General features: G+C 68.8%; 51 protein-coding genes and 1 pseudogene (2 of these 52 running past the window's edge). 25 read left to right on the forward strand and 27 right to left on the reverse strand.

The genetic code is table 11. The features are described from left to right. A protein-coding gene (locus AC1RRW_RS02545; protein ID WP_492898879.1) for a nitroreductase crosses the window boundary here: on the forward strand, window positions 1–238 show its 3' portion. 449 nt of this gene lie to the left of the window's left edge; 238 of the gene's 687 nt are visible here — the last part of the coding sequence; its start codon lies beyond the left edge, outside the window; its stop codon occupies window positions 236–238. Between the two features lie 3 nt (window positions 239–241). Here the strand turns inward: AC1RRW_RS02545 and AC1RRW_RS02550 are convergent, their stop codons facing one another. From AC1RRW_RS02550 to AC1RRW_RS02575, 6 genes are all read right to left on the reverse strand, one after another. Beyond that, window positions 242–1,030 (reverse strand): 2-keto-4-pentenoate hydratase, encoded by a 789-nt coding sequence (locus AC1RRW_RS02550; protein ID WP_492898881.1) that lies wholly within the window; start codon window positions 1,028–1,030, stop codon window positions 242–244. Then, window positions 1,027–2,175 (reverse strand): acyl-CoA dehydrogenase family protein, encoded by a 1,149-nt coding sequence (locus tag AC1RRW_RS02555; protein ID WP_492898883.1) that lies wholly within the window; start codon window positions 2,173–2,175, stop codon window positions 1,027–1,029. The genes AC1RRW_RS02550 and AC1RRW_RS02555 overlap by 4 nt, the downstream gene beginning before the upstream one ends. A gap of 146 nt (window positions 2,176–2,321) precedes the next feature. Next, window positions 2,322–3,521, reverse strand: a complete 1,200-nt coding sequence (pimC, locus tag AC1RRW_RS02560; protein WP_492898885.1) for a pimeloyl-CoA dehydrogenase large subunit — start codon at window positions 3,519–3,521, stop codon at window positions 2,322–2,324. A 5-nt stretch (window positions 3,522–3,526) separates the two neighbouring features. Further along, on the reverse strand, window positions 3,527–4,714 hold the full coding sequence (locus AC1RRW_RS02565; RefSeq protein WP_492898887.1) for an acetyl-CoA C-acyltransferase: 1,188 nt from the start codon (window positions 4,712–4,714) through the stop codon (window positions 3,527–3,529). 45 nt (window positions 4,715–4,759) lie between these two features. Beyond that, a complete protein-coding gene (locus AC1RRW_RS02570; RefSeq protein ID WP_492898889.1) occupies window positions 4,760–6,451 on the reverse strand; it encodes an AMP-binding protein in 1,692 nt (563 codons plus the stop codon). A 76-nt stretch (window positions 6,452–6,527) separates the two neighbouring features. After that, complete coding sequence (locus AC1RRW_RS02575) at window positions 6,528–8,606, reverse strand: 3-hydroxyacyl-CoA dehydrogenase NAD-binding domain-containing protein (protein ID WP_492898891.1); 2,079 nt, start codon at window positions 8,604–8,606, stop codon at window positions 6,528–6,530. A gap of 256 nt (window positions 8,607–8,862) precedes the next feature. Here AC1RRW_RS02575 and AC1RRW_RS02580 point away from each other — a divergent pair, with 256 nt between their 5' ends. The 9 genes from AC1RRW_RS02580 (at window position 8,863) to AC1RRW_RS02620 (ending at window position 17,532) form a co-directional block, all read left to right on the forward strand. Next, the gene (locus AC1RRW_RS02580; protein WP_492898893.1) at window positions 8,863–10,035 is read left to right on the forward strand and encodes an ABC transporter substrate-binding protein; all 1,173 of its coding nucleotides are present in this window, start codon (window positions 8,863–8,865) and stop codon (window positions 10,033–10,035) included. Window positions 10,036–10,173: 138 nt separating this feature from the next. After that, window positions 10,174–11,046: a branched-chain amino acid ABC transporter permease gene (locus AC1RRW_RS02585; RefSeq protein WP_492898895.1), complete on the forward strand. Its 873-nt coding sequence runs from the start codon at window positions 10,174–10,176 to the stop codon at window positions 11,044–11,046. Between the two features lie 10 nt (window positions 11,047–11,056). Beyond that, window positions 11,057–12,007 (forward strand): branched-chain amino acid ABC transporter permease, encoded by a 951-nt coding sequence (locus AC1RRW_RS02590; RefSeq protein ID WP_492898897.1) that lies wholly within the window; start codon window positions 11,057–11,059, stop codon window positions 12,005–12,007. Next, window positions 11,994–12,707, forward strand: a complete 714-nt coding sequence (locus tag AC1RRW_RS02595; RefSeq protein ID WP_492898899.1) for an ABC transporter ATP-binding protein — start codon at window positions 11,994–11,996, stop codon at window positions 12,705–12,707. Before AC1RRW_RS02590 ends, AC1RRW_RS02595 begins: the two co-directional genes overlap by 14 nt. After that, window positions 12,700–13,422: an ABC transporter ATP-binding protein gene (locus tag AC1RRW_RS02600; protein ID WP_492898901.1), complete on the forward strand. Its 723-nt coding sequence runs from the start codon at window positions 12,700–12,702 to the stop codon at window positions 13,420–13,422. The genes AC1RRW_RS02595 and AC1RRW_RS02600 overlap by 8 nt, the downstream gene beginning before the upstream one ends. Window positions 13,423–13,628: 206 nt before the next feature. Continuing rightward, a complete protein-coding gene (locus AC1RRW_RS02605; RefSeq protein ID WP_492898903.1) occupies window positions 13,629–14,585 on the forward strand; it encodes an NAD(P)H-dependent flavin oxidoreductase in 957 nt (318 codons plus the stop codon). Between the two features lie 14 nt (window positions 14,586–14,599). Then, window positions 14,600–15,346: an enoyl-CoA hydratase-related protein gene (locus tag AC1RRW_RS02610; RefSeq protein ID WP_492898905.1), complete on the forward strand. Its 747-nt coding sequence runs from the start codon at window positions 14,600–14,602 to the stop codon at window positions 15,344–15,346. 141 nt (window positions 15,347–15,487) lie between these two features. After that, the gene (locus AC1RRW_RS02615; RefSeq protein WP_492898907.1) at window positions 15,488–16,336 is read left to right on the forward strand and encodes an IclR family transcriptional regulator; all 849 of its coding nucleotides are present in this window, start codon (window positions 15,488–15,490) and stop codon (window positions 16,334–16,336) included. Then, window positions 16,333–17,532 (forward strand): CaiB/BaiF CoA transferase family protein, encoded by a 1,200-nt coding sequence (locus AC1RRW_RS02620; protein WP_492898909.1) that lies wholly within the window; start codon window positions 16,333–16,335, stop codon window positions 17,530–17,532. Before AC1RRW_RS02615 ends, AC1RRW_RS02620 begins: the two co-directional genes overlap by 4 nt. 187 nt (window positions 17,533–17,719) lie before the next feature. Here the strand turns inward: AC1RRW_RS02620 and AC1RRW_RS02625 are convergent, their stop codons facing one another. From AC1RRW_RS02625 to AC1RRW_RS02640, 4 genes are all read right to left on the reverse strand, one after another. Continuing rightward, the gene (locus tag AC1RRW_RS02625; protein ID WP_492898911.1) at window positions 17,720–19,228 is read right to left on the reverse strand and encodes a tripartite tricarboxylate transporter permease; all 1,509 of its coding nucleotides are present in this window, start codon (window positions 19,226–19,228) and stop codon (window positions 17,720–17,722) included. Between the two features lie 4 nt (window positions 19,229–19,232). Further along, complete coding sequence (locus AC1RRW_RS02630; protein ID WP_492898913.1) at window positions 19,233–19,724, reverse strand: tripartite tricarboxylate transporter TctB family protein; 492 nt, start codon at window positions 19,722–19,724, stop codon at window positions 19,233–19,235. Between the two features lie 154 nt (window positions 19,725–19,878). Beyond that, on the reverse strand, window positions 19,879–20,874 hold the full coding sequence (locus AC1RRW_RS02635) for a tripartite tricarboxylate transporter substrate binding protein (RefSeq protein ID WP_492898915.1): 996 nt from the start codon (window positions 20,872–20,874) through the stop codon (window positions 19,879–19,881). 123 nt (window positions 20,875–20,997) lie between these two features. Continuing rightward, window positions 20,998–22,440, reverse strand: coding sequence for a S1 family peptidase (locus AC1RRW_RS02640; RefSeq protein ID WP_492898917.1), 1,443 nt, complete (start codon window positions 22,438–22,440; stop codon window positions 20,998–21,000). Window positions 22,441–22,639: 199 nt separating this feature from the next. Between AC1RRW_RS02640 and AC1RRW_RS02645 the strand changes: the two genes are divergently transcribed. Both AC1RRW_RS02645 and pbpC read left to right on the forward strand, forming a co-directional pair. After that, entirely contained in the window at window positions 22,640–27,895 is a 5,256-nt protein-coding gene (locus AC1RRW_RS02645; protein WP_492898919.1) for an alpha-2-macroglobulin family protein, read from the forward strand. A gap of 180 nt (window positions 27,896–28,075) precedes the next feature. After that, window positions 28,076–30,196 carry a penicillin-binding protein 1C gene (pbpC, locus tag AC1RRW_RS02650; RefSeq protein ID WP_492899032.1) on the forward strand — a complete coding sequence of 707 codons (2,121 nt, stop codon included), beginning with the start codon at window positions 28,076–28,078 and terminating at the stop codon, window positions 30,194–30,196. 7 nt (window positions 30,197–30,203) lie between these two features. On the opposite strand, the gene phnE (AC1RRW_RS02655) is transcribed toward pbpC, so the two are convergent. From phnE (AC1RRW_RS02655) to AC1RRW_RS02685, 7 genes are all read right to left on the reverse strand, one after another. Beyond that, on the reverse strand, window positions 30,204–31,058 hold the full coding sequence (gene phnE / locus AC1RRW_RS02655; RefSeq protein ID WP_492898921.1) for a phosphonate ABC transporter, permease protein PhnE: 855 nt from the start codon (window positions 31,056–31,058) through the stop codon (window positions 30,204–30,206). Further along, window positions 31,055–31,936: a phosphonate ABC transporter, permease protein PhnE gene (gene phnE, locus AC1RRW_RS02660; RefSeq protein WP_492898923.1), complete on the reverse strand. Its 882-nt coding sequence runs from the start codon at window positions 31,934–31,936 to the stop codon at window positions 31,055–31,057. The genes phnE (AC1RRW_RS02655) and phnE (AC1RRW_RS02660) overlap by 4 nt, the downstream gene beginning before the upstream one ends. A 166-nt stretch (window positions 31,937–32,102) precedes the next feature. Beyond that, entirely contained in the window at window positions 32,103–33,020 is a 918-nt protein-coding gene (gene phnD / locus AC1RRW_RS02665) for a phosphonate ABC transporter substrate-binding protein (RefSeq protein WP_492898925.1), read from the reverse strand. Window positions 33,021–33,074: 54 nt separating this feature from the next. Next, the gene (gene phnC / locus AC1RRW_RS02670; protein WP_492898927.1) at window positions 33,075–33,893 is read right to left on the reverse strand and encodes a phosphonate ABC transporter ATP-binding protein; all 819 of its coding nucleotides are present in this window, start codon (window positions 33,891–33,893) and stop codon (window positions 33,075–33,077) included. Further along, complete coding sequence (locus AC1RRW_RS02675) at window positions 33,872–34,219, reverse strand: type II toxin-antitoxin system RelE/ParE family toxin (protein ID WP_492898929.1); 348 nt, start codon at window positions 34,217–34,219, stop codon at window positions 33,872–33,874. The genes phnC and AC1RRW_RS02675 overlap by 22 nt, the downstream gene beginning before the upstream one ends. Before the next feature lie 85 nt (window positions 34,220–34,304). Then, on the reverse strand, window positions 34,305–34,577 hold the full coding sequence (locus AC1RRW_RS02680; RefSeq protein ID WP_492898931.1) for a type II toxin-antitoxin system ParD family antitoxin: 273 nt from the start codon (window positions 34,575–34,577) through the stop codon (window positions 34,305–34,307). A 71-nt stretch (window positions 34,578–34,648) separates the two neighbouring features. Then, window positions 34,649–35,332: a TetR/AcrR family transcriptional regulator gene (locus AC1RRW_RS02685; RefSeq protein ID WP_492898934.1), complete on the reverse strand. Its 684-nt coding sequence runs from the start codon at window positions 35,330–35,332 to the stop codon at window positions 34,649–34,651. 67 nt (window positions 35,333–35,399) lie between these two features. Here AC1RRW_RS02685 and AC1RRW_RS02690 point away from each other — a divergent pair, with 67 nt between their 5' ends. Both AC1RRW_RS02690 and AC1RRW_RS02695 read left to right on the forward strand, forming a co-directional pair. Further along, a complete protein-coding gene (locus AC1RRW_RS02690) occupies window positions 35,400–36,518 on the forward strand; it encodes an efflux RND transporter periplasmic adaptor subunit (RefSeq protein WP_492898936.1) in 1,119 nt (372 codons plus the stop codon). Beyond that, the gene (locus AC1RRW_RS02695) at window positions 36,515–39,592 is read left to right on the forward strand and encodes an efflux RND transporter permease subunit (RefSeq protein WP_492898938.1); all 3,078 of its coding nucleotides are present in this window, start codon (window positions 36,515–36,517) and stop codon (window positions 39,590–39,592) included. Before AC1RRW_RS02690 ends, AC1RRW_RS02695 begins: the two co-directional genes overlap by 4 nt. A gap of 9 nt (window positions 39,593–39,601) precedes the next feature. Here AC1RRW_RS02695 and phnF read toward each other — a convergent pair whose 3' ends face one another. Next, window positions 39,602–40,345: a phosphonate metabolism transcriptional regulator PhnF gene (phnF, locus tag AC1RRW_RS02700; protein ID WP_492898940.1), complete on the reverse strand. Its 744-nt coding sequence runs from the start codon at window positions 40,343–40,345 to the stop codon at window positions 39,602–39,604. A gap of 82 nt (window positions 40,346–40,427) precedes the next feature. Between phnF and phnG the strand changes: the two genes are divergently transcribed. The 8 genes from phnG (at window position 40,428) to AC1RRW_RS02740 (ending at window position 47,102) form a co-directional block, all read left to right on the forward strand. After that, window positions 40,428–40,865, forward strand: coding sequence for a phosphonate C-P lyase system protein PhnG (phnG, locus tag AC1RRW_RS02705; RefSeq protein ID WP_492898942.1), 438 nt, complete (start codon window positions 40,428–40,430; stop codon window positions 40,863–40,865). After that, window positions 40,865–41,467: a phosphonate C-P lyase system protein PhnH gene (gene phnH, locus AC1RRW_RS02710; protein ID WP_492898944.1), complete on the forward strand. Its 603-nt coding sequence runs from the start codon at window positions 40,865–40,867 to the stop codon at window positions 41,465–41,467. Before phnG ends, phnH begins: the two co-directional genes overlap by 1 nt. After that, window positions 41,467–42,702 (forward strand): carbon-phosphorus lyase complex subunit, encoded by a 1,236-nt coding sequence (locus AC1RRW_RS02715; RefSeq protein WP_492898946.1) that lies wholly within the window; start codon window positions 41,467–41,469, stop codon window positions 42,700–42,702. The genes phnH and AC1RRW_RS02715 overlap by 1 nt, the downstream gene beginning before the upstream one ends. Further along, entirely contained in the window at window positions 42,699–43,625 is a 927-nt protein-coding gene (locus tag AC1RRW_RS02720; protein ID WP_492898948.1) for an alpha-D-ribose 1-methylphosphonate 5-phosphate C-P-lyase PhnJ, read from the forward strand. The genes AC1RRW_RS02715 and AC1RRW_RS02720 overlap by 4 nt, the downstream gene beginning before the upstream one ends. Window positions 43,626–43,654: 29 nt before the next feature. Further along, window positions 43,655–44,428, forward strand: a complete 774-nt coding sequence (gene phnK, locus AC1RRW_RS02725; RefSeq protein ID WP_492899033.1) for a phosphonate C-P lyase system protein PhnK — start codon at window positions 43,655–43,657, stop codon at window positions 44,426–44,428. Between the two features lie 144 nt (window positions 44,429–44,572). After that, entirely contained in the window at window positions 44,573–45,271 is a 699-nt protein-coding gene (gene phnL, locus AC1RRW_RS02730) for a phosphonate C-P lyase system protein PhnL (protein WP_492898950.1), read from the forward strand. Further along, window positions 45,271–46,410: an alpha-D-ribose 1-methylphosphonate 5-triphosphate diphosphatase gene (locus AC1RRW_RS02735; RefSeq protein WP_492898952.1), complete on the forward strand. Its 1,140-nt coding sequence runs from the start codon at window positions 45,271–45,273 to the stop codon at window positions 46,408–46,410. Before phnL ends, AC1RRW_RS02735 begins: the two co-directional genes overlap by 1 nt. Continuing rightward, window positions 46,407–47,102 carry a DUF1045 domain-containing protein gene (locus AC1RRW_RS02740; RefSeq protein ID WP_492898954.1) on the forward strand — a complete coding sequence of 232 codons (696 nt, stop codon included), beginning with the start codon at window positions 46,407–46,409 and terminating at the stop codon, window positions 47,100–47,102. The genes AC1RRW_RS02735 and AC1RRW_RS02740 overlap by 4 nt, the downstream gene beginning before the upstream one ends. Here the strand turns inward: AC1RRW_RS02740 and phnN are convergent. Further along, on the reverse strand, window positions 47,089–47,694 hold the full coding sequence (gene phnN / locus AC1RRW_RS02745; RefSeq protein ID WP_492898956.1) for a phosphonate metabolism protein/1,5-bisphosphokinase (PRPP-forming) PhnN: 606 nt from the start codon (window positions 47,692–47,694) through the stop codon (window positions 47,089–47,091). The genes AC1RRW_RS02740 and phnN overlap by 14 nt on opposite strands. On the opposite strand from phnN, the gene AC1RRW_RS02750 reads away from it, so the two are divergent. Further along, window positions 47,693–48,313, forward strand: coding sequence for an LbetaH domain-containing protein (locus AC1RRW_RS02750; RefSeq protein WP_492898958.1), 621 nt, complete (start codon window positions 47,693–47,695; stop codon window positions 48,311–48,313). The two genes, phnN and AC1RRW_RS02750, sit on opposite strands and share 2 nt — an antisense overlap. A 24-nt stretch (window positions 48,314–48,337) precedes the next feature. Here the strand turns inward: AC1RRW_RS02750 and AC1RRW_RS02755 are convergent, their stop codons facing one another. From AC1RRW_RS02755 to AC1RRW_RS02765, 3 genes are all read right to left on the reverse strand, one after another. Further along, window positions 48,338–48,805 carry a hypothetical protein gene (locus tag AC1RRW_RS02755; protein ID WP_492898960.1) on the reverse strand — a complete coding sequence of 156 codons (468 nt, stop codon included), beginning with the start codon at window positions 48,803–48,805 and terminating at the stop codon, window positions 48,338–48,340. 94 nt (window positions 48,806–48,899) lie between these two features. Beyond that, on the reverse strand, window positions 48,900–49,559 hold the full coding sequence (locus AC1RRW_RS02760) for a class I SAM-dependent methyltransferase (RefSeq protein WP_492898962.1): 660 nt from the start codon (window positions 49,557–49,559) through the stop codon (window positions 48,900–48,902). Next, the gene (locus AC1RRW_RS02765) at window positions 49,556–50,713 is read right to left on the reverse strand and encodes a glycosyltransferase family 4 protein (RefSeq protein ID WP_492898964.1); all 1,158 of its coding nucleotides are present in this window, start codon (window positions 50,711–50,713) and stop codon (window positions 49,556–49,558) included. The genes AC1RRW_RS02760 and AC1RRW_RS02765 overlap by 4 nt, the downstream gene beginning before the upstream one ends. On the opposite strand from AC1RRW_RS02765, the gene AC1RRW_RS02770 reads away from it, so the two are divergent. Next, a complete protein-coding gene (locus AC1RRW_RS02770) occupies window positions 50,698–50,973 on the forward strand; it encodes a hypothetical protein (RefSeq protein ID WP_492898966.1) in 276 nt (91 codons plus the stop codon). The genes AC1RRW_RS02765 and AC1RRW_RS02770 overlap by 16 nt on opposite strands. Before the next feature lie 10 nt (window positions 50,974–50,983). Here AC1RRW_RS02770 and AC1RRW_RS02775 read toward each other — a convergent pair whose 3' ends face one another. From AC1RRW_RS02775 to AC1RRW_RS02785, 3 genes are all read right to left on the reverse strand, one after another. Further along, window positions 50,984–52,312 (reverse strand): TRAP transporter large permease, encoded by a 1,329-nt coding sequence (locus AC1RRW_RS02775; RefSeq protein ID WP_492898968.1) that lies wholly within the window; start codon window positions 52,310–52,312, stop codon window positions 50,984–50,986. Further along, window positions 52,312–52,923, reverse strand: coding sequence for a TRAP transporter small permease subunit (locus tag AC1RRW_RS02780; RefSeq protein ID WP_492898970.1), 612 nt, complete (start codon window positions 52,921–52,923; stop codon window positions 52,312–52,314). The genes AC1RRW_RS02775 and AC1RRW_RS02780 overlap by 1 nt, the downstream gene beginning before the upstream one ends. A gap of 151 nt (window positions 52,924–53,074) precedes the next feature. Further along, window positions 53,075–54,193 (reverse strand): TRAP transporter substrate-binding protein, encoded by a 1,119-nt coding sequence (locus AC1RRW_RS02785; RefSeq protein WP_492898972.1) that lies wholly within the window; start codon window positions 54,191–54,193, stop codon window positions 53,075–53,077. Window positions 54,194–54,578: 385 nt separating this feature from the next. On the opposite strand from AC1RRW_RS02785, the pseudogene msrB reads away from it, so the two are divergent. Beyond that, window positions 54,579–55,072: pseudogene (gene msrB / locus AC1RRW_RS02790) on the forward strand (peptide-methionine (R)-S-oxide reductase MsrB). A 108-nt stretch (window positions 55,073–55,180) separates the two neighbouring features. On the opposite strand, the gene AC1RRW_RS02795 reads toward msrB, so the two are convergent. Continuing rightward, window positions 55,181–55,525 (reverse strand): hypothetical protein, encoded by a 345-nt coding sequence (locus AC1RRW_RS02795; RefSeq protein ID WP_492898974.1) that lies wholly within the window; start codon window positions 55,523–55,525, stop codon window positions 55,181–55,183. Between the two features lie 201 nt (window positions 55,526–55,726). Then, window positions 55,727–55,887 carry the final stretch of a DUF6481 family protein gene (locus AC1RRW_RS02800; RefSeq protein ID WP_492898976.1) on the reverse strand. Its footprint extends 217 nt past the window's final position, so the window shows 161 of its 378 coding nt (coding positions 218–378); the start codon falls outside the window, past its right edge; its stop codon occupies window positions 55,727–55,729.

Here is a 55,887-nt window from a genome sequence, read left to right on the forward strand (position 1 = left end):
CGACCTCGGCATGTTCGTGCAGACGCTGCTGATCGCCGCCCAGGGCCACGGCCTCGATTCCTGCCCGCAGGCAATTTTTGCGCGCTTCCATCCTGTGGTGCGGCGTGAACTCGCCATCCCCGAGAGCGAGGTCGTGGTCTGCGGCGTCGCCATCGGCAAGGCCGATCCCGACGCACCTGCCAACAAGCTGGCGCCGGAGCGCGAGCCGGTCGAGGGCTTCACGAGCTGGCTGGACTGAGCGTCAGGCGAAGCTGACGGAAACCCGCCCCAGCACCCCGAAATCCGCCTCGACCGCATCGCCCGGCGAAATCGCGATCGGCACGACGCAGGTGCCTGTCGTCACCACCTCGCCCGCCTTCAGCGTGACGCCGAGCCCGGACAATTCGTTGGCGAGCCAGGTCAGCGCGATACGCGGATCGCCGAGCACATTCGCGCCGAGCCCCTCCTGATCCGGCCGGCCCGGCACCCGCGCAATGGGCTTGTAGGCAGCGAGATCGAGCCCGCGCCAATCGGCGCCAGTGCTCTCGCCGAGCACGAATTCATGCGCGCAGGCATTGTCGGCGACGAGCTGGACATGCCCGGCCGTCACGAAATCGGCGAAGCGGGAATCGGGCGCCTCGATCGCCGGATGCAGGCTCGCGACCGCGTCCAGCACCTCGTCCTGGCTGTAGGGCGTCTCGCGCGGCGGCAGATCGCGCGCCATGCGGAATGCGAACTCGACCTCGGCGACGCGCATCGCATTGCCGGCAAGCGAGGTCGTTGCGCCATCCGGCAACACGCGCTCGGCGAGGATACGGCCCGCCAGCGGCCCGTCGACGCCGATATGCGCCTGCCCCGCCTTGCTGGTCGCGGCGATCTTCCAGCCGAACAGTGGCGCCGGGCTCGCCCGCTCCAGCAGCGCCTGCATCGCATAGGCCTCGCGCCGGTCCTCGGGCCGCAAGCCCTCGGGCATCGTCTCGCATTTCGTTCCCGCCCGCCATTGCGCCAGCAGGAAGGCCGCCCCGGACGCCAGCCGCTCCTCGCCGCTCATGCCGCGAGCCCTCCCGCCGCGCCGACCCGGCGCAGATGATGCGTGGTGTCGCCGAACAGGCTCTCGATCATCGTCAACCGCTTGAAGTAATGCGCGCCGAGATACTCCATCGTCATGCCGATGCCGCCATGGAGCTGCACCGCCTCCTGGCCGACCAGCCGGCAGGAGCGGTTGACCTGGACCTTGACCGCCGACAAGGCCGCCGCACGCTCGGCAGCATTCTCATGCTCGACCATCATCGCGGCATAGGCCGCCATCGAGCGCGCCTGCTCCAGCGCGATCAGCATGTCGACGGCGCGGTGCTGCAGCACCTGGAACTGCGCGATCGGAGCCCCGAACTGCCGGCGCGTCTTGAGATAATCGACGGTAAGTGTGTGCAGCGCTTCCATGATGCCGACCGCTTCGGAGGCCAAAGCCGCGATGGCGAATTCGGCGACGCGCTCCAGGATCGGCAGGCCCTCGCCTTCAGGGCCGATGAGGTCTTCGGCGGAAACCGTCACGCCAGACAGGGCGATCTCGGCGGCGCGCCCGCCATCCTGCGTCGCATAGCCGTGGATTTTCACGCCCCCGGCATCGGCCGGCACGAGGAACAGGCTGATGCCCTCGCGGTCGCGCCGGTTGCCGGAGGTCCGGGCGCTCACGACGAGCCGCTGCGCGCTGTCGCCGCTGATCACGACGCTTTTCGCTCCCTCCAGCACGTAGCCGTCGACCGTCTTCTTGGCGCTGGTGGCGACATCGTGCAGATCGTAGCGCGACTGCGTCTCGGTGAAGGCGAGAGCGAGCCGCGCCGTGCCCTCGACGATGCCGGGGATGACGCGCTCCTTCATCGTCGCGGAGCCGCCGAGCCGAATGGCGCTGCCGCCGAGCACGACGGTCGCCAGATAAGGCTCCAGCGCGAGGCCCCGCCCCAGCGTCTCCATCACCAGCAGCGTCTCGACCGGCCCGCCGCCGAAACCGCCCTCCTCCTCGGAGAACGGAATGCCGAGCAGGCCCATCTCGGCGAACCGGGCCCAGCCGGCTTCCGAAAAGCCGGGCGGCTCCTTCGCCAGCTTCTGCCGTGCCTCCAGCGAGCCGTAACTGGATGCGATCAGCCGGTCGACACTGTCCTTGAGCTGCGTCTGTTCGGGGGAGAGGTCGAAATCCATGATGCCGTTCCAGTGTCTGCAGAGACCATCAACCCGTCATGGTCGGGCTTGCCCCGGCCATCCACGTCTTCTTTCATCCGCGTTGCAAGACGTGGATGCCCGGCACAAGGCCGGGCATGACGGGAGGGACCCGCCAGCCCGCGCCGCTAAAGTCCCAGCACCGCCTTGGCGATGATGTTCTTCTGGATCTCGTTCGAGCCGCCATAGATCGAGACCTTGCGGTTGTTGAAATAGCTCGTGGCGGCCGCGTCGGCCCAGTCATGGTCGAAGGGCCAGTCGTTCGTCAGATCGCCCGATCGCACCGGAGCCGCCAGCGCGAACGGCCCCGCCGCCTCCAGCAGCAATTCCGTCGTCGCCTGCTGCAGCTGCGAGCCCTTGATCTTCAGGATCGAGGAGGCCGGATCGGGCTTGCCCGGATCGCGCTTGCCCTGCGCCGCGACGACCCGCATCTGCGTGATCTCCAGCGCCTTCAACTCGATCTCCACCTCGGCCAGCCGCTCGCGGAAGGCGGCGTCGTCCCAGACCGTCCCCTCGCCTGCCGGCATCCCCTTCGCCAACCTCTTGATCCGCGTCAGCCGCTCCTTGGACAAACCGATGCGGGCGATGCCGGTGCGCTCGTTGGCGAGCAGGAACTTGGCGTAGTCCCAGCCCTTGTTCTCCTCGCCGACCAGATTCTCGACCGGCACCTTGACGTTGTCGAAGAAGACCTCGTTGACCTCGTGCCTTCCCTCCAGCGTGATGATCGGACGGACCGTGATGCCCGGCGTCTTCATGTCGATCAGGATGAAGGAGATGCCGGCCTGCTTCTTCGCCGACGGATCGGTGCGGACGAGGCAGAATATCCAGTCGGCGTGCTGGCCGAGCGTCGTCCAGGTCTTCTGGCCGTCGACGACGTAGTGCTCGCCCTCGCGCACGGCCCTCGTCTTGAGCGAGGCGAGGTCGGAGCCGGCGCCGGGCTCGGAGAAGCCCTGGCACCACCATTCGTCGAGATTGGCGATGCGGGCGAGATGCTTTTCCTTCTGCGCCTGGTTGCCGAAGGCCGCGATCACCGGCCCGACCATGTAGCAGTTGAACTGCAGCGGCAGGGGCACGGCCGCCAGCAGCATCTCCTCGGTGAAGATGTAGCGCTGGATCGCGGTCCAGTCCCGGCCGCCCCATTCCCGGGGCCAATGTGGCACGGCCCAACCCTTGGCGTTCATGATGCGCTGTGAGGTGACCATGTCCTCGCGCGTCAGGCCGCGGCCTTCCGAGACCTTCTTGCGGATCTCGGCCGGGATTTCGGTGCGGAAGAAATTCCGCACCTCGTCGCGGAAGGCGATCTCCTCGGGGGTGAAGCGCAGGTCCATGGCAATCAACCCTGATTGATCTCGAACAGCCCGGCGCAGCCCATGCCGCCGGCGACGCACATCGTCACCACGGCGTAGCGCGCCTTGCGGCGGCGGCCCTCCAGCAGGGCATGGCCGACGAGCCGCGCCCCGCTCATGCCGAAGGGATGGCCGACCGAGATCGCCCCGCCATTGACGTTGACCTTCTCGGGGTCGATGCCGAGCGTGTCGCGGCAATAGAGCGATTGCGAGGCGAAGGCCTCGTTCAGCTCCCAGAGATCGATGTCGGACACTTTCAAACCGTTGCGCTCCAGCAGGCGCGGCACGGCGAAGACCGGCCCGATGCCCATCTCGTCGGGCTCGCAGCCGGCCGAGGCGAAGCCGCGGAAGATGCCGAGCGGCGAGAGGCCGCGCCGGGCCGCCTCGCCCGCCGACATCACCACGCTGGCGGAGGCGCCGTCGGAAAGCTGGCTCGCGTTGCCGGCGGTGATGAACTGATCGTCGCCGCGCACGGGCTTGAGCTTCATCAGTCCCTCCAGCGTCGTGTCCGGCCGGTTGCCCTCGTCCTTGTCGAGCGTGGTCTCCTCCATCCGGGTTTCGCCGCTCGCCTTGTCGGTGACGGACATCGTCGCCGTCATCGGCACGATCTCGCCGTCGAAGAGGCGGCGCTGCTGGGCGCTCGCCGTGCGGCGCTGGCTCTCCAGCGAGAATTCGTCCTGCGCCCGCCGCGAGATGCCGTAGCGGCTCGCGACGATGTCGGCGGTCTCGATCATCGAGGTGTAGATTTGCGGCTTGTTCGCCGTCAGCCAGTCGTTCTGGGTCAGCTCGCGCTTGACCTGCGGCTGCACGAGCGAGATCGACTCGACCCCGCCGCCGACCGCGACCGGCACGCCGTCCATCACCACGCGCCGCGCCGCGTGCGCGATCGCCTCAAGGCCCGAGGCGCAGAAACGGCTGACCGTGACGCCGGCCGACTGCACCGGGATGCCGGCCATCAGCGCCGCGTGGCGCGCGACATTGCCGCCGGTCGCCGCCTCCGGGTAGCCGCAGCCCAGCACGACCTCCTCGATCGCCTCGCCCTCGACGCCGGCGCGCGCCATGGCGTGGCGGATCGCATGGGCGGCCATGTCGGCGCCCTTGGTCTGATTGAACGCCCCGCGAAAGGCCTTTCCGATCGGCGTGCGGGCGGTGGAGACGATGACGGCTTCTGTCATGGGATGTCCTGGGAGGCACTGTCTTGGCTGGAATTCTCTACTCCGTCACGGCAAGGGCGCTTGCCATGCAGCGGCATCCTTCGCCGCCTGTTTGTCCTGTTCCTCGGCGACCAGCACCTTGGCCAGCAATTTGCCGGCGGCGCTGCGCGGCAGCGAGTCGCGGAACTCGAGAGCGCGCGGCATCTCGTGGCGGCCGAGACGGTCCTTCAGGAAGCCGAGCAATTCCTCCAGCGTGAACGGCGCCGAGCCCGCCTTCAGCTTGACGAAGGCTTTCGCCGCCTGGCCGCGATAGGCGTCGTCGATGCCGATCACCACGACCTCCTGCACGGCAGGATGCTCGTAGATCGCGCTCTCGATCGCCACCGGATAGACGTTGTAGCCGCTGGAGATGATCATGTTCTTGCGGCGGTCGACGATCTCGAACAGCCCGTTCCCGTCCATCCTCCCGAGATCGCCGGTCAGGAACCAGCCCTCGTGGAAGGCCTCGGCCGTGCCGGCGGGGTCGTCGAGATACCCCTTGAAGACGTTGGGGCCCCTGATCGCGATCTCGCCGATCTCGCCGGGCGGGAACTCGTCGCGCTCGGGCTCCAGCGAAACGATCGTCATCGTGATGCCGGGCAGCGGAATGCCGATCAGCCCCGGCCTGGGTTCGGCGTCCTTCGGCACGCGCGAGCCCGCCGGCGCGGTCTCGGTCATGCCCCAGCCATTGTTGAGCCGGACGCCGAGAATGCCCTCCAGCTTCGTCTGCACGTCGAAGGGCAGCGGCGCGCCGCCCGAGACGCATGAGCGCAGCGAGGAGAAATCGACGCGCTCGACGCCCTCGCGGTTGAGCAGCGCGAACCACATCGTCGGCACGCCGGAAAACAGGGTCGCGCGCTTGACCGCGATGTCGGCGATCAGCGTCTCCAGGTCGAAGCGCTGGCGCAGCAGGATCGCGTTGCCGTCGCGGACCTGCCGCAGCAGGATCGTGGTCAGGGCATAGATGTGGAACAGCGGCAGCACGCAGATCGACTTCTGCGCGCCGGGCTCCAGCGTCTCGCCGTCGCTCCAGAGCCGGTAGATGTTCACGGCCGAGACGAGGTTGCCATGCGTCAGCATCGCGGCCCGGGGCATGCCGGTGGTGCCGCCGGTGAACTGCAGCAGCATCACGTCGTCCGGCGATACCGCCGGCCAGACGGCGGGCAAGGGCGCCAGCATCAGCCTGTCGAGCTGCGCGACGTCCTTTCGCCGCGGCATCGGCAGCGACTCGGCGTCGATCTTGCCCCAGCGCTGGTCCTCGCCGACGAGCAGGCGCGGCGCCAGCCCCTGGTCGAGCAGCGTCAGCGCATTGGGCAGGAAGCCCGGCAGGTTGGTGGTGACGAGCCGCGACGGCGTCGTGACCTTGAGCTTGTGTTCGAGCTCGCGCGGCGCGTCGAGCGCCGAGAGATGCACGACGGTCGCGCCGCAGCGTGCGATCGCGAAGAAGGCGGCGGGATGCCAGGGAGTGTTCGGCAGCAGCAGGGCGATCCGGTCGCCCGGCTTGACGCCGTCCGCGATCAGCCCGCCGGCGAGCAGCGTCACCAGCGCGTCGAACCCGGCATAACTGATCTCGCGCTCGCGGAACTCGATCGCGGTCGCGTCGGGGGTCAGCGACACCGGCGCGGCCAGGAGCTCCGGCACCGTGCCGGTTTCGACAGGGGCGTCCCAGTCGCAGGCGTTCGGAAACCGCTCCCGCCAGATCGGGCGAGGTTCGCTCATGACGCACTGCCCCGTCCCCTTCCCCCCGCTCGCGGTGGGGAAGGGGACGGGCGGCGGCGCGCTTGCGCGAAACCGCTCACGCGGCCTTGGCCTTCAGCTCGGAGAAGGTCTTGCCCTCGGCCGCGAGCCGCCTCAGCAGCGGCGCGGGCTCCAGCGCCTTGTCGCCGCTCTCGGCCGCCTGCTCTTCGAGCCGCTTGACGATGACGCCCAAGCCCACCGTATCGGCCCAGTGCATCGGCCCGCCGCGCCAGGCCGGCCAGTTGTAGCCGTTGAGCCAGATGATATCGATGTCGCCGGGCCTGGTCGCGATGCCCTCCTCCAGGATGCGCGCGCCCTCGTTGACCATCGGGTCGAGCAGCCGCGCCAGGATCCCGCTTTCGGTGAAGCGCCGCCGCGTCACGCCCTGTTCTTTCGAGATGCAGGCGATCAGCGCCTCGACCTCGGGATCTCGCTCGCCCGCCCGTGCGCCCTCGGGATAGAGATAGTAGCCGCGTCCGGTCTTCTGGCCGAACCAGCCGGCCTCGCAGATCGCGTCGGCCACGGCGGCCGTCTTGCCGCGCGATTTGCGCGTGCGCCAGCCGATGTCGTTGCCGGCGAGGTCCGACATCGCGAACGGCCCCATCCTGAAGCCGAAGCCGGTCAGCGCCGCATCGACCTCGTGCGGCAGCGCGCCGGCGATCAGCAGCCGCTCGGCCGCTTTCGTGCGCTGCTCCAGCATGCGGTTGCCGACGAAGCCGAAGCCGTTGCCGACCACGACCGGCGCCTTGCCGAGCCGGCGCGCCAGCGAGACGGCCGTCGCCACGACATCGTCGGCGACGCCGGCCGGGCGGACGACCTCCAGCAGCCTCATCACATTGGCCGGGCTGAAGAAATGCATGCCGAGCACATCCCGCGGGCGCTTCGTCGCGGCGGCGATCGTCGGGATGTCGAGATAGGAGGTGTTGCTGGCGAGGATCGCGCCCGGCTTCGCGATGCCGTCCAGCGCGCCGAAGATTTCCTGCTTGACGCCCATCTCCTCGAAGGCCGCCTCGATCACGATGTCGGCCCCGGCCGCCGCCTGCAGCCCCACCGCAGGCGTGATCAATGCGAGCCGCTTGTCGCGCAGCTCCGGCGTCAGCGAGCCGCGCGTCACCGACATCTCGTAGATCGCCGCGACCCGGTTGATGCCGTTGTCGATCTGCGCCTGCTCCTGCTCGATCAGCGTCACCGGGATGCCGGCGTTGGCGAAGCACATCGCGATGCCGCCGCCCATCGTGCCGGCCCCGATCACGGCCGCCGTCGCGACCGGCCGCTCCTTGATGCCCGGCGCGAGGCCGGGGATCTTGGCGGCCTCGCGCTCGGCGAAGAAGACATGGCGCAGCGCCTTCGAGCGCTCGTCGGCGACGAGCTTGAGGAACAGCGCCCGCTCGGCCGCCAGCCCCTCGGTGAAGGACAGCGTGAAGACGCCGCGCACCGCCTCGACCAGCGCCATCGCATTGGGCATGTCGCCGGATTTCTTCGTGGCGTCGGCCGCCATCGCCTCGAACGCATCGCGATCGGCGTGCGTCAGCCTGTCGGCCTGCTCGCCGGTCCGGCGCGGCGCGCCCTTCGCGGCCAGCCGCCCGGCGAGCGCGACGGCCGCCGCGACCACGTCCTCGCCGACCTCGTCGACCAGCCCGAGCGCCAGCGCCTCGTCGGCGGAGACCGGCTCGCCGGACAGCATCATCGGGAAGGCTTTAGCCGCGCCGATCAGCCGGGGCAGGCGTTGCGTGCCGCCGGCGCCGGGAATGATGCCGAGCTTGATCTCGGGCAGGCCGAGCTTGGCCGCGGGCGCCGCGACGCGGGCATGGCAGGCGAGCGCCACTTCGAGCCCGCCGCCCAGCGCCGCGCCCTGGATCGCGGCGACGACCGGCTTCCGGCAGCCTTCGATCACATCGAGCACGTCGGGCAGGATCGGCGCGAGCGGCGGCTTGCCGAACTCGCTGATGTCGGCTCCCGCGATGAAGGCCTTACCCGCCGCCGCGATGACGATCGCATCGACGCCCGCATCCGCCGCCGCCGTCTCGACCGCCGCCTCGAGGTCGGCGCGCAGCTTCGCGCCGAGCGCATTGACGGGTGGATTGTCGATCGTCACGATCGCGATCCGGCCGCGATGCGCGAGCTGTGCGGTCTGCATGGGCGGCGTCCTTGAAGGCCTTTGTGTTCTGCATTGCAGAACGATTATCTGCATGAATGGCTGCTAGGAAGAACCCCTCGCTCGCTTTGTCAAGCGAGGGACCAAGCGTTTCTCGTCAAGGCCGGCGCTGGTGCTGCACTGCGGAATTCGCGCCCGCCGCCTTGACCCGCCGCGAAACGCCATGCCATGCCTTTCGGCAGTGCCGCATCGCGCCGTTCCGCCGGCAGGCGATGAAGAAGCCGCCCGGAGGAACATCATGATCCGCAGGACTGTCCTGGCCTCGACCCTGATCTGCGGCCTTGCCGCGAACCTCGCCTGGAGCGCCGCCGCCGCGGAGGAGATCCAGGTCGGTTCGCACATGCCGCTGACCGGCGCGCTGGCGCGCTCCGGCCAGTCCTTCCGCGAAGGCATGCTGGTCGCGGTCAAGATGTTCAACGACTCGCAGACGAAGCACCAGATCAAGGTCACCCTGATCGACGACGAGACCCAGCCGGCCAAGGCGGTCGGCGCGGTCGAGAAGCTGGCCTCGGACGGCGCTGTCGCGATCCTCGGCGGCTACGGCTCCAACATCGTCGGGCCGGCCTCGGACACCTCCAACCGGCTGGGCAAGGTCTACATCACCGCCGGCGCGGTCAGCGAGGAGTTGGTCCAGCGCGGTCACAAGACCTTCTTCCGGATCAACAACAATGCCGGCTATCTGCGCGGCTTCGAGGGCATGGTCGAGGAGCTCAAGGCCGGCAGCGTCTCGATCGTCGCCTCGACGCGCGAGGCCCCGATGCTGCTCGCCAAGGGGCTCGAGGAGAGCCTGGCCAAGAAGAACGTCAAGGTCACGCTGCATCCCTTCGACCCCGCGATCACCGACTTCAAACCGATCATCAACAAGGTGAAGCTGCAGGACAAGTCCGACATCATCTTCATGTCGGCCTATGAAAACGACTATGTCGGCATCATCCGCGCCGCCAAGGTGCTGAAGCCTCCGGCGAAACTGATCGCCGGCGCCTGGTCGCTGGCGATCCCGAAGATGTACCAGGACTTCCCCGACCTGATGCAGAACGTCGTCGGCACCACGCCGCTGCCCTACCCCGTCGACATGAAGGACGCCGAGGGCCAGGCCTTCGTCGCGGCCTTCAAGGCGATGTGGAACAAGGACATCGACTATGCCGCGACGCTCTCCTTCGTGAAGACGATCGTGCTCTGCGAGGCGCTCGCCCGCGCCGCCGACGCCGGCACGCTCAAGAGCGGCGGCCTCGCCGACGAGGTCCGCAAGACCAGGCGCTCCTCGGTGCTCGGGCCGATCGCCTTCAACGAGGTCGGCGACAACCCGAACTTCACTCTCGCCATGGGCCAGCACCGCGACGGCAAGATCGTGCTGGTCTCGCCGGCCGAGCAGGCCACGGGCAAGATCGCCTATCCCGGCCTGCCCTGGTGAGCACAGGGGCATCGGAAACAACCGTCATTGCGAGCGTAGCGACGCAATCCAGCGGCTCGCGCTACGCCCCCTGGATCGCTTCGTCGCCGCGCTCCTCGCAATGACGATGAAGCCTTAAGCCGAGAACCATCCCGCCCCATGCTCGAACTCTCACAGCAAGCGATCTTCTCGGGCCTGCTCGTCGGCTCGGTCTACGCGCTCGTGGCGCTCGGCATCGCGCTCACCTTCGGCGCGATGAAGATCATCAATCTCGCCCATGGCGAACTCGTGCTGCTGGCCGCCTACATGGCCTATGTCGTCGAGAGCCGGACCGGCTGGAACCCCTATGCCGCGATCCCGCTCGCCTTCGCGGTGACGGCCGTGGTCTCGATCGCGGTCTACCTGCTGATCGACCGCATCAGGCAGCACCGCGAACTCAACTCGCTGATCCTGACCTTCGCCATCGGCATCATCATCACCAACGGCATCCTGCTGGTCTTCGCCAGCGACGTGCGCTCGACCAATTCGCCGACCCTGCAGGACGCGGTCTCCTTCCACACCGTCTATGCGATGAAGGGGGAGCTCACCGCCTTCGTCGTCAGCATGGCCGTGATGACCGGGCTGTGGTGGTGGCTGAAGCTGAGCTGGTACGGGCGCGCGGTCCGCGCCGTCTCCTCCAGCCGCGACGCCGCGATGCTGATGGGCATCGACCCGCGCCGCGTCGAACTGGCCGCCTTCCTCGTCGCCGGGATTCTCGCGAGCGTCGCCGGCGTCGCGCTCTTCACCATGAGCGTGGTCCAGCCGGCGCTCGGGCCGGCGCTGACGGTCAAGGCCTTCATCGTCACGGTGCTGGCCGGCGTCGGCTCGATCCCAGGCGTGTTCTGCGCCGCGCTCCTGCTCGGCGTCACCGAGGCGATGACCGTGACGCTGGCGAGTTCGGCGCTGCAGGAACTCGTCGGCATGGTGCTGTTCCTGCTCGTGCTCTTCTTCATGCCGAACGGGCTTTTCGGCGCCCGGGCGCGGCGCGGCTGAGACGGCGGCGATGAAGAACCTCCCCGCCATCCTGCTCGGGCTCGGCGCCTGCGCCGTCCCGCTGGTCTATGGCGGCAACGGCTACATCATGGGGCTGATGGTGTCGGGCCTGATCGTGGCCGGCGTCGCGCTCGCCTGGGCGCTGCTCGGCAATCTCGGCGGCATGGTCTCCTTCGGCCACGCCGCCTTCTTCGGCGTCGGCGCCTATGCCTCGGCGCTTCTGTCGGCCAAGGCCGGCCTGCCGGTGCCGCTCTCGCTGCTGGCCGGCGGCGCGGTCGCGGCGCTGTCCTCGCTCGCCATGCTGCCGGCGCTGAGATTGTCCGGTCCCTATTTCGCGCTCGCCATCCTGGCCTATGCCCACATCTTCAGGATCCTAGCGACCGAGCTGGGCTGGCTGACCGGCGGCTCGGCCGGCTTCGCCCGCTTTCCCGTTCTGCCGACCATCGCCGGGATCGATTTCTCCAGCCGTGTCGGCAGCTACTGGCTGCTCGTCGGCATGGTTTGCCTGTGCCTGCTCGCCTACCGCGCCGTGAAGGCGAGCCATGTCGGGACGGCCTTGCGCGCCATGGCCGAGAGCGAGGACGCGACCCGCGTCGTCGGCGTCAACGCGACCCTGCTCAAGGCCTGGATGCTGCTGCTCTCGGCCTTCATCACCGGGCTGTTCGGCGCGATGAACGCCCACATCATCAACTTCCTCGAACCGGACTACGCCTTTTCCGGCAACTGGTCTGTGCTGCCGATCATCGCCGCGATCTTCGGCGGCTACCGCACCATCCTCGGCCCTGTGGCGGGCGCGGTCGCGATCTATCTGTTCGACCAGATCGTCGCCAAGGCGATCCTGCCCGTCGGCCACCAGATCATTCTCGGCGTCCTGCTCGCCGGCATGATCCTGGTCGCGCCCAACGGCCTGTTCGGGCTGTTCGGCAAAAAGAGGACGGGAGCCGCCCATGCTGCGGCTTGAGGACGTCACCGTCCGCTTCGGCGGCCTCGTCGCGCTGAGGCAAGTCTCGTTTTCGCTGTCGGCCGGCGAGATCCTCGGCCTCGTCGGCCCCAACGGCGCCGGCAAGACGACCCTGTTCAACACCATCTCCGGCCTCGTCCGACCGCGCTCCGGAAAGATCCTGTTCGAGGAGCGCGAGATCGGCCGCAAGGCGCTGCATGCGCGCGCGAGGCTGGGTCTGGGCCGCACCTTCCAGATCCCGCAGCCGATGCATCATCTGACCGTGCGCGAGAACCTGACCGTCGCGCAGGTCTTCGGAGCCGGCCGCTCCGATCCCGCCCGCATCGGCGAGATCCTGCGGGTGATGGAACTCGCCGAGCACGCCGAACGCGACGCCGCGACCGAACTCGCGCTTCAGGAACTGAAGCGGCTCGAAGTCGCCAAGGCGCTGGCGACCAACCCGAAGCTGCTGCTGCTCGACGAGGTGCTGGCAGGCCTCGAAAGCCAGGCCAAGCGCCGCTTCATCGCCAAGCTGCGCGAGCTGCGCGAGCGTTACGGCCTGACCATCGTCATCGTCGAGCACGACATCGAGACGATCTCGACCCTGTGTTCGCGCGCGGTCGTTCTGAATTTCGGCCAGATGATCGCCGACGGTACGCCAGACGCGGTCTTCCGCAACCCGGCCGTGGTCGAGAGCTATACGGGGACGGCCGATGCTTGAGGTCCGCAATCTCCGTGCCGGTTATGGCGCGATCAACGTTCTCTGGGACGTCTCGCTGACCTTCCCCAAGGGCGAGCTGACCGCGATCGTCGGCCCCAACGGGGCGGGCAAAACGACGCTGTTCCGCGCGCTGATGGGCCTCGTGCCGCATCAGGGCGAGATCAGGCTCGACGGCCGCGGCCTGAAGGCCAAGACCTGGGATCTGATCGAGGCCGGGCTCGTCATGGTCCCTGAGGGCCGGCTCGTCTTCAGGGAGATGAGCGTCGAGGAGAACCTCTCGCTCGGAGCCTATCCGCGCCGCTGCCGCAAGGCGCTCGGCCGCAATCTGGAGCGCGTCTACGACCTCTTTCCGCGCCTGAAGGAGCGCCGCGCCCAGGCGGCGGGCTCGCTCTCGGGCGGCGAGGCGCAGATGGTGGCGATGGGGCGCGGCATGATGAGCGAGCCGCGCATCCTGCTGATCGACGAACCCTCGCTTGGCCTGGCGCCCGTGATCGTGAAGGAGGTCTTCGGCATCGTCCGCCGGCTCAAGGCCGAGGGCGTCACCATCGCGCTGATCGAGCAGAACACCCATATCGCGCTCTCGGTCGCCGACCATGTCCATCTGATGCGTTCGGGAAAAGTCCTGCTCAGCCAGAAGGCGGCGCAGGTCGATCTCGCCCGCCTGCACGATCTCTATCTCGCCCGTGAGGGTACTGCTGTTGGGCGAACCGGATGATCGACGCTGGAGACAAGCACGACCTGTCCCCTTCCCCCCGCTTGCGGTGGGGAAGGGTTAGGGATGGGGGGCCGGAAAGCCGGAGTGCTATCGCCTATCGTCTCGCCCGGCCGAACTGCCCCCCACCCCAACCCTCCCCACCGCAAGCGGGGGGAGGGAGCGGAGAGCGCAGCGCCCTGCTTGTCTCTTCCGAGAGCGTATGATCCATGGCCCTGCCTCCATCCCTCGCCGATACGCTCGACCTGCCGGTGATCGGCTCGCCGATGTTCATCGTCTCGGGCCCGGAGCTCGTGATCGCGCAATGCCTCAGCGGCGTCGTCGGCTCGTTCCCGGCGCTGAACGCGCGGCCAGCCGACCAGCTCGATGTCTGGATCACCCGGATCAAGGCCGGGCTCGCCGCCGCCAAGGCCGCCGATCCGTCGCGGAAGATCGCGCCCTTCGCGGTCAACCAGATCGTCCATGCCAGCAACGACCGGCTGCGGCACGACATGGAGGTCTGCGTCAGACATCAGGCGCCGATCATCATCACCTCGCTGCGCGCGCCGGGCGAGGTCGTCGATGCCGCCCATTCCTATGGCGGGCTCGTCTTCCACGACGTCACCACGATCCGCCACGCCCGGAAGGCGCTGGAGGCCGGCGTCGACGGGCTGATCCTGGTCTGCGCCGGGGCCGGCGGCCATGCCGGCACGCTCTCGCCCTTCGCGCTGGTCGGCGAGGTCAGGCGCTTCTTTGACGGGCCGATCATCCTGTCGGGATCGATTGCGACCGGCCAGGCGATCCTGGCGACGCAGGCGATGGGGGCCGACCTCGCCTATATCGGCACCCGCTTCATCGCCACCAAGGAAGCCAACGCCACCCAGGGCTACAAGGACATGATCGTCGGCGCGAGCGCCGCGGACATCGTCCACACGCCCTATTTCACCGGCGTTCCGGGCAATTACCTCAGGCCTTCGATCGCGGCGCAGGGGCTCGACCCCGACGCGCTGCCCGACGCCGACAAGACCAAGATGAGCTTCGGCTCGGGCACGGTGAAGGCCTGGCGCGACATCTGGGGCTCGGGTCAGGGCGTCGGCCTGATCGACGACGCGCCGCCCGTCGCCGAGGTCGTCGCGCGCCTCAAGGCCGAATACCTGCAGGCGAAAGCCGCGTTGACCAGCATCTGAACGAGGACCACGAGATGACCGCCACCGTTCTGACCGAGACCGCCGCGCCGGGCGTGCTCCAGATCACCATGAACCGGCCAGAGCGCAAGAACGCGCTCGACCGGGCGAGCTATCAGGGCCTGATCGACGCGCTTCGGTCCGCCGAGGCCGACCCCGAAATCCGCGCCATGGTGCTGACCGGCGCCGGCGGCTGCTTCACCAGCGGCAACGACATCAAGGATTTCGCGGCAGCCGCCGACGCCGGCCCGCGCATCGCGATGGATTACCTGACCGCGATCTCGACCGCGAAGAAGCCGATCGTCGCCGCCGTCGAGGGCTTCGCCGTCGGCATCGGCACGACGATGCTGCTGCACTGCGACCTGGCCTATGCCGGCAAGGGCGCGAGCTTCCGCCTGCCCTTCGTCGCGCTGGGCCTGTGCCCGGAGGGCGCGTCCTCCTACCTGCTCCCGCTGATGGCGGGCTCCAAGCGCGCGGCCGAGCTCCTGATGCTGGGCGAGGCCTTCGGGCCGGAGACCGCGCTGGAGGCCGGCCTGCTCAACGCCGTGACGCCCGAGGGCGGCGCGCTCGCCATGGCGGTCGAGAAGGCCCGCGCGCTGGCGGCCCTGCCGCCGCAATCGGTCGCGCTGACCAAGCTGCTGCTGAAGCGCGGCAACGCCGCCGGCGTCGCCGAGACGATCGCGACCGAAGGCCGCCATTTCGGCGAGCGGCTGCTCTCGGCCGAGGCACAGGCCGCCTTCGCCGCCTTCCTGATGAAGCGCTGACTGTCCCATGGTTCTCGACCAGAACACCATCGTCATCCCGGATGCGGCGAAGCGGAGATCCGGAATCCATCATGGAACGTTGTCGTGCTCTGTGACGGACCCCGGATCGGCGCGGCTTCGCCGCTTGTCCGGGATGACGAGGTGTTTCACCGGATCACGATCATGCGGCGCGTGAAGCCGATGCTCGTGCGCGACGATCCGGCGCGGGAAGCCGAGATGGACGACACGAGGGAGGACCGCCACTTCGTCACGGCGCTGGCGCGCGGGCTCGACGTGCTCGCCTGCTTCCGGCGCGGCGAGCGCATGCTGGCCAATTCCGAGATCGCCGAGCGTTGCGGCCTCGCCCGCTCCACCGTCTCGCGCCTGACCCACACGCTGACGACGCTCGGCTATCTCCACCATGTCCCGGAATCGGGCGGCTACCGCCTCGGCACGGCCCTGATCGCGCTCGGCGCGACCGCGCTGGCCGGCCTCGACGTGCGCCAGCTGGCGCGGCCGGGCATGCGCGAGATCGCGATCCTCGCCAACGCCTCCGTGGGCCTGGGCGTCCGCGACCGGCTCAGCATGCGCTATATCGAATGCTGCCGGGGCGAGGCCGCGATCGCGCTCAACATGGATGTCGGCTCGAGGCTCTCCATGGCCCGCAGCGCCATGGGCCGGGCCTATCTCTGCGTCTGCGACGAGGCCGAGCGCCGCGCTATCCTTGACGACATCCGCTCGGTCGACGATGCCGGCTGGCCGCGTCTGCGCGATGGCGTCGAGCGTGCGCTCGCCGACTATCGCGAATTCGGCTGCGCCCGCTCCTTCGGCGACTGGCAGCCGACGGTCAGCGCCATCGCGGTCGCCTTCCGGCCCGGCGGCGGGTTGCCGCCGATGTCGATCAACTGCGGCGCGCCCAGCGTCATCCTCGACCGCGAGATGCTGATGACCGAGGTCCGCCCCAGGCTGATCGCGCTCGCCGCAGGCCTCGAAGGGGTTATGGGCTCGTGAGCGATCTCGACCTTCCCCTCGCCGGCATCCGCGTGCTCGATCTCTCGCGCATCCTCGCCGGCCCCTGGTGCGGCCAGGTGCTGGGCGATCTCGGGGCCGAGGTCATCAAGGTCGAGCATCCCGGCCGCGGCGACGACACGCGCGACTGGGGCTTTCGGCTGGGCGAGGCCAACACCTGCTATTTCAACAGCGTCAACCGCAACAAGCGCGCCATCGGCATCGATCTCGGCAAGCCGGAAGGCCTCGCCATCGTCCGCGACCTCGCCGCGAAAAGCGACGTGCTGATCCAGAACTTCAAGACCGGCGGGGCCGTTAGGCTCGGCCTCGGCTACGAGGCGCTCAGCGCGCTCAACCCCGGGCTGATCTACTGCTCGATCGCGGGCTACGGCCCCGATGGCCCCGAGGCCACGCGCCCCGGCTACGACCTCGTCATCCAGGGCGAATCCGGGCTGATGGGCATGAACGGCAATGACGACCAGCCGCCGCTGAAATTCGGCGTCGCCATCGTCGATCTCTTCACCGGCCAGTTCTCGGCGCAGGCGATCCTCGCGGCGCTGGTCCAGCGCGCCCGCACGGCGAAGGGCCGGCACATCGAGATGGCGCTGTTCGATTGCGGCCTGTCCGTCACCTCCTATTACGGGCTGGAGGCGCTGGCGCTTGGGCAAGACCCGCCGCGCTACGGCAACGCCCATCCCTCGATCGTGCCCTATGGCGTGTTCGAGGCGGCCGACGGCCCGCTCGTCATCACCGTCGGCAACAACGCCCAGTTCGCCCGCTTCTGCCGCCATGTCATCGAGCGGCCGGACCTCGCCGACGATCCGCGCTTCGCCACCAATCTGCAGCGCACCCATGCGCGGCCCGAGCTGCTGCCGGTGCTCGAAGCGGAACTGCTCGCCCGCCCGCGCGCGCTGCTGCTGGAGCGGCTCGCGGCCCATGGCATCCCGGCCGGCGAGGTTCTGGGTCTCAACCAGGCGCTGCGCTCCAATCGCGCGGCGCGGGCCGGCATGGTCTCGGATGCGCCCGACGCAGCCGCGACTCCGTCGGTGCTCTCGCCGCCATACCGCCTCGACGGCGACCGCCTGCCGCTGCGCCGCCGCCCGCCGGGTCTGGGACAGGATACGGATGCGGTGCTGGAGGAGATGGGGGCGGATGCGGAGCGAATCGCGGCGCTCAGGTCGAGGGGCATCATCTCCTGACAGGGCGCGGGAAACCCCTCTCCTGCAAGGATAGGGGCAGGGGCGAGGTGACGGCCCTTGGACCAGCGAGGCGCCAGCCCGACAGCCCGTGGCGGCGAGGTCTCGTCCATGCGGAAAACGACCTCCCCCTCATCCTGCCCTCTCCCTCCGCGAGAGGATTCTCCGTCGGCGCGTCCCGCGATCACCCTCAAGCCGCCGCCGCCACCCGCCGCGCCCTCAGCCTGTCCATGCTCCACGAGAACACCGGCCAGAGCAGCGCCGCGAACGTCATCGCCGCCAGCACGCTGGAGACCGTCCGGCTGAAGAAGGGCAGGATCGAGCCGTCCGACTTGATCAGAGAGGTGACGAAGCTCTGCTCGACCATCGTGCCCATGACGATGCCGAGCACCAGCGCCGCGACCGGATAGCCGTTCTTCTCCATGGCGAAGCCGAGCAGCCCGAAGAAGGCGACGCAATAGACCGCGAACAGGTTGTTGCCGGCCGTCGCGAAGGCTCCGACCGCGCAAAAGACCATGATCACCGGCATCACGGCCGAGCGCGGCGCGCCCACGACGAAGCTCGCGCCCCGGATCATCATGATGCCGAGCGGAATCATGATGATGTTGCCGAGGATGAAGATGATGTAGAGCGCGTACATGCTCGACGCCTGTTGCGTGAAGAGCGACGGACCCGGATTCAGCCCCTTCATGTAGAGCACGCCGATGGCGATCGCGGTGATCGTGTCGCCGGGGATGCCGAAGAGAAGCGCCGGCACCCAGCCCGAGGCGAGCGAGGCGTTGTTGCTGGCCCCGGCCTCGATCAGCCCCTCGGGATGGCCGGTGCCGAATTTCTCCGGCGTCTTCGAGAAGCGCTTGGCCATGGCGTAGCTGACCCAGGCGGCCATGTCGGCGCCGGCGCCCGGCAGCACGCCGATGATGATGCCGACGACGTTGCCGCGCACCTGCTGCTTGGGATGCTTCTTGGTCAGCTCCCACTGGCCCTTCAGGATCGAGCCCATGCGCCGGTGCTCGAGCCTCGGCGGCTCGCGCTCGGTCAGCGCCCGCATCACCTCCGCCAGCGCGAACACGCCGACCAGCGCGGGAATGGGCTCGATGCCGCCGAGCAGGTCGGTCGAGCCGAAGGTGAAGCGCGCGACGCCGCCGGGGTTGTCGATGCCGATGCAGGTGATCAGCAGGCCGAGCAGCATCGCCGCGATCGCCTTGATCGGCGAGGAGCGTGCGACCAGCGTCGCGCACATCAGGCCGAGCATGGCGAGCCAGAAGTTTTCGTAGGTCGAGAACGACAGCGCGAACTCGGCCAGCACCGGCGCGAGGATCATCAGCGAGAGCGTGCCGGCGATGCCGCCCAGCGCCGAGAACCACAGGCAGATGCCGAGCGCGGTCTCGGCCTGGCCCTTGCGCGTCATCGCATAGGCCTCGTCGGTATAGGCGGCCGAGGCCGGCGTGCCGGGGATGCGTAGCAGGCAGCCCGGAATGTCGCCCGAGAAGATCGCCATGGCGGAGGCCGTGATGATCGTCGCGACCGCCGCGATCGGCGAAAGGTAGAAGGTGACCGGCACGAGCAGCGCCGTCGCCATCGTCGCCGAGAGCCCGGGCAGCGAGCCGACGACCAGCCCGTAGATGGCCGAGGCGAGGATCGCGATCAGCACGTCGGGCGCGAAGACGAGCCCGAAGGCCTGTATGATCGTGTTCGTCATCGCATCACCACGGAAACGGCAGCAGGCCGCCGGGCAGCGGCACGCGCAGCAGCTTGAGGAAGATCAGGTTGATGACGAAGGGCGCGACGAGCGCCAGCGGGACGGCGAGCTTAGCCTTCGCGCCGAAGGCGAAGGAGGCGGTCAGCACCATCAGCGCCGCCGTCGGCAGGAAGCCGAGACGCTCCGAGACCAGCGCGTAGAAGAAGACGAGGCCGGGCGGCAGCAGCGCGAGCCACGAGCGCCAGGCCGGCAGCGGCTCCAGCATCTCCGGCGCCGTATGCTCGGCGACATCGGCCTCGGCCGCCTGTTCGAAATGCCGGCCGACGCCGAGCGCGATCAGCACGCCGCAGATCGCCAGCCCCGCGCCGACGACCATCGGGAAGGCCGATGGCCCGACCTGCTGGCCGGGCACCGGTGGCAGCTTCGAGCCGAAGTAGAACGCGACGGAACCGAGCGTGGCGATCAGGCCGCCGGTGATGCGGTCGGACAGAAGCATGAACAAACTCTCGATCTTCACCTGCGCATCGCGCCGTCATCCCGGACGCAGCGAAGCGGAAGACACGGGACTCATCCCTGAACCGTTCAGGCGTGAATCCCGGGTCTCCCTCTGCTCGTCCGGGACGACAGCGGGTTTCCGGAAGCGAACCGACTCAGGCCTTGGCCAGGCCCGCGGCCTTCATCGCCGAGGCCATGGCCTGGTCGCCCTCGTCCATGAACTTCGTGAAGCCCGCCTGGTCGGCGAAGGTCATGCCGAAGCCGCGCGCGTTCATGAAGTCCTGGAAGTCCTTCGAGTCGTAGACCTTCTTCAGCGCGGCGATGACCGTCGTCTGGACGTCCGCCGGCATGCCCTTCGGCCCGGCGATGCCGCGCCAGGCGCCGACCGAGTAGTTGATGCCGAGCGTCTCGTTCAGCGTCGGCACGTCCTTGAACTGCGGGTTGCGCTGAACCGCCATGATGGCGAGCGACTTCGCCTTGCCGGCGTCGATCATGGCGCGCCCTTCCGGCACCGAGCAGGTGACGAGGTCGATGCCGCCCGCCGCCAGATCCTGCATGGCCGGCGCCGCGCCGTTCGACGGCACCCAGGCGACATGGTCGGGCTTCAGGCCCATGGCGACCATCCAGCCGATCAGCGCCAGATGCCAGATGCCGCCCTGGCCCGTGCCGGACGCCTTGAACCTGCCGGCGGGCGCGGCCTTGATCGCGTCGGCCAGTTCCTTGATCGTCCTGTAGGGGCTGGCCGAATTGACCTGCACGCCCGGCGGATCCTCGTTCATCAAAGCGAGCGGAGTGTAGCTCGTCGGCTTGAGGTCGGTCAGGCCCTGGTGATGCATCATGATGATCTCGACCGTGATCATCCCGATCGTGTAGCCGTCGGGGGCTGCGGTCGCGATCGCCGAATGACCGACCACGCCCGAGCCGCCGGTGCGGTTGACCACGTTGAAAGGCTGGCCGAGCTCCTTCTCCAGAAGCTGCGCCACGATGCGCGCGGTCGCGTCCGTGCCGCCGCCCGCGCCCCAGGGGCAGACCACGGTGACGGGGCGCGCCGGCCATTTCGCCTGCGCGCCTGACGGGCTTGCGACCAGCCCGGCCGCGCCGGCGGCCGCCGCGCCCTTCAGAATCGAACGTCTGCTGATGATGTCGCGCACGATGTCTCTCCCTAAATCGATTTAATCATGAGCGCTCCTCGACCCGAAGACGGGGCGCTCTTGCCTAGCCGAGCTATCTGAGCCGATTGTCGCGGCCGAGACAACCGCTCTTTGTGCGCGAGTTCACAATCCGCAGACGACCGGCAGCGCCGCCTTTCCGGCCTTGTCGACGACCGCCCCGGTGCTGAGATCGGCCCCGGAAACCGCGGCCGCGACGGCGACGCCGGCCTTGCCCAGGAAAGCCCGCAGCGCCGCGCCGTCGGCGATCGCATAGGCACGCTGCGGAGCGACGCCGGCGACGAGCACCTTGTCGGAAGGGTTGGCTGTGACGAGCCCGACCCAACGGCCCTGACGGTCGAAGAGCGGGCTGCCGGCCTGGCCCGGCTGCAGCGGCGCGAACACGGCCGCGCCTTGCCCGATCCGCGCGCCCGAGCCCGGCAACGCAAGCGCCGTCCGTTTGCCGGCATCGTCGCCGAAGGCGAGGAGCACGACATTCTCCTTGTCGGCCAGCGGCTCGGCGCGCAGCCCGGAAGCGGCCGCTCCCGCGGTGACGTCGAGGTCGAGCACGGCAAGCCCGCTGGCATCGTCCTTCAGGCGCAAACGCGCGGTCCGCCCGTCGACGCGCAGCGCGCGGCAGCCATCGAGCGCGCTCGCCGCCGTCAGCACGGCGCGGTCCGACACGGCGACGCCGACGCCATGGCGCTCGGTCGGCCGGCCGGCGACCGGCGGCAGTTGCTGCGACGGCCCGGTCAGCGCGCCGAGCGCGCCGCCGGGCGTGACAGGCGGCGCGCTCGGCGCAGGCCCCGTCGGGAACGGCTCGAAGCTCGACGCGACGGCGATCACCAGCTTGTCGACCGTCGGCGACAACGCCTTGTCGTAGCCGATCGAGAAGCCGCGCAGCCCCTGCGGACCGGCAGCGAGGCGGCGATAGAACTTGCCGGTCGGCGTCTCGCCGGTGATGACGAAGAAGTCGGGCCGCAGCAGCTTGTAGGTGATCTTGCGACCGGGATTGTTCGGATTGGCCACGGTCGCGCGCTCGAAGATCTGGTCGAGGCCTTCGCCCGGCGGCGTGGTGCTGAGGTCGAGCGTGACCTTGCCGTCGGCGCTCTGCCAGCGGCTGCCGCCGGTCGGCAGCGCCTCGCGCTTCGGCAACACCGTTTGCGGCACGCCGAGCCTGATGCCTGTGCGTTCGTCGCTGACGATCCGGAAGCCCGCGGCGTCGCGGGCCGCCTGGCCCTGCTGCGCCAGCGCGCGCCGCTCGGCCGGGTTCAGCAGACCGTCGGCCGCGCCGTTGCCGGCCTTGAAGGCGTTGATCGCGCGGAAGGTGAGAGGCCCGTAGCCGCCGCTGGCGGCGCTGTTGAGATGCCCGGTCCAGATCAGATCGGTCTGGATCGCCTTGCGCTCGGCCTCCGGGAGGGCCTCGAATGTCGTCTGGGCGGCGGCGAGCTGCGGGTTCGGGGTCGGGCCGCCAGGCGCCTGCGCGGCGGCCGGCAGCACCAGCAGACCCGCCAGGACGAGGCCGGCGCAACAGCTCGACAGCGGATAAAACCTGATCGTCCGCGCCATGACCCGTCTCCGCAGCTCCTCGAGGCCGGTATTCAGCGACAGAACGGGCCGTTCCGCAACTGCGATCGGGGGCTGCGCTGCGCTTTCGGATTGCGCGCGCAAGCGTCGGTGATAGCCTGCGCGGCGGACCGGCAGCCCCGTCATCCAGTCGATGCGCGGCTGAACGGGACTGCCGTCCGGCCCGATGGAGACAAAGACCATGACGCTGCTCGCCCGCCTCGCGCTTGTCCTGGGTCTGACCGTCGCGGCCATGCCAGCTTTCGCCCAGAAGGCCTATGTCCGCACGGATCTCGCGACGCAGGGCCAGCAGCTCGAAGAGCGGCTGAAGCGCGAGGTTTCGGCGGGCCAACCGGCGGGGACAGCCTTGCGCGACGGGCTCGCGGCGCTGGCGCGCGGCGAGGCCCGCGCCGCCCTGCCCCGCGCCAACGCCGCCGTGGTCGCCGAGCCGAACAACGCCGCCGCCTGGCGGCTGATGGCCAACGCCGCCAACGCGATCGAGCCGCGCGACTACCGCGAGCGCTACGAACTGCGCGAGCGCGCCGTCTCGGCCGCCTACATGGCCTATAGCCGCTCGACCACCCGCCCCGACGAGGCCGCCTCGCTCGGCGTGCTCGCCCGCACCTTCGAGAAGAACGAGACGTGGCGGCCGGCGCTGACGGCCTATCGCCTCAGCCTCGACCTCGCCGACAATGCCTCGCTGCGCAGCGCCTACGAGGCCCTGCGCGAGACCCGCGGCTTCCGCCTGCTCTCCAACAAGGTCGACGCCGACGCCGCGAGCCCCCGCGCCTGCTTCGTGTTCTCGGAACCGCTGGCGCGCGGCCGCGTCGATTTCGCGCCCTATGTCGCCGTCTCCGGCGGGCGCGGCGACTTCGCCGTCAGCGCCGAGGACCGGCAGATCTGCGTCGACGGCCTGCGCCATGGCGAGCGCTACGCCTTCGTCATCCGCCAGGGCGTGCCCTCCGCGATCCCCGACGAGAAGCTGCAGAAATCGGCCGATTACGAGATCTATGTCCGCGACCGCACGCCGTCCGTCCGCTTCACCGGCAAGAACTACGTGCTGCCGCGCACCGGCCAGCAGGGCGTGCCGGTCGTCTCGGTCAATGCCGACCGGCTCGACCTCGAGGTGATGCGGATCGGCGACCGCAACCTGATCAACTCGGTGCATTCCGAGGATTTCCTCGGCCAGCTCGGCTCCTACCAGTCGAAGCAGATCGCCTCCGACAAGGGCCAGACCGTCTGGACCGGCTCGATGGAGGTGAAATCCGAACTCAACAAGGACGTCGTCACCGCCTTCCCGGTGATCGAGGCGGTCGGCGCGCTCAAGCCCGGCGTCTATGTGATGTTCGCCAAGCCGGCCGGCGGCCGCGCCGCGCCCGCGCCGTCGGATGGCGACGGCGGCGACTATGACGACGGCACGACGCGCGCCACGCAATGGTTCGTCGTCTCCGATCTCGGACTGACCGCATTTACCGGCCCGGACGGCGTCCATGTGTTGGTGCGCTCGCTGGCGGATGCCGCTCCCGTCGCCAACACCGAGGTCAGGCTCGTCGCGCGCAACAACGAGATCCTCGGCACGGCCCGCTCCGACGCCAACGGCTATGCCCGTTTCGACGCCGGCCTCGGCAAGGGCCAGGGCGGCAATGCGCCCGGACTCGTCACGGCCCTGCTCGGCGAGGACTACGGCTTCCTCGATCTGAAGCAGACGGCGTTCGATCTCTCCGACCGCGGCGTCAAGGGCCGCGTCGCCCCGACGGGGCTCGACGCCTATCTCTACACGGAGCGCGGCGTCTACCGCTCCGGCGAGACGGTCTACCTGACCAGCTTGCTGCGCGATGCGCGCGGCGCCGCCGTCACCGGCCTGCCGCTGACCATCGTCGTCAAGCGCCCCGACGGCGTAGAATACCGCCGCCGCCAGGTCGAGGACCAGGGTGCGGGCGGCCGCGCCCATTCGATCCCGCTGATCTCCGGCGCGCAGACCGGCACCTGGCGCGTCCAGGCCTATGCCGATCCCAAGGGCCCGGCGATCGGCGAAGTATCCTTCCTCGTCGAGGATTACATCCCCGAGCGTCTGGAGCTGACGCTCGCGCCGAAGAAGCCCGTGCTGCAGGCCGGCGAGCCGGCCGAGATCGACCTGACCGCGCGCTATCTCTACGGCGCGCCGGGCTCCGCGCTCGACGTCGCCGGCTCGATGACGATCCGCGCGGCGGGCCAGAGCGCGATCCCCGGATTCGCCGGCTATCAGGTCGGTCTGACCGACGAGGCCTTCGAGCCGGTCCAGTCCGATTTCGAGGACAGCGCGATCACCGACGCCGCCGGCAAGGTCACTGTCGCCAATCCCGTGGCCCAGCCCGAGACCAGCCGCCCGCTCGAAGTCGAGCTGACGCTGCGCGTCGGCGAGCCCGGGGGGCGCGCCATCGCCCGCTCGCTGACGCTGCCGATCGTGCCCAAGGGCGCGGCCATCGGCGTGAAGGCGCTGTTCCGGGACGGCGAGCTCGGCAACGGCCAGACCGCGAATTTCGAGGTCATCATGGCCAATGGCGACGGCCGCCGCCTCGCCCGCCCCGGCGTGAAATGGACGCTGTCCAAGGTCACGCGCAACTACCAGTGGTTCTTCCAGGACGGGCGCTGGAACTTCGAGGGCGTCAAGCAGACGCGCCGCGTCGCGGACGGCGAGGTCGCGGTGAGCGCCACCGCCGGCGCGCGGATTTCCTCGGCCATCGAATGGGGCAATTACCGGCTCGACGTCTCCGCAGACGGCGCGGACGCGACCGAGACCTCGGTTTCCTTCACGATCGGCTACGAGGCCGACAAGACCGCCGATACGCCGGACGTCCTCGACGTCGCGCTCGACAAGGCGTCCTATGCCGAGGGCGAGAGCCTTCAGGTTCGCCTCGCGCCGCGCTTCGCCGGCAAGGCGACGCTCGCCGTGATCAGCGACCGCGTCGCCGAATTGCGCACCATCGACGTCGCCGCCAATGGCGCGACGGCGTCGATCCCGGTCAAGGCGGAATGGGGCGCCAGCGCCTATCTCGTGGTGCTCGCGCATCGCCCGATGGACACCGCGGCCCAGCGCCTGCCCGGCCGCGCCATCGGCCTGTCCTGGTTCCAGGTCGGCAAGGAGAGCCGCACGCTGGCGATCGACCTCGGCGCGCCCGATCTGGTGCGCCCGCTCTCGACCCTGTCGCTGCCGGTCAAGGTCAGCGGCGCGCGCGCCGGCGAGGACGCCTTCGTGACGGTCGCGGCGGTCGATGTCGGCATTCTCAACCTGACCCGTTTCGAGAGCCCCGATCCGAGCAGGTTCTTCTTCGGCCAGCGCCAGCTCGGGCATGAGCTGCGCGATATCTACGGCTATCTGATCGACGGCATGCAGGGCGTGCGTGGCGCGATCCGCACCGGCGGCGACGGCGCGCCCGCGCTCGCGGGCGAGAAGCCGACGCAGGAGCCGGTCGCGCGCTATTCTGGCGTGGTCAAGGTCGGACCCGACGGCACGGCGAAGATCGACTTCGACATGCCGGCCTTCAACGGCTCGGTCCGCGTCATGGCGGTGGCCTGGTCGGCCGGTCGCACCGGGCAAGCCAGCACCGACGTCATCGTGCGCGACCCTGTCGTGGCGCAGGCGACGCTGCCGCGCTTCCTCGCCATCGGCGACCAGTCGCGCTTCCATCTCCAGGTCGACAATGTCGAGGGCCCGGCCGGCCCTTACGTGGTCGATCTCGACGTGCGCGGCCCCGTGCTGATCGCGGCCGAGGCGACTCGGCGCACGGTCCAGCTCGCGGCCGGCGCCAAGACGCAGATGACGCTGCCGGTGACGGCGGCCGGTCTCGGCCGCGCCGAGTTCGACGTCAGGATCACCGGGCCGAACGGCGTCGCTACGGTGCAGAACCTCGCCGTCCGCGTGCAGCCCTCCGCCGCGACGATTGCGCGGCGGGTCGTGCGGCCGATTCCCGGCAATGGCGGCGCGATCACCGTCTCGGCCGATCTGATGGCCGATCTGGTGCCGAATTCCGGCCAGGTCTCGGTGTCGGTCTCGCCGCTGGCGGCGCTCGACGTGCCGGCGCTGCTCAAGGCGCTCGACCGCTACCCCTATGGCTGCACCGAGCAGACCGTCAGCCGCGCGCTGCCGCTGCTGGCCGTCAACAAGCTCGCCAGCATGGAGAACCTCGCGCTGGACGATACCGCCGACGAACGCGTCAACGGAGCGATCGAGCGCGTTCTCGCCCGGCAGGGCGCGAACGGCTCCTTCGGACTTTGGGGCGTCGGCGGCGGCGAGGATCTCTGGCTCGACGCCTTCGTCGCCGATTTCCTGACGCGAGCCCGCGAGCGCCAGTTCGCCGTGCCGCAGATCGCCTTCAACCTCGCGCTCGACCGGCTGCGCAACCAGGTCGTCAACACGAGCGAGATCAACAAGGAGGAGGCCGCCGGCATCGCCTATGCGCTCTATGTGCTCGCCCGCAACGGCCGGCCGGTGATGGGCGATCTGCGCTATCTCGCCGACAACAAGCTCGATGATTTCACCACGCCTTTGGCCCGCGGCCAGATCGGCGCGGCGCTCTCGGCGCTGGGCGACCGCACGCGCGGTCGCGCCGCCTTCGCCAGCGCGCTGGCGAGCCTGCAGGTCGCACGCGACAACGGCCTGTCGCGGTCCGATTACGGCACGCGCCTGCGCGACGGCGCCGGCGTGCTGGCGCTGATCGCCGAGGCCAATGGCGAGCGCGCCGATATCTCCCGCGCGGCCTCGGTCGTCGAGCAGGCGCGCGGCGACACCCGCTACACCTCGACCCAGGAGCAGATGTGGATGGTGCTCGCCGCCCAGGCGATGGCGAAGGACGCCGAGGGCATGTCGCTCGTCGTCGACGGCGCGGAACGCAAAGGGCCGCTCTACCGCACGCTCTCGCAGGAGGCGCTCGAGGCCAGGCCGCTCACCGTCGCCAATCCGGGCTCCAGCCCGGCCCAGGCGGTGATCACCGTCGCCGGCATCCCGACCGCGGCCGAGCCCGCGCTGAACCAGGGTTTCGGCCTGGAGCGGGTGATCTACACGATGAAGGGCGAGCGCGCCGACCCGGTCCGCCTGCGCCAGAACGAGCGCTATGTCGTGGCGCTGACCGTGACCGAGCCGGCGGCGCGCTATGGCCGGGTGCTGCTGGTCGATCCGCTGCCGGCCGGGCTCGAGATCGAGAACGCCAACCTGACCGAAGGCGCCTCGACGGCCGGCCTCGACTGGCTCAAGCAGGAGGTCGCGCCGGTCCACACCGAGGCCCGCGACGACCGCTATGTCGCCGCCTTCGACCGCGACGGCTCCAGCACGCAGAAACTCGCCTTCACCGTCGCCTACATCGCCCGCGCCGTCTCGCCCGGCCGCTACGTCGCGCCCGCCGCCGTGATCGAGGACATGTACAGGCCGGATCGGTTCGGGCGAACGGCATTCGGGACCGTCGATATCGCGTCGGCGCGGTAGGGCGATGAGCGATCAGCCAGCCTCGGCGGAGCCCCCTCTCCCCTCGGGGCAGAGGGTTGGGGTGAGGGAAGGCGGGACGGATTCCGTCATGCTCGCCCATGTGGCGAGCATCCACGTCTTGATCGTCACGCTCGACGTCTCAAGGCGTGGATGGTCGGGACAAGCCCGACCATGACGATAATGGCGGCCCCTTCCGTCAGTGCGAGCGCAGCGAAGCCATCCAGACGTCGATGCGCCGGCCTCTGGATTGCTTCGTCGCTGACGCTCCTCGCAATGGCGGCTGGCGCCACCCTCCTCAACTACGCCGCCGCCCTCCCGCCGCTCGACCTCGCCGCCGCCACCGAGCGCTCGACCATCGTGCTCGATCGCGAAGGCCGGCTGCTGCGGCCCTTCCTGACCGAGGACGGCCGCTGGAAACTCCCCGTGACCGCAAACGACGTCGATCCGCGCTATCTCGCCATGCTCAAGGCCTATGAGGACCGGCGCTTCGACAGCCATGCCGGGATCGATCCGCTCGGCATGGCGCGCGCCGCGTGGCAGGCGCTGACGAACGGGCGCATCGTTTCCGGCGGCTCGACCCTGTCGATGCAGGTCGCCCGCCTGCTGGAGCCGCGCGAGGAGCGCTCGCTCGCGGCCAAGCTCAGGCAGGCGGTTCGCGCCGTCGAACTGGAGCGCCGCTTCGACAAGGCCCGCATCCTCGACCTCTATCTCACGCTCGCCCCCTATGGCGGCAATCTCGAGGGTGTGCGCGCCGCGAGCTTCGCCTATTTCGGCAAGGAGCCGAAGCGGCTCTCGACCGCGGAAGCCGCGCTGCTGGTCGCCCTGCCGCAAGCGCCGGAGCAGCGCCGGCCCGACCGCTTCGCCGCCTCGGCCGAGCGTGCCCGCGAACGGGTCCTCGCCCGCGCCGCGGCGGCCGGCATCGTGACGCCAGCCGAGATCGCCGCCGCCCGCGACGAGCCGGTTCCGACAGCGCGAAAGCCGTTCCCCAACCTTGCTCCCCATGTCGCCGAGCAGGTCGTGGCGCAGGCGCCTGCCGAGCCGGTGCACAGGCTGACGCTGGACGCGCGCCTTCAGGCCAATCTCGAAAACCTCGCCCGCGAGCGCGTCGCGACGCTGCCGCCGCAGGTCTCGATCGCGATCCTGGTCGTCGACAACGAGACCGGCGCGGTCCGCGCCTCGGTCGGCGGCGTCGACTATTTCGCGGCCGAGCGCGCCGGCTCGCTCGACCTGACGCGGGCGCTGCGTTCGCCGGGCTCGGCGCTGAAGCCTTTCATCTACGCGCTCGCCTTCGACAACGGTCTTGCCCATCCCGAGACGATGCTGGAGGACCGCCCGGCGCGCTACGGCATCTATGTGCCGGAGAATTTCGACATGACCTTCCAGGGCATGGTCTCGGCCCGCAAGGCGCTTCAGCTTTCGCTCAACGTGCCGGCGGTGGAGCTGCTCTCGGCGGTCGGGCCGCAGCGCTTCCTGTCGCGGCTGCGCGATGCCGGCGTCACGGTCGCGCTGCCGAAAGAGGGCGGCGCGCCCGGCCTCGCGGTCGGCCTCGGCGGACTCGGCATCACGCTCTCGGATTTGACGCGGCTCTATGTCGGGCTGGCGCGCGGCGGCGAGATGGCGGAGTTGACAGTGCAGGCGTCGCCAACGGCGTCGGCTCCCCCGATCCGCCTCGTCGATCCCGTCGCCGCCTGGTACGTCGCCGACACCCTGCTCGGCGCGCCACCTCCGCTCAACGCCGCGCCCGGCCGCATCGCCTACAAGACCGGCACCTCCTACGGCTATCGCGACGCCTGGGCGGTCGGCTTCGATCGCAAGCACACGATCGGCGTCTGGGTCGGGCGGGCCGACAACGGCGCGGTGCCGGGCCTCGTCGGTCGCACGGTCGCGGCGCCGATCCTGTTCGACGCCTTCGCGCGGCTCGGCCACGATCCGCGCCCCTTCCCGCAGCCGCCGGACGCGATCGTCGCCAGCGCCGCGCAGCTCCCGCCGCCGCTGCGACACCTGCGCCAGGATATCCCCAAGACGGTGCTGGCCATGGCGACGCCGTCGCTCAAGCTCGCCTTCCCGCCCGAGGGGGCAAGGATCGACCTCGCGGCGTCGAGCATCGATGGCAGGGCTCTGCTCAACCTCAAGGTCTCGGGCGGCGCGCCGCCCTTCACCTGGCTGGTCGACGGCGCGCCGGTGCTCTCGCCGACGCGACGGCGCGAGGCCGCCTGGCAGCCGGACGGGCGCGGGTTCGTGCGGATTTCGGTGATCGACGCCGCCGGCGTCAGCGAGAGCGTCTCGGTCCGGCTGCAATAAAGCCCGCTCAAATCGCCCGCGCGCCGATGATCGCGAAGCGCAATTTGCTCGACAGGAAGTCGATCGTCGACACGGCCGCCAGGATCAGCAGGATCAGGAACGAGACCTGCTGCCATTCCAGCGTGCGGATCGTCTCGGCGAGATAGAGTCCGATGCCGCCGGCCCCGACGATGCCGATGATGGTCGAGGAGCGGGCGTTGGATTCGATATAGTAGAGCACCTGGCTCGCGATAACGGGGAGCACCTGCGGGATCATGCCGAAGCGGATCTCGTGCAGCTTGCCGCCGCCCATCGAGGTGACGCCCTCGACCGGCTTGCGGTCGGCCGCCTCGATCGCCTCCGAATAGAGCTTGCCGAACGCCCCGATGTCGCTGGTCATGATCGCGAGCATGCCGGCGAACGGCCCCAGTCCCACGACATTGACCCAGATCAGCGCCCAGATCAGCGCATCGACGCCGCGCACCGTGTCGAGCGAGCGCCGCGCCAGGAAATGCACGACCTTGTTGGCGACGACGTTGCGCGCCGCGATGAAGCCGAGCGGGAAGGCGAGGATCGCCGCCAGGATGGTGCCGAGGAAGGCGATCGCGACCGTCTCGAACAGCGCCTTCACGAACACGATCGCCCGCGCGAGCGAGCCGGGGTCAGGCGGCAGCATCAGCACGACGAAGGCGCCGAGATTTCCAGAGCCGGAGATGATCCGCCAGAACGAGACCTCCAGCGTCGACAACCCGTAGAGGAAGAACCCGACGAGCCCGGCCACGACCGCGATCGTCGTCAGGCGCGTGCTGAGCGAGCCGTCGATCGCGGCCTTGTGGCGCGAGACCAGCGCGGCGCGGTCCGTGGCGGACAAAGCGAGGCTCATTTGCCGTGCTCCAGGCTGAGCAGCGCGTGGCGCAGGCGCTCGGTGCCGTAGTCGATCAGCATCACGGTGACGATGATCAGCAGCAGGATGGCGCTGATGTCGGTGAAGTAGAATTTCCGGATCGCCTCGATCAGGTCCTGCCCGATGCCGCCCGCGCCGACGAAGCCCATGATCGAGGCGCCCCTGACGTTGATCTCGAAACGCAGCAGCGAATAGCTCGCGAAGTTCGAGAGCACCTGCGGCACCACCGCGAAGCGGATCACCTGCCACCAGCCGGCGCCCGTGGCGGTCAGCCCGTCGACCGGCTTCATGTCGATGTTCTCGACGACCTCGGAGAAGAGCTTGCCCATCGCGCCGGTGGTGTGGATCGCGATGGCCAGCACGCCCGGCAATGGCCCGAGCCCGAAGGCGATGACGAAGATCAGCGCGAAGACGATCTCCGGCACGGTGCGGCAGAATTCGAGATAGCGCTTGGTGACGAAGCGCAAGACGCCGGACCGGCCGAGATTGGCGGCGGCGACGAAGCAGAGCAGGAAGCCGCCGGCCGCGCCCAGGATCGTGCCGACATAGGCGATCAGCACGGTCTGCCAGAGCAGCTTGAGCCAGCCTTTCCAGCCCCAGAACCATTCGGCGAAGTCTGCGCCGAGACTCTGCCAGCGCAGCGCCGGCATGGTCTCGACGATGTATTTCGGGAAGCGCCAGACATTCTCCGCGAACTTGCCGGGATCGACCTCCGAGCCGAGCGCCGCCAGCCAGACGCAGGCCGCGAAGATGGCGGCGCCGATCAGCATCTGCCGGCGCCTTGCCGACATGGCCGCGCGGTAGGCGGCGTCATGCGCGCGGATCACCGGGTTGGCGCTGTCGGTCGCGAGGGTCATGGAGGATGAATTCCGTCGCTGAGCGAGGTGTCCTTGGCGGCGGCGAACCTCCCCGTCATGCTCGCCCTCGTGGCGAGCATCCACGTCTCGCCGTGGCGTTCGACGCTGGAAGACGCAGGATCGCTCGGGACAAGCCCGGCCATCACGGGACGGGCTGGCGGTAGCCTTACGACGCCTTCTTGCGGCGCAGCGCGTCGACGAACTTGTTGAGTTCGATGATGGGGTCGTAGGCCTTGTTGTCCACGGCGACGAGCGGGCCCTGCTTGCCCTCGTAGATCTTGTCGAAGGCGACCTTGTCCTTGGTGGCGAGGTTCAGGACCGCGTCGCGGATCTTCGCCTTCAGGTCGGCCGGGAGTTCGGTCAGGTAGGCCATCGGCGAGTTCACGATCTGCTCGGACTTGTAGATGATCCGGAAATCCTCGGCCTTGACCATGTTCTTGCGGGCCATGCGCAGGAGGTTGGATTCCTGCTCGTCGTTCCACCAGTTGGCGGCGACGTCGACGGTGCCCTGGCCGAGCGCGATCACCGCGTTCTCGTGGCTGCCGGTGTAGACGACCTTGGAGAAATAGGTCTCCGGGTCGATCTTCATGCCGTCGAGCGCGAAGCGCGGCACGTTGTTGCCCGAGGTCGAGTTCGGATCGACGAGGCCGAGATTCTTGCCCTTCAGATCCTCGATCTTCTGGTAGGGCGAATCCTTCTTCACGTAGAAGACCGAGTAGTATCCCTTGGTGCCGTCGACATTGGTCTCGATCGCGAAGGCGTCGATCCTGGCGCCGGTCATCAGGGCGCGGGCGAAGGATGACGGGCCGTACATGCCGATATGGATGTTGCCGGCGCGCTGGCCCTCGATCAGGGCGGCGTAGTCGCTGGCGATGCGCAGCGTGATCTTGGTGCCGAGTTCCCTGGAGAGATAGTTGACGAAGGGTGTGTAGCGCTCGACGACGCCGGACGCGTTCTCGGCCGGGATGATGGCGAAGACGAGCTCGGGATATTTCGCCTTCCAGTCCTGCGCGAGGGCAGGCGCGGCGAGCGAGGCGGCCAGTCCGGCGGCGGCGAGGGTGAGGGTATGACGACGGGTCGGCATGGTCTTGCTCCTGTTGTGGTCTGTCGTTGGGGTGTCGGTCGTCGAACGGCAGGCTCAGGCGGCGTTCTGCTTGGCGCGCTGCGCCTCTTCGCTCGCGATCGCGTCGAGCGCGTCGAGCGCCTCGGCCCCGGCGTCCCTGGCCTCGATGCCGTAGAGTTCGGCCGCGGTCTCGCTGGTCAGCCCATGCGGCGGGCCGTCGAACACGACCTTGCCGGCGGCCATGCCGATCAGCCGGTCGCAATATTTCGCCGCGATCTCGAGATGATGCAGATTGCTGATGACGGTGATGCCGTCCTCGCGGTTGATCCGGAACAGCGCGTCCATCACGATCTGCGTGTTGCGCGGATCGAGCGAGGCGATCGGCTCGTCGGCGAGGATGACAGTCGGCTCCTGCACCAGCGCACGCGCGATCGCGACCCGCTGCTGCTGGCCGCCCGACAGCGTCTCGGCCCGCTGCGCCAGGAGATGGCCCATGTCGAGCCGCTCCAGCGCCGCGATGGCGCGGACCTTGTCGTCCTGCGAGAAGCTCTTCACCAGCGTCAGCAGGGCCGAGCGGTGGTTCAGCCGGCCGAGCAGCACATTGGTCAGCACGTCGAGGCGGCCGACCAGGTTGAACTGCTGGAAGATCATCGCCGTGTCGCGCCGCCACGCGCGCAGCTCCGCGCCCTTCAGCGCGGTGACGTCGCGCTCGCCGGACAGGATGCGGCCCTCGCTCGGATCGGCGAGGCGGTTGAGCATGCGCAGCAGCGTCGATTTGCCGGCTCCGGAACGGCCGATGATGCCGACCATCTCGCCGCGCGGGATGGTCAGCGTGACGTTTTCGACCGCAGCCTTGCCGCCGAAGCGCTTGGTCAGGCCTTCGATGCGCAGCATGAAACGGCTCTCGCTCGCTGAACGGGCATGCCGACCAGCAGAGGCCGCGAAAGCCCTCCGTCGATCGATCCTGCTATGGAACGAGAGTTATCGGGCGCAGATGACAGTGGGGTGACGCGATAGCGCTTCACGCGATCGCAGGCGTCAAAGCCACGTTCCAGGTTCGCGCATCCATGGACGATGGCGATGACGTCGATGCCAACATCGCTCTTTTCATAGATGATGACGTATCGACCATCGATAAGCACGCGATCCTTGTCTCCAAGTTCGGGGCGCGGTGACCCAATGCCCGGCTGACCGGCAGCGAGCTGGAGCTTCCGCGACACGCGACGCGGGAACGCATCTGCCGCCGACAGGTTATCGGCGGCAATGGTGAGCCAATATCCTCGAGTTCCTGCTTGGCCCGCGGCGTCAGCCGAGGTCTAGCCACGGCGCGCCGCCCTCGTTTTGAACTCCGACAACAATGTCTCGATGTCGAATTCCATCGCGGGTCCGCTTGCCAAGGCCCTCTTCGCAGGCGCGCTTCAAATGCGTGATATCGAGCGCTCTCTGTTCCTCTTGGCGCTCCCACAGTCTCAACGCCTCCCGGATGACTTCGCTGTTGGACGCATAGTCACCCGAATCGACCGCGCCCTGGACGCGCTCGACCTGCTGCGGAGACAGGGAAATCGTCAGGGTTCTCATCGATTGAGGCTTCATCGCATCAGCCTGTCATTGAGAGAAACCAACAACGCCTAGGCAGCCGGATGAGCCGCTTAAACCCCACGCAGCAGCAGATCGACGCAGGCCCGAACATAGTCGCGTCGCGCTTGCGTCGAAGCCGGCTCCACGCCGAGCAGCGCGCGCTGCTGGTGGAAACCGCGCAGCATGCCGACGAATTGTTCCGCCAGGATTCGCGCCTCGGTCTCCGACACCGGCCGGGCCAACCCATCACGCAGTCGTGACCGATGGGTCAGAAGCGTGGAGAGGTCGTGGATCATCCGGGTCGCGCCGGCATCGAACGCGGCCCGGCCAAGCTCCGGAAAGCGCGCCGCGGCGTTCATCACCAGCCGATGCAGATCGAGCGAGGCCGGCCGCAGCATCAATGCCAGCGAATCGTCGCCCAGGCGCAGCAGAACCTCACGGAGACTGCCCTCCGCAGGCAGTGCTTTTCGCAGCGGAATCGTCAATGTCTCAGTGAGTTCGGCGCAGATCGCCTTGAACAGCGCTTCCTTGTCGGCGAAGTGGCTGTAGATCGTCTGCTTGGAGACCCCGGCGCGCTGCGCGATCTGGTCGAGGCTCGCCCGGTCGAAGCCTTCCGAAAGGAACATCTCCGAGGCTGCTCTGGTTATGGCGCCGTGCTTGTCGGGCCGCGTTTTGTCGACCGGGAGCCGCGCGCCGTCGCCATCGACCGATGCTTGCCGCCGCAACGGCGTTGATGCAGTCACGCTTCCGCCCATATGGTCTCTTATCAAACTGGACCGTCCAGTCCAAATCTAGGCATTCGGCAATGGAGCGTCCAGTCCCATGAAGCGCCTCTTGATCCTCGTCCTGATCGCCGGCGCGGCGGGCGGCGGCTTCTATGGCTACCGGAACTTCAAGGACGCGCCGGAGCCTGCCGCCGCCCGCGCCGCGGTCAATCCGCAGGCTGCGGGCGTTCCCGTCGAGATCGGCCGGATCGAGGCGATGACGGTCAACGAGGAGGTCGAGGCGCTCGGCACTCTCGCCGCCGACGAATCCGTCGTGATCGCGCCCGAGATCGCCGGCCGCATCGTCTCGCTCGGTTTCAGGGAGGGCGAGCGTGTCAGCAAGGGCCAGCCGCTGGTCAAGCTCGACACCGCGATCCTCGACGCCGAACTCAAGCAGGCCCAGGCCGATCTGAGCCTGTCGCGCGACACATTCCAGCGCAACCAGTCGCTGGTCCAGCGCGGCGCCGGCACGCAGGTCGCGCTCGAACAGGCAACCGCCCAGCTCGCCACCAACGAGGCCCGCCTCCAGCTCGCCCAGGCCAAGCTCGCGCAGTCGACCATCGTCGCGCCGTTCAACGGCGTCGTCGGTCTGCGCTCGGTCGGCGTCGGCGATTACGTCTCGATCGGCAAGACGCTGATCACCCTGACCAATATCGACCCGATCAAGGTCGATTTCCGCGTGCCGGAGATCTTCCTCGCCCGCGTGAAGGTCGACCAGCCGATCAAGGTCAAGGTCGACGCCGTGCCGACGCGCGATTTCGACGGCAAGATCTTCGCGATCGATCCGGTCGTCGACGTCAACGGCCGCGCCATCAGGCTGCGCGCCGCGATCCCCAATCCCGACCTGCTGCTGAAGCCCGGCCTCTTCGCCCGCATCGTCATCATCGTCGACCGGCGCGAGAACGCCCTCGTCGTGCCAGAGACGGCGGTGGTGCCGGACGGCGTCGGCAAGGTCGTCTACATCGTCGAGAACGGCAAGGCGAAGCGCCTGGCCGTCGAGCTCGGCAAGCGCCTGCCCGGCAAGGTCGAGATCGTGAAGGGGCTGAAGGCCGACATGCAGATCGTCAGCGCCGGCCAGATGCGCCTGCGCGACGGCGCGACGGTGGCGGTCAAGGCCGCGCCGCCTCCGGTCCAGACCAGCGCGACGGACGCCGCGCCCGCGAGCGTGCTCCGATGAGCCTGTTCGAGCTCTTCGTCCGCCGGCCCGTCCTCTCGACGGTGATGAGCCTGCTCGTCGTCCTGATCGGCATCGTCTCCTATAGCCGCCTGACCGTTCGCGAATATCCGAACATCGACGAGCCCACTGTTTCGGTGCGCACGACCTATAACGGGGCTTCCGCCGAGATCATCGAGACGCAGGTGACGCAGATCCTCGAGAACTCCATCGCCGGCATCGAAGGCATCGAGATCGTCTCCTCGACCAGCCGTCAGGAGACCAGCAACATCACCGTGCGCTTCCGGCCGGACGTCGACCCCGACGTCGCGGCGTCCGACGTGCGCGACCGCGCCAGCCGCGTGCGCGGCCGCATGCCGACCGAGATCGACGAGCCGATCATCGCCAAGGTCGAGGCCGATGCGCACCCGGTCATGTATCTTTCGCTGACCAGTTCGCGGCACAACCCGCTCGAACTGACCGACTTCGCCGACCGCTTCATCACCGACCGCGTCCAGAACATCACCGGCGTCGCCGAGGTCCGCATCCAGGGCGAGCGCCGCTACGCCATGCGCATCTGGCTCGATCGCGCGCGCATGGCCGCCTACGCCATCACCGTGCAGGAGGTCGAGGCGGCGCTGCGGGCGCAGAACGTCGAGATCCCCTCCGGCCGGATCGAGAGCAACAACCGCGAATTCACCGTGCTCTCGCAGACCAGCCTGACCTCGCCGGACCAGTTCAAGCAGATCGTCGTCAAGGATGTCAGCGGCTTCCCGGTCAAGCTCGGCGACGTCTCGCGCGTCGAGCTCGGCGCGCTGGCCGAGCGCAACGCGGCCTGGTTCTCCGGCCGCCCCTCCGTCACCATCGGCATCGTCAAGCAGGCGACCGCGAACCCGCTCGACGTCTCGGCCGGCGTCAGCGCGGCTTTGCCCGGCATCACCGAGGATCTGCCCGACGGCATGTCGATCGCGACCTCCTACGACACCTCGATCTTCATCGATCGCTCGATCAAGGCGGTCTACACGACGATCGCCGAGGCGGTCGTCCTCGTCGTGCTGATCATCTTCCTGTTCCTGCGCTCGGCGCGCGCGACGCTGATCCCGCTCGTCACGATCCCGGTTTCGCTGATCGGCGCGTTCGCGCTGATGTATGCCTTCGGCTTCACCGTGAACACGCTGACGCTGCTCTCGATGGTGCTCGCCATCGGTCTCGTCGTCGACGACGCCATCGTCGTGCTGGAGAACATCCACCGCCATATCGAGGACGGCATGGAGCCCGACGCGGCGGCGATACGCGGCATCAAGGAGATCGCCTTCGCGGTCATCGCGATGACGCTGACGCTGGTCGCGGTCTATGCGCCGATGGCGTTCTCGACCGGCCGCACCGGCAAGCTCTTCGTCGAATTCGCCCTGACGCTGGCCGGCGCGGTGCTGGTCTCGGGCTTCGTCGCGCTGACGCTGACGCCGATGATGTGCGCCAAGCTGATCCGGCACCAGGACAAGCATGGCCGCTTCTACAACTGGCTTGAACGCGGGTTCGAGGCGATGTCGAACGGCTATCGCGGCTCGCTGCGCGCCGCGCTCTCGGTGCGTCCGCTGATCGTGGTGGCGGCGCTCGTCGTCGCCGGCGGCAGCTGGTTCTTCATGAGCAACCTGCGCTCCGAACTCGCGCCGGTCGAGGATCGCGGCACCGTCACCGCGATCGGCGTCGCCCCCGAAGGCGCGACGCTCGCCTTCACCGCCGACTACGCCCGCCGCGTCGAGGAGTATTTCTCGAAGCTGCCGGAGGTGCAGAACCACCTCGTCATCGTCGGCTTCCCGGACGTGACGCGCGCCATCGCCTTCGCCCGGCTGAAACCCTGGGAAGAGCGCGGCCGCAAGCAGCAGGACATCGTCACCGAGATCAATCGCGGCCTGTCGCAGATCCCCGGCATCAGGCTGTTCGCCACCAACCCGCCCTCGCTCGGCAGCGGCGGGGCCAACAGCAAGCCGGTCGAGTTCGTGCTGCGCTCGGCCGAGCCCTATGCCCAGATCAAGACCTATGTCGACCAGCTTCTGGCCGAGGTCCAGGGCAATCCGGCGCTGACCAACCTCGAATCGAACCTGATCCTCGACAAGCCTCAGCTCAAGGTCTCGATCGACCGGCAGCGCGCCGCCGATCTCGGCGTCGGCGTCGACGTCGTCGGCCGCACCATGGAGACGCTGCTCGGCGGCCGCCAGGTCACGCGCTTCAACATGAACGGCGAGCAATACGACGTCGTCCTGCAGGTCGAGGGCCAGGACCGCAACACGCCGCAGGCCCTGCAGACGATCTACCTGATGGGTCGCGGCGGCGCGGTCGTGCAGCTCTCGTCGCTGGTCACGATCGAGGAGAATGTCGCGCCCAAGGAGCTGATCCGCTTCAACCAGCTCCGCTCGGCGACGATCACCGCCGTGCCCGGTCCCGGCTATTCGCTCGGCGATGCGCTGGCCGTGCTGGAGACGGCCGCCGCCAAGGTGCTGCCGACCACGGTGCAGATCGACTATTCCGGCCAGAGCCGCGAGTTCAGGCAATCCGGTTCGTCGATCCTGATCGTCTTCCTGCTGGCGCTGTTCTTCATCTATCTCGTGCTGGCGGCGCAGTTCGAGAGCTTCATCGACCCTGTCGTCATCATGGTCTCGGTGCCGCTTTCGCTGACCGGGGCGCTGGCCGCGCTCTGGCTCACCGGCGGAACGATGAACGTCTACAGCCAGATCGGCCTGATCACGCTGGTCGGGCTGATCACCAAGCACGGCATCCTGATTCTCGAATTCACCAACCAGCTCCGCGACGAGGGCAAGGAGATGGTCGATGCGCTGGTCGAGGCCGCGGAGCTGCGGCTGCGGCCGATCCTGATGACGACCGGCGCGATGGTGCTGGGCGCCGTGCCGCTGGCTCTCGCCACCGGCGCGGGCGCAGAGAGCCGCCGCCAGATCGGCTGGGTCATCGTCGGCGGCATGAGCTTCGGCACGCTGCTGACGCTCTTCGTGGTGCCGGTCGCCTATACCTATCTGGCCCGGAAGAAGCGGGCCGTGCATGGCGCGCCTGTCGCGCATGCCCATCCGCAGCCGGCGGAGTAGTCGCCGCCCTCACGTCTCGAAGGGCTCGACCACCATCTCCATGCGCTCGCCGGCGAAGACGCTCTCGACGAGATGGATCGGCGTCAGGTCCGGCAGGGCGTCGACCGCGAGCGAGACCATCACCGCCGCCTCGGGCGCGATCTGGAGCAGCTCGGCCTCGCGCTCGCTGGCGAGCCTTGCCGTCAGCCGTGTCGAGCGCCGGACATAGTCCTCGATCCCGACCGCCCTGAACGCCGCCGTCATCGAGGCCTGCGCCTTGGCATAGACCTCGTCGAACCCGGAAAAGCGCTCGGCGGAGAGCCAATGCGTGCCGGTCCCGATCGGCGCGCCGTCGGCGAGGCTCAGTCCCTCCAGCCGCCAGAGCGGCGCACCCGTTCTCAGGCCGAGCTGCGCGCAGATCTCCGCCTCGCCCGGAGCTTGCGCGGCCGACAGCATCCGGCTCGAGGCGGCGATGCCGAGCTTGCCGAGATTGGCGCGCATGCTGACGCGCCGGCCGAGAGGATACGGAAAGCGCCGCGCATTGACCTGCGTGCCGCGCCCGCGCGAGACCGAAACCAGCCCTTGCTCGGCGAGATGGCGAAAGGCCTGCCGCACGGTGTGGCGATGCACGCCGTAGCGCTCGGCCAGCGCGACCGAGGCCGGCAGGATGTCGCCCGGCGCATAGGCGCCCGTCTCGATCTCGGCCGCGAGCGTATCGGCGATGCGCCGCCAGGCCGTACCCGGCTCGGTCGCAGCCGCAGCCGAATCCGTCATCGAAATGTCGTCCAAAATGTATAGACCTTTGCTCGCAAGATGCCTATGATAGTCTAGACATTAGCGGATGGCCAGACGACGCATGACGACGAACCCACACTCCGAGCGGCAAGGCTGGATGGCGGTCCTCGCCCGCGCCACCCGCGCCGAGATCGAGGACCTGGCCGGCCCTGAGCCTCCGGCTCACGAGATGATGAAGGCGCCCGAGACCGGCACGGTCATGGTCGAAGGTCGGGCCGGCGGCGCCGGCCGCCGCTTCAATCTCGGCGAGGCCACGGTGACGCGCTGCGTCGTCAGGCTCGCCGATGGCGCCATGGGATTCTCCTATGCGCTCGGCCGCGACGGCCGCAAGGCGCGCCTCGCCGCGATCCTCGACGCCCGCCTGCAACGCGAAAGCGACGGCCAACTCAGGAAGGGCGTCGCCCGCCTCGCCGAGGCGCAGGCCGCGGCCCGCGACCTCGCCTCGCGCAAGGCCGCCGCGACAAAGGTCGACTTCTTCACTCTGGTCAGGGGCTCGTGATGGCAGGCGACGCCATGATCGCGGCGGGTTTTTCCGACCCCGTCTTCCAGTCCCAGAGCGCTTTCCGCGCCTTGCTCGCGGCGCTCTCGGAGCCCGGCACGCGCCATGAGATCGCGCGTGACACGGCCGCTCCCGAAGGCCTCGACGGCGCGACCGCGACCGCCCTGCTGACGCTTGCGGACTACGAGACGCCGATCTGGCTGCACGCTGCCTTTCGCGACGGGGCGGCAGGAGCCTGGCTGCGCTTCCATTGCGGCGCCGCTCTGACCGACGAGCCGATGGCCGCGAGCTTCGCCGTGATCGACGGGGCGGAAGCCGCTCCTCTGCTCGCCGATTTCAACCCCGGCCATGACCAGTTCCCCGACCGCTCGGCCACGGTGATCGTCTCCGTCGCGAGCCTCGATGACGGCCCGGAGGTGACCCTCTCCGGCCCCGGCATCGACGGCAGCCGGACGATCGCGCCGCGCGGCCTTCGCCCCGGCTTCTGGGCCGAGGTCGCGGCCAATGCCGAGATCTACCCGCTCGGCGTCGACCTGATTTTGACCTGCGGCGACGCCCTGATCGGTGTGCCGCGCACGACGCAAGTCATGGAGTTCCGCTGATGTATGTCGCGGTCAAGGGCGGCGAGGCCGCGATCCTCGCCACGCATGATCTGGTCGCGGAAGCCCGGCGCGGCGACGAGGCCGTGCCAGAGATTTCCGTCGCGCAGATCCGCGGGCAGCAGGGGCTGGCCTGCGCCCGCGTGATGAACGAGGGCTCGCTCTACGATCCCGATCTCGCCGCGCTGGCGCTGAAGCAGGCCCAGGGCGACGTGATCGAGGCCGCCTTCCTGATGCGCGCCTACCGCACGACGCTGCCGCGCTTCGGCTCGTCCGAGCCGGTCGATACCGCCACGATGGCGATCCGCCGCCGCGTCTCGGCGACCTACAAGGATTTGCCGGGCGGGCAGGTGCTTGGGCCGACCTATGACTACACGCATCGGCTGTTCGATTTCGGGTTGATGGATGATGGGGGTGACGTCTCCGGTCCCCTTCCCCCCGCTTGCGGTGGGGAAGGGTCAGGGATGGGGGGGCGCGCAGAAAAGAACTCGGCGACCATTCCAGGCGACGGCCTGAACTCTCCTCCGCGCCCCGGCCCTCCCCACCGCAAGCGGGGGGAGGGAGAAGCCCTCGACGCCCACATGCCGCGCGTCCCCGACATCCTCGGCGCGGAAGGCCTGATGGAGCCCGAGACGCCGCCCGAGGGCGATCCGCGCCCCTTCGACCTGACCCGCGAGCCGATCGCCTTCCCGGCCGACCGCGATGTCCGGCTGCAGGCGATGGCGCGCGGCGACGAAGGTTTCCTGCTCGGCCTGGGTTACTCCGTCCAGCGCGGCTTCGGCGGCAATCACCCTTTCGTCGGCGAGATCAGGGTCGGCGAGGTCTCCGTCGGGTTCGTCCCGGAAGAGCTCGGCTTCGCCGTCGATCTCGGCGAGATCACCCTGACCGAATGCCAGATGGTCAACCAGTTCCAGGGGTCCAAGGAGGTCGCGCCTCAGTTCACGCGCGGCTACGGCCTCGCCTTCGGCCATGCCGAGCGCAAGGCGATGTCGATGTCGCTGGTCGACCGGGCCCTGAAATGCCGCGAGTTCGGCGAGGCGGCGGACTACCCGGCGCAGCAGGACGAGTTCGTGCTCTACCACTCCGACAATGTCGAGGCGGCGGGCTTCGTCGAGCATCTCAAGCTGCCGCACTACGTCGATTTCCAAGGCGAGCTCGAACTGATCCGCCGCATCGTCCGCGAGCGGGAAGAGAGGCTGGCGCGAGAGGCGCGGCCTCTCCGGGAGGCCGCGGAATGACGATCCACCAGACCATGCCGGCGGACGACGCGAAGCCGGCCTACAACTACGCCTATCTCGACGAGCAGACCAAGCGGATGATCCGCCGGGCGCTGCTGAAGGCGGTCGCGATCCCCGGCTACCAGGTGCCGTTCGGCTCGCGCGAAATGCCGCTGGCGCGCGGCTGGGGCACCGGCGGCATCCAGGTCACGGCGGCGATAATCGGACCCGACGATATGCTCAAGGTGATCGACCAGGGCGCCGACGACACCACCAACGCCGTCTCGATCCGCCGCTTCTTCGAGCGCACGGCCGATGCGAGGACGACCGAGGCGACGGAAGCCGCGACGATCATCCAGACCCGCCACCGCATCCCGGAGGCTCCGCTGACCGCCGGCCAGATCATGGTCTATCAGGTGCCGACGCCCGAGCCCCTGCGCCGGCTCGAGCCGCGCGAGGCCGAGACGCGGAAAATGCACGCCTGGGCCGAATACGGGCTGATGCAGGTCAAGCTCTACGAGGACATCGCCCGCTATGGCGAGATCACCAAGACCTACGACTATCCGGTCATGGTCAACGGCCGCTATGTCATGGCGCCCTCGCCGATCCCGAAATTCGACAATCCGAAGATGCACATGTCGCCGGCGCTGCAGCTCTTCGGGGCGGGCCGCGAAAAGCGCATCTACGCGTTGCCGCCCTACACCAGCGTCACAAGCCTCGATTTCGACGACCATCCCTTCCGCATCCAGAGCTGGAGCCAGCCCTGCGGGCTCTGCGGCGCGGCCGACAGCTATCTCGACGAGGTCGTCACCGACGATCGCGGCGGGCGCATGTTCGTCTGCTCCGACAGCCACCATTGCGAGACGCGGCGCGGGGCCGGCCATCGCGGAACGATGCTGGGCGATGCGGCGGCGCTGCATCTGGTCGAGGAGATGAAGCCATGACCGTCCACGTCTCCCCGCCCGACACAGCGCTGGACCCCGCGCCGCTGCTCTCCGCCGCCGGCGTGGGCCGCTTCTATGGCGAGCGCATCGGCTGCGCGGACGTCTCCTTCGATCTCTGGCCCGGCGAGGTGCTCGGCATCGTCGGCGAGTCCGGCTCGGGCAAGTCGACGCTGCTGCGCTGCCTAGCCGGCATCGACCGGCCGGACGAGGGCGAGGTGCTGTTTCGCGGCTCGGGCGCTCCGCTCGACATCTATTCGGTCTCCGAGCAGGAGCGCCGCCGCCTGATGCGCACCGCCTGGGGCATCGTCCACCAGAACCCGCGCGACGGGCTGCGCATGGACGTCTCGGCCGGCGGCAATGTCGGCGAGCGGCTGATGGACCGCGGCGACCGGCATTACGGCCGGATCCGCGAGCGCGCGCTCGACTGGCTCGCCCGCGTCGAGATCGCCGGCGAGCGTATCGACGACCGGCCGCGCCAGTTCTCCGGCGGCATGCAGCAGCGCCTGCAGATCGCCCGCGTGCTGGTCTCCGACCCAAAGCTCGTCTTCATGGACGAGCCGACCGGCGGCCTCGACGTCTCGGTGCAGGCCCGCCTGCTCGACCTGCTGCGGGTGCTGGTGCGCGACCTCGGCCTCGCCGCGATCATCGTCACGCACGACCTCGCCGTCGCGCGTCTGCTGACCGACCGGCTGATGGTGATGAAGGACGGCCATGTCGTCGAACAGGGCCTCACCGACCAGGTGCTCGACGATCCGCACCATGCGTATACGCAGCTTCTGACATCGGCGGTGCTGAATGTGTGATCCGCGACACCGTCGTCGCGAGCGCGGCGAAGCAATCCAGAGCCGGGCGCTCGACCTCCCCTGGATTGCTTCGTCGGCTTCGCCTCCTCGCAATGACGGATCCGTCACACCGGCGTCACCTCGCCCACCCAAGGCACTGACACCATGACCACGATGATCCGCGTCGAGAACGTCGCCAAGGTCTTCACCCTGCACAACCAGGGCGGCGTCCGCCTGCCCGTCTTCGACGCCGTCAATTTCAGCGTCGCGGCCGGCGAGGCGCTGGTGCTGGCCGGCGCTTCGGGCGCCGGCAAATCGAGCCTGCTGCGCATCCTCTACGGCAATTACCGCCCGACCGCCGGCCATATCCACATCACCCATGCCGGACGCGCGATCGATATCGTCCAGGCCGTGCCGCGCACCGTGCTCGACATCCGCCGCCGCACGCTCGGCTTCGTCTCGCAGTTCCTGCGCGTCATCCCGCGCGTCTCGGCGCTCGACATCGTGCGCGACCCGCTGCTGGCGCGCGGCGCGTCTCCGGAGGACGCGACCGCCCGCGCGCGGGCCATGCTCGCCCGGCTCAACCTGCCCGAGCGCCTGTGGAACCTCGCGCCGGCGACCTTCTCCGGCGGCGAGCAGCAGCGCGTCAATATCGCCCGCTCCTTCGTCGACCCCTCGCCGATCATGCTGATCGACGAGCCGACCGCTTCGCTCGACGCGACCAATCGCGACGTGGTGGTTGAGCTCATCGCCGAGGCGCGCCAGAACGGCGCGGCCATCGTCGGCATCTTCCATGACGAGGCCGTGCGCGAGCGGGTCGCAACCCGCTATCTCGACATCACCGATTTCCGGAAGGCCGCCTGATGACGACGATCCTGACCAATGCCCGCCTGATCCTCGAAAACGAGATCGTCAACGGCACCATCGCCTTCAATGAGGCCGGCATCACGGGGCTCGACCACGGCCTCTCCTCAGCGCCGGGCGCGCTCGACGTCGGCGGCGACTATGTCGCGCCGGGCCTCGTCGAGATGCATACCGACAACATGGAAAAGCACTTCATGCCACGGCCGAAGGTGTTCTGGCCGAACGGGCTGGCGGCCGCGCTCGTTCATGACGCGCAGATGGCGGCGGCCGGCGTCACCACCGTCTACGACGCGATCTGCGCCGGCACGCCCTTCTCGGCCAAGGACTATCGCAAGGACATCTTCGCCGACGTGATGACGGCGCTGGCCGAGGGCAAGCGCGAAAACGTCTTCCGCATCGACCACCGCATCCATATGCGCTGCGAACTGACGAGCCCGGACCTGCTCGCCGACATCGCGCCCTATCAGGACGACGAGCTGGTCCAGCTCGTCTCGTTGATGGACCATACGCCGGGCCAGCGCCAATGGCGCAATATCGAGCATCTCAAGACCTACTCGATCGGCAACGGCAAGACGGTCGAGGAGTTCGAGGAGGACGTCGTGATCCGCCAGCAGGAGGGCGCGGCCAATGTCTCGCGCAACTGGTCGGCGGTGGTCGATCTGTTCCGGACGCGCGGCATCCCGATCGCGACCCATGACGACACCACGCTCGACCATGTCGAGGCCGGCATCGCGTCGGGCGCGGTGATCTCCGAATTCCCGACCACCGTCGAGGCCGCAACCGCCGCCAAGCAGCGCGGGCTCGCGACCGTCGCGGGCGCGCCGAACGTCGTGCGCGGCGGCTCGCATTCCGGCGGCGTCTCGGTTTCCGAGCTGGCCGAGAAGGGCCTGCTCGACGGGCTGTCCTCTGATTACGTCCCCGCCAGCCTGCTGCAGGCCGTGCTGAAGCTGCATGCCGAGCATGGCATCGCCTTGCCCGAGGCGATGGGCATGGTGACCTGGAAGGTCGCCGACATTCTCGGCCTGAAGGATCGCGGCCATCTCAAGCCCGGCCTGCGCGCCGACGTCGTGCGCTTCAGGGCGCTGGGCCCGACGCCGGTGATCGCCGCGGTCTGGTCGAAGGGCGAGCGCGCGTTTTGAGCGGCCCGCGCTACGCGATCTACTACGCGCCGGAAGCCGCGAGCCCGCTCTGGCGCTTCGGCAGCGCCGTGCTCGGCTACGACGCGGTCACCGGGGAGGACGTGCCCTTCGCGGCGCCGGACGGCTGCGATGCAGAGCGCTGGCCGGCGCTGACCGAGGAGCCGCGCCGCTACGGTTTCCACGCCACGCTGAAGGCGCCGTTCGAGCTGGCGTCCGGCCGCGGCGAGGCGCAGCTGCGCGCCTTCACGCACAACTATGCCGCGAGCCTGGAGCCCGTGCCGCTGACCGGACTGACCGTCTCGGCGCTCGGCTCCTTCGTGGCGCTGACGCCATCGGCCGAGAGCCCGGCGCTGCAGCGCCTCGCCTTCGCGCTGGTGCAGGCCTTCGAGCCGTTTCGCGCGTCGCTGGGCGAGGCCGACATGGCGCGCCGTCTCAAAAGCCCGCTGACGCCGGCCCATCGCGCCTATCTCGAAGCCTATGGCTATCCTTATGTCGGCGACGCCTTCCGCTTCCACATGACGCTGACCGGCTCGCTGCCGCGGGACCGGGTCGCGGCCGTGAAGCAGGCTCTCGCCTCGGCCTATGCCGATGCGGCGCCCGAGGGGCCGATCGCGATCGACCGGATCGCGCTGTTCCGGCAGGAGACGCGCGAGAGCCGCTTCCGCCTGCTCGATTCCGTCAGCCTGGGCTGAGCCCGCGATGCCGGCACAGCGCCGCGATCACGCGCACCAGTTCATCCGCGCCCTCGGCGATCGTCCGGTCGTTGCCGATCGTCACAAGCTCGGCGCTCTGCGTTCTGAGCGGCGCTTCCCGCGCCAGTCTGGCGGCGATGTCGGCTTCGCTCTCGCGGCCGCGCGCCGCGAGGCGCTTCGCCAGCACGTCCGGCGGCGCGGTGATGTTGACCACGACGACGCGCGCGCCCAGCGCCTCCGCCTGCGCGATCACCCCGCGCGAGACGTTTGCGACCACGACCTCGCCCTGCGCGACGCCGGCAAGCGCCGCGGCCGGGATGCCGTAGCTCAGCCCGTGCGCCTGCCAGTGCAGCGCGATCTCGCGGCGCGCGACCGCCGCATCGAACTCTTCCGGCGAGCAGCTGTCATGATCCTCCGCGCCGATCATCGCAGGCCTGGTGATCAGCCGGCGCGCGAAGCGGCAGCCGGCGAGCCGCGCATGGGCGGCGTCCATCAGCGTGTCCTTGCCTGCGCCGGACGGGCCGACGACGAGCACGAGCGCGCCTTGCGACAAGGCCGGAGCGGCGGTCGAGACGGGAGAGGATGACGACATGGCAGGCAAGAAACTCGGACCTGAACCCCTGATCGACCCGACCGCGCAGGTGCGGCAGGCGACGCTCGGACGGTATACCGAGATCGGCGCGCGCACCGCCTTCGTCGAGTCGGCGATGGACGACTACTCCTATGTCGTGAACGATTCCAATGTCATCTACACGACGATCGGCAAATTCTGCTCGATCGCGGCGATGACCCGGATCAACCCCGGCAACCACCCGATGCAGCGGGCGAGCCAGTCGCACTTCACCTACCGGGCCAGCGCCTATTTCGACGATGCGCAGGACGACGCGGCGTTCTTCGACTGGAGGCGCTCGACGCCGGTGACCATCGGCCACGACGTCTGGATCGGCCATGGCGCGGTCATCCTGCCCGGCCGCACGATCGGCACGGGCGCGGTCGTCGCCGGCGGAGCGATCGTCACCAAGGACGTGGCGCCCTATGCGATCGTCGCGGGCAACCCGGCGCGCCCGATCCGGGACCGCTTTCCCGAGCCGATCGCCGGACGCCTGCAGCGGCTCGGCTGGTGGGATTGGGAGCATGCCCGCCTGGGCGCGGCGTTGGCGGATTTCAGGAGCCTCGACGTCGAGGCCTTCCTCGAAAAGCACGGCGGCTGAACCGGGGCACGGCCGCCGCCGCGGTCACCAGCGCTCTTCGTAGCGGCGGCGGCGCGGAGGCTCGTCGTCGTCGAAGCGGCGGCGGTCGTCGTAGCGGCGATCGTCATAGCCGCGTCTATCGTCATAGCCGCGCCGGTCTTCATAGCCGCGGCGATCGTCGCGCGGGTCGAAGCGGCGCTCGTCGCGCCTGTCGTCGAAGCCGCGCTGCGGGGGCGGTGGAGGCGCGGCTCTGCCGCCGCCACCGCCGCCGCCACTGCCGCCGCAGACCAGATTGCCGTTGTTGTTGGCGATGTCGCCGCTGCAGCCGCGCGGATCGATCCGCGTGGCGCGGACCTGGCCGTTCCTGTCGCGGCAGCCGGCGACGATCAGCGGGCCTTCCATGGTCACGTTCGGGCAGGACTGCAGATAGCTGCCGCGCACCTGGGCCGAAGCGCCGCCGATCGAAAGACCGAAAGCCGTCAGGCCGGCGGCGAGACACAGAATGGTTTTCACGGAACGAAGCTCCAGGCGACGATGCGGGATGGTCTAGCCTGAGCTTCCTGAATGCAAGCTGAGCGTTGTCGCCATGCAACGAATTCCGTCGCGATCAATCGGTCAGCAGCCGCCAGACCGTGCTGCGCTTGATTTCGGCGTCCTCGAGCGAGCGCGTCACCGGCACCTCGTAACTCGCGAGCGCTTCCAGCCGTTGCCTGGGCAGGTAGCCGCGCCCCGGATCCCCGATCAGGACGAGCGCGCCGCGCCGGCTCAGTCCGTCGAGCCACGCGATGACACGCTCCGCCATCGCCTTCTCGTAGCAGACGTCGCCGGCGCAGATCACATCCCAGCCTTCGTCGCGGCCGACCAGATCGTCGAGACGGATCGAAATCGAAACGCCGTTGGCGTCCGCGTTCAGCGCCATCGCCGCCGCGGCGAAGGCATCGATGTCGCAGGCCTCGACGCTTGCCGCCCCGGCCTTCGCGGCGGCGATCGCGACCAGCCCCGACCCGCTGGCGAAGTCGAGCACGCGCCTGCCCGCGACAAGCTCCGGCCGGTCGGACAGATAGCGCGCCAGCGCCTGGCCGCCGGCCCAGGCCCAGAACGGCGGCGGCAGCCCGATCGTGGCGAGTTCGTCCTCGGTCTTCTGCCAGAGCTCGGTGGCTTCCTGCGCGACGTATAGCGAGATCTCCGGCGCATGCGGCACGGGCAGAAGGGCGGTATGCGCCAGGATGAAGCCGCGCCGGTCGAGCGCGGCGCCCGGCCCGCTCATGCGATGGCATCCGTCGTCGGCCCCGCGAGCAGATCGCGATAGAGCGCCTTGACCCCGTCCATAACGTCGCGCTCGGTATGGCCGTCGAGCAGGCGCGCGCGGGCGCTCGTCCCCATGCGTTCGACCAGCGAGGGCGCGCCCGCCAGCACGACCAGCGCTTTTGCCAGCGCCGGCGCGTCGTCGACCGGAACGACCATACCGTCCTGCCCGTCGCGCACGAAGCTGCGGCAGCCCGGCACGTCCGTGGTCAGGATGGCGCGCCCGCATGCGGCCGCCTCCAGCAGCGTGCGCGGCAGACCCTCGCCGCCGCGCGAGGGCAGGCAACAGAGATGATGTTTGCGCCAGACGCCCTCGATGTCGCGCGTCGGACCGGCCCAGCTCACGCCCGGTCGCGCAGCCCATTCGGTCAACGTCGCCTCGGGAATGGCCTTCGGGTTGGACGAGTCCGGCGCGCCATGGATCGTCAATTCCACCCGCGCGCCCTCGGCCCGGGCGAGCCTGACCGCCTCGACCGCGAGATCGACGCCCTTCGACCACAACATGCGCGCCACCAGCGCGACCTTGAGCGGCGGAAACAGCGGCATCGGCTCCGGCATCAGGATCAGCGGATCGACGCCCGCCCCGCCGATCAGCGCGACCTTGCCGGCATCCGCCGGATCGAGGCCGAGCGCCACGGGATCGTCCGGGTTCTCGAACAGGAAGCGCACCTTCGGCCCGTCGATCGCCTCGCGCAGCCACAGCCGCGCCGCCAGCCGCGCGGCATCGGCGAGCGGATCCTGCCGCGCGCCGAGGAAACCCAGACCCGTCAGCGCATAGACGCGCCGCTCGACGCCGGCGAGCCTGCCGGCGAGCCCCGCCAGCGCGATCGGCTTCAGGGCGATGCAATGCAGGATGTCGGGCCGCTCCAGCGCGATCAGCCGCCGCAGCGCGACGACGTGGCGGACGAGCCCGGCTGGCGACAGGCTGCGCCGCTCGGCCTCCAGCGCGACGAGCCTTGCTCCGGCGGCCTCGATGACGCGGCGGTGCTGGCGCTCGCGCGCGATCACCACGACCTCGTAATCGAGCTCGCGCGCCGCCCGCGCCATCGGCAGGAAATGCGAGGCGAAGAACCAGTCCTCGGTGGCGACGAAGAGAAGTTTTGGGCGGCGCGGCATGGCGCGACATCAGGAGCATGACGCGGCGAAGGTCAAGGGAGGCCGGCGGCGCGCAGGCTCGAATGCGGCGAACCGTTTCCCTGAAGGACCGGGCCGTCCTCCCCATCATGGTCGGGCTTGTGCCGGCCATCCACGGTTTTGCCCGCATCGTCGGAAGCGTCGATGGCCGCAAGCCCGACGCCGATGCGCAGGCGCGAAAGCTCGCGGACGGGATGGCGGCGGGCTTTCGCTGCGGTCAGGAGCAGCGCGTCACGCGCTGATCCCCCGCGCTCACCCGTACATGTATTTCGGCAGCCACAGCGCCATGCCCGGAAAGACATACATCGCCACCATGAACAGTACGACGATGGCGATGTAGGGCATCACGCCGGAGAATATCTGGTTGATGGTGATGTGCGGCGGCGAGACGCCCTTGAGATAGAACGGCGCCATCGCCACCGGCGGCGACAGGAACGAGGTCTGCAGGTTCAGCGCCACCATCACGCCGAAGAACAGCGGATCGATGCCGAAATCGTCGAGCAGCGGCAGGAAGATCGGCACGAAGATGATGATGATCTCGGTCCATTCCAGCGGCCAGCCCAGCACGAAGATGATCGCCTGCGTCACCAGCATGAAGCCGATCGAGTTCAGCCCCAGGCCGAGCACGAACTTCTCGATGAAGGCCTGCCCGCCGAGATAGGCGAAGACGGCCGAGAAGATCGCCGAGCCGACGAAGAGCCAGCACACCATCGCGGTGGTGCGCGCCGTCAGGAAGACCGACTCCTTCAGTTTCTGGAACGTCAGGGCGCGGTAGCAGATCGCCAGGATCAGCGCGCCGAGCGCCCCCATCGCCGCCGACTCGGTCGGCGTCGCGATGCCGAAGAAGATCACCGCCAGCACGACGATGGTCAAAAGCGTCAGCGGCATGAACGAGACCATGATCTCGTAGACGATGGTGCCGAGCGGCGCGCTCCGCTCCTCCGGCGGCAGCTTCGGCGCGAGTCGCGGTTTCCACATCGCCATGAAGACGATGTAGAGGATATAGGCCGCCGTCAGGCCGAAGCCAGGGATGAAGGCCGCCGCGTAGAGCTTCACCACCGAGACGCCGGCGGTCGCGCCGTAAAGGATCAGCATCACGCTCGGCGGGATCAGGATGCCGAGCGTGCCGCCGGCGCAGATCACGCCGGTCGCGAGCTTCTCGTCATAGCCGGCGCGAAGCATCGCCGGCAAGGCGAGCAGCCCCATCAGCACGACGACCGCGCCGACGATGCCGGACGCGATGCCCCAGAGCGCGCAGATGATCATGGTGACGATGGCGATCGAGCCCGGCAGCCCTCCGATCGCGAGCTGCAGCGCCCGGAACATCCGGTCGAGGATGTTCGCGCGGTCGATGATGTAGCCCATGAAGGTGAACAGCGGCACCGAGATGAGCACGTCGTTGGTCATCGTCGAGTAGGCGCGCTGGACGACGAGCTGGAAGATCGCGTCGCCCATGGCGAAATAGCCGAAGCCGACGCCGAGAGCCATCAGCGTGAAGGCAATCGGGAAGCCGAGCACGATCGAGACGACGAACAGGCCCAGCATCACCACGCCGAGTTGGGCGGACTCAAGACCCAGCATCAGATGCTTCCCTTGTGCTGCCCGATGTCCCTGAGCTTCGCGTCGAGGCCCTTCTCGCTGACCTCCGCGAGGATCTCGTTCTCGAGCTCCTCGACGTCGGACAGCCGATGCGGCCACCGCCCTTCGCGCAGGCAGATCAGGCAGCGCCCCACCTCCGCCGCGCCCTGCGCCGCCATCAGCACGCCCACGACCGGGATCAGCGTCTTGAAGTGGTAGAGCGGCGGCCCATCCGGCGAGAAGGAGGAGTGCTCCCTGATCAGCCAGGAGAACGCGGCGAAGCCGTAGCCGGCATAGATCAGCGCCAGGATGCCGGGGAAGAAGAACAGCAGATAGCAGGCGAGGTCGATCGAGGCCTGCGTTCGCGGCGGCCAGGTCCTGTATTTGAAGTCGCCGCGGACATGCCCGTTGCGCGCCAGCGCATAGGGGCCGGCGAGCATGAACAGCGCGCCATAGAGCATGTAGCTGACGTCGAAGGCCCAGGTCGTCGGCGCGCGCAGGGCGTAGCGCACGAAGACCTCGTAGCAGACGGCGAAGGTGAGGATCACGATCGCCCAGCCGGCGATCTTGCCGATGGCGGAGTTGAAGCGATCGATCGCCAGGATAAACGTCATTCCATCACTCCGGACAGACCCGCGCCGTCATCCCGGCCGGAGCGAAGCGAAGAGCCGGGATCCACGCCTGAACGGTTCAGGAATGGATCCCGGAGCGGCGCTGCTTCGCAGCTTGCCCGGGATGACGGCGTGGTCTTGCGGCGTTGGCAGCTCACGCCTTGAAGAAGTGCGTGTAGGCGAGTTCGCGCGGCGGGGTGTTGACCCGTTCATAGCCGACCGAGCGCTTGACCCATGCCTTCTGCGACTCGACCACCTTCTTGAAGAAGGCGTTTTCGCCGCCGAGCTTGTCGAGCACCTTGTCCCAGGCGGCGAGCTGCGCCGTGAGGATCGCCTCGGGCGTCTGGACGATGCTGACGCCCTTGGTCCGCAGCATGTCGAGATCCTTGGAGTAGCGGTCGAGCGCCTTCCAGAGCATGTCCGATGAGGAGGATTCGGCGGCGTATTTCACGATCGCCTTGAGCTCCGGCGAGAGCGCGTCGAACTTGGTCTTGTTGAAGATGATCTCGAAAGCCTCCGCCGCCTGGTGGTAGCTCTGCAGCATGAACACCTTGGCGACATCCTGGAAGCCGAGCAGCGAATCCGAGGACGGGTTGTTGAACTCCGCCCCGTCGATGACGCCGCGCTCCAGCGCCGGCACGATCTCGCCGCCGGCCAGGATCGTCACCGCCGCGCCCATCTCGCGCATCAGGTCCGCAGCCAGCCCGACGGTGCGGTATTTCAGGCCCTTGAAGTCGTCGGCCGTCTTCAGCTCCTTCTTGAACCAGCCGAGCGGCTGGCACGGCATCGGCCCGGACAGGAAGCCGACGAGGTTGAGCTTGAGCTGGTTCTGGACGAGGTCGTTGTAGAGTTCGTAGCCGCCGCCATAGTTCATCCAGGCGAGGAAGGAATGCGCGTCCCAGCCCAGCGCCGGCGGCGTGCCGAACAGCGAGAACGCCTTGTTCTTGCCGTACCAGTAGGCGCAGACGCCGTGGCCGGCGTCGAGGATCCCGGCGGCGACCGCGTCCTGCATCTGGAAGGCCGGCACCACCGCGCCGGCGGCGAGCACGTCGAGCTTCAGGCGGCCGCCCGACATCTCGTTGACGCGCCTGGCGAAGTCGCCCGCCATCTCGTGGAAGATGTCCTTGGTCGGCCAGGTCGACTGGTATTTCCAGGTCACGGTCTGGGCCCGGCTGACCTGCGGCATGGCGATCGCGCCGGCGCCGGCGAGACCCGCGACCTTGAGGAAGTTGCGGCGGCTTGAACGAGGCTTGACTGTCTCCGACATGGTCATCTCTCCCTGCTGCTCTGTCCTTGTGGCCGGACGAGTCCTTGGAGCGGCTTTTCGCCGCGATATTGCAGAGTTTATCGCTTCTCTTCGCAACGCAAGAGCAGGACGTAAGACTAAGGTCTACAGTCTTGTCCGACCGCCTCTTGCCCTGGCCGGCGCCGCAACAGGCTGGCGGCATGGCTGACGACGATTCTTCGCAGCGCAGCATGGCGAGCGGGCCAGCGGCGGCGGCATAGCCGTGAAACCGTCTCAGCATTCCGGCATTGCTGGACAACCGCCGGAACTTACGTTGTGAAGCAGCGCAAACACGGTCGCGGCTTCGTGAGGACGCGTTCATGTCCGGACCAAGCTCTGTTGCGTTATCGGAAAGAATTGGAAGGACAAGCCGATGCTTTCGAGACGAAACCTGCTGTCGGGCGTTTCCGTTGGCGGCGGCGCGGGCGCAATCGCGTCGATGCTGGCGGTCGAGAACCACCGTGCCGGCGCCGCCGAGGCAACGTTCGGGGTCACGCGGACCGATGCCGAATGGAAGAGTTGCTGACGCCGGCCCAACGGCGTGCTGCGCCGCGAGGCGCGGAGCGCGCCTTCAGCAGCCCGCTCGATCGGGAAAAACGCGCAGGGACTTTCCGGTGCGCCGGATGCAACCTGCCCGTCCATGCGTCGGCGACGAAACTCGACAGCGGCACGGGCTGGCCGAGCTTCTGGGCGCCGTTGCCCGACGCCGTCGGCGCCAGGACCGACCGCAAATTCCTGATGACGCGCACCGAGGTGCATTGCCGGCGCTGCGGGGGCCATCTCGGCCATGTCTTCGACGACGGCCCGCCCCCGACCGGCAAGCGCCACTGCCTCAACGGCGTGGCGCTGACATTCGTCGCCGCCTGACGCCGCGCCGGAAACAGAAAGCCGGCAAATCATATGCGGTGGCGCGCGTTTTAACGGATGCGCGCAACGGAGGATTGATCCCGTTCGGGCCTCCCGTGACGCCGTTTGTCAGCCGGGCTCGCGCCTGGCGGATCTGGCCGCGCGCTCGGCGCTCTTGGCCGCCTTGTCGGTCGCCGTCTTGGTCTTGGCGGCCTTCGCGGCGGCCTTGGCCTCGACGATGTCGGCCTTGGCCTGGGCCTGCTCGGCGGCGACGATCGCGGCGGTCTCGGCCTCGGCCGCCTCCTTGGCGAGGCGCAGCGCGCGCAGGCGCGCGGTCTTCTGCAGCACCGCGTCGCGGGCGGCGCGCTCGGCTTCCATGGCGCGCGAGGCTTCCTGCTTGCGTGCGTCGGCCTTGTCGAAAGCGGCCTGGGCGCGACGCTTGATCTCGTCGGCCGACAATCCTCGCGTGGCCATGGCGGCTCGCTCCGGTCTGGGGCGGGAGCGGAATTCGCGCTTCGGACCGTCGGCCCGGAGCGATCCGGCTCCTCTCAGGCAAGTTCAGACTCGGCCGCCCCGCAGGGTGGAGCGAGGTCGAGGATCTTGCCGGCCCGACATGGAAGCGACGAACCGGGTCTCGGGCCGCGCCTTCACCGGCGGCGGCCGATAGCCCAAAGCCTAGCGGCGGCCTTTGCCGGCGGCGCGCATCTGGGCGTATTGCACGGCCTCGAGCAGCACCTTGCGCGGGCGCTCGGCGTCGCGCTTGGCCTGCTCGGCCTTGCGGGCTGCCTCGCGGGCGAGTTCGGCGATGCGCTCTTCCTCGGCGAGGCGGGCGCGCT

The organism is Allobosea sp. GW821-FHT12C12 (genome assembly GCF_058807355.1).

Coding starts and splice junctions, on each gene's coding strand:
- AC1RRW_RS02550 (WP_492898881.1), bottom strand. CDS start 1,030: ATGAGCGGCGAGGAGCGGCTGGCGTCCGGGGCGGCCTTCCTGCTGGCG.
- AC1RRW_RS02555 (WP_492898883.1), bottom strand. CDS start 2,175: ATGGATTTCGACCTCTCCCCCGAACAGACGCAGCTCAAGGACAGTGTC.
- pimC (WP_492898885.1), bottom strand. CDS start 3,521: ATGGACCTGCGCTTCACCCCCGAGGAGATCGCCTTCCGCGACGAGGTG.
- AC1RRW_RS02565 (WP_492898887.1), bottom strand. CDS start 4,714: ATGACAGAAGCCGTCATCGTCTCCACCGCCCGCACGCCGATCGGAAAG.
- AC1RRW_RS02570 (WP_492898889.1), bottom strand. CDS start 6,451: ATGAGCGAACCTCGCCCGATCTGGCGGGAGCGGTTTCCGAACGCCTGC.
- AC1RRW_RS02575 (WP_492898891.1), bottom strand. CDS start 8,606: ATGCAGACCGCACAGCTCGCGCATCGCGGCCGGATCGCGATCGTGACG.
- AC1RRW_RS02580 (WP_492898893.1), top strand. CDS start 8,863: ATGATCCGCAGGACTGTCCTGGCCTCGACCCTGATCTGCGGCCTTGCC.
- AC1RRW_RS02585 (WP_492898895.1), top strand. CDS start 10,174: ATGCTCGAACTCTCACAGCAAGCGATCTTCTCGGGCCTGCTCGTCGGC.
- AC1RRW_RS02590 (WP_492898897.1), top strand. CDS start 11,057: ATGAAGAACCTCCCCGCCATCCTGCTCGGGCTCGGCGCCTGCGCCGTC.
- AC1RRW_RS02595 (WP_492898899.1), top strand. CDS start 11,994: ATGCTGCGGCTTGAGGACGTCACCGTCCGCTTCGGCGGCCTCGTCGCG.
- AC1RRW_RS02600 (WP_492898901.1), top strand. CDS start 12,700: ATGCTTGAGGTCCGCAATCTCCGTGCCGGTTATGGCGCGATCAACGTT.
- AC1RRW_RS02605 (WP_492898903.1), top strand. CDS start 13,629: ATGGCCCTGCCTCCATCCCTCGCCGATACGCTCGACCTGCCGGTGATC.
- AC1RRW_RS02610 (WP_492898905.1), top strand. CDS start 14,600: ATGACCGCCACCGTTCTGACCGAGACCGCCGCGCCGGGCGTGCTCCAG.
- AC1RRW_RS02625 (WP_492898911.1), bottom strand. CDS start 19,228: ATGACGAACACGATCATACAGGCCTTCGGGCTCGTCTTCGCGCCCGAC.
- AC1RRW_RS02630 (WP_492898913.1), bottom strand. CDS start 19,724: ATGCTTCTGTCCGACCGCATCACCGGCGGCCTGATCGCCACGCTCGGT.
- AC1RRW_RS02640 (WP_492898917.1), bottom strand. CDS start 22,440: ATGGCGCGGACGATCAGGTTTTATCCGCTGTCGAGCTGTTGCGCCGGC.
- AC1RRW_RS02645 (WP_492898919.1), top strand. CDS start 22,640: ATGACGCTGCTCGCCCGCCTCGCGCTTGTCCTGGGTCTGACCGTCGCG.
- pbpC (WP_492899032.1), top strand. CDS start 28,076: ATGGCGGCCCCTTCCGTCAGTGCGAGCGCAGCGAAGCCATCCAGACGT.
- phnE (WP_492898921.1), bottom strand. CDS start 31,058: ATGAGCCTCGCTTTGTCCGCCACGGACCGCGCCGCGCTGGTCTCGCGC.
- phnE (WP_492898923.1), bottom strand. CDS start 31,936: ATGACCCTCGCGACCGACAGCGCCAACCCGGTGATCCGCGCGCATGAC.
- phnD (WP_492898925.1), bottom strand. CDS start 33,020: ATGCCGACCCGTCGTCATACCCTCACCCTCGCCGCCGCCGGACTGGCC.
- phnC (WP_492898927.1), bottom strand. CDS start 33,893: ATGCTGCGCATCGAAGGCCTGACCAAGCGCTTCGGCGGCAAGGCTGCG.
- AC1RRW_RS02680 (WP_492898931.1), bottom strand. CDS start 34,577: ATGAGAACCCTGACGATTTCCCTGTCTCCGCAGCAGGTCGAGCGCGTC.
- AC1RRW_RS02685 (WP_492898934.1), bottom strand. CDS start 35,332: ATGGGCGGAAGCGTGACTGCATCAACGCCGTTGCGGCGGCAAGCATCG.
- AC1RRW_RS02690 (WP_492898936.1), top strand. CDS start 35,400: ATGAAGCGCCTCTTGATCCTCGTCCTGATCGCCGGCGCGGCGGGCGGC.
- AC1RRW_RS02695 (WP_492898938.1), top strand. CDS start 36,515: ATGAGCCTGTTCGAGCTCTTCGTCCGCCGGCCCGTCCTCTCGACGGTG.
- phnF (WP_492898940.1), bottom strand. CDS start 40,345: ATGACGGATTCGGCTGCGGCTGCGACCGAGCCGGGTACGGCCTGGCGG.
- phnG (WP_492898942.1), top strand. CDS start 40,428: ATGACGACGAACCCACACTCCGAGCGGCAAGGCTGGATGGCGGTCCTC.
- phnH (WP_492898944.1), top strand. CDS start 40,865: ATGGCAGGCGACGCCATGATCGCGGCGGGTTTTTCCGACCCCGTCTTC.
- AC1RRW_RS02715 (WP_492898946.1), top strand. CDS start 41,467: ATGTATGTCGCGGTCAAGGGCGGCGAGGCCGCGATCCTCGCCACGCAT.
- AC1RRW_RS02720 (WP_492898948.1), top strand. CDS start 42,699: ATGACGATCCACCAGACCATGCCGGCGGACGACGCGAAGCCGGCCTAC.
- phnL (WP_492898950.1), top strand. CDS start 44,573: ATGACCACGATGATCCGCGTCGAGAACGTCGCCAAGGTCTTCACCCTG.
- AC1RRW_RS02735 (WP_492898952.1), top strand. CDS start 45,271: ATGACGACGATCCTGACCAATGCCCGCCTGATCCTCGAAAACGAGATC.
- AC1RRW_RS02750 (WP_492898958.1), top strand. CDS start 47,693: ATGGCAGGCAAGAAACTCGGACCTGAACCCCTGATCGACCCGACCGCG.
- phnN (WP_492898956.1), bottom strand. CDS start 47,694: ATGTCGTCATCCTCTCCCGTCTCGACCGCCGCTCCGGCCTTGTCGCAA.
- AC1RRW_RS02760 (WP_492898962.1), bottom strand. CDS start 49,559: ATGAGCGGGCCGGGCGCCGCGCTCGACCGGCGCGGCTTCATCCTGGCG.
- AC1RRW_RS02765 (WP_492898964.1), bottom strand. CDS start 50,713: ATGCCGCGCCGCCCAAAACTTCTCTTCGTCGCCACCGAGGACTGGTTC.
- AC1RRW_RS02775 (WP_492898968.1), bottom strand. CDS start 52,312: ATGCTGGGTCTTGAGTCCGCCCAACTCGGCGTGGTGATGCTGGGCCTG.
- AC1RRW_RS02780 (WP_492898970.1), bottom strand. CDS start 52,923: ATGACGTTTATCCTGGCGATCGATCGCTTCAACTCCGCCATCGGCAAG.
- AC1RRW_RS02785 (WP_492898972.1), bottom strand. CDS start 54,193: ATGACCATGTCGGAGACAGTCAAGCCTCGTTCAAGCCGCCGCAACTTC.
- AC1RRW_RS02795 (WP_492898974.1), bottom strand. CDS start 55,525: ATGGCCACGCGAGGATTGTCGGCCGACGAGATCAAGCGTCGCGCCCAG.